Raw genomic sequence first — 55321 nt, 5'->3', positions numbered from 1 at the left:
CGGTCCGGGCCGTTGGTGCGCACCACGGCCACGATCTTGTCCGGGTCGCAGCGCAGCGCGGTGTCGCCGATGCGGTCGTTGGCGTTCACCAGCGGAATCGGCTTGCGGTGCGGCGGCAGCGCGGTGCCGTAGTAGATGTCATGCATGCCGTCGACGCCGGCCGGCTGCCATTCGTTGACCTCGACGATCACCTTCTTGGCCAGGTCCAGCCAGGTCTTGTTGTTGCCGACCGAGGTGGAGGGCACCAGCGAGCCATCTTCGCGGATGGCCGAGACTTCGATCACGGCGGTATCGATCTCGCCATAGAAGCCGAACCACACGTGCTGGGCGACATGGCTGAGGTGGATGTCGATGTAATCCAGCTTGCCCTCGTTGATGCGGTTGCGCGCATCCGGATCGCTCTGGAACGGCATGCGCATGGCGATGCCATCGGCCTTGGCCAGCGCGCCATCCAGTTCCGGCGCAGTGGAGGCGCCGGTCATCAGCTTGATCTGGAAGGGCTGGCCCTGGGCGTGCACCGCTTCGATGCGGCGGGCCAGTTCGACGGGGACGGCCTTGGGATACCCGGAGCCGGTAAAGCCGCTCATGGCCACGGTTTCACCGGGCTGGATCAGCGCGGCTGCGGCCTCGGCGGAGACCACGCGGTCACGAAGACGCGCGTTGGCGATGCGATCAACAGACATGACGACAGTGTTTCTGGGGGGAAAGCCGATTATCGGCCATCCTCATCCGTACGGGGGGTTCTACCTTCGTGGAATGGCTTTTCCCCCAGGGGCTCACCCATACCCACCGGTTCTGTTTTGCAGTGCAGCGTGCAAACTGCTTTCGCAGCCCGCACGATGGCCCTGCATCCCGACGTGGGGGAGGGAGCAGAGCCCGCTGGCAGTTCGCTGCAAGCGGGCTTTTTTATTGCCTGTCGCCCCGTATGAATGCGCGGTGCCCCATTATCGGTAGTGCCGGCCGCTGGCCGGCAACCGCGGTAACGTTCGGCGTGATCAGCGGATCTGCCGGCCAGCGCCCGGCACTACCGGGTCATCGGATCTGCCGGCCAGCGGCCGGCACTACCGGGTCCGTCGCGTCCCGACCGGGTCGATACAATCCGCCCATGACTCTTGCTCCCGCAGAACTGCCCGCCGCCCTGCAGCCCCTTGTCGACCGCGCCCTGGCGCGCCTGGCGCAGGTCCTGCCCGGGCCCATCCCCACGGAATGGCTGCCGTTGCTGACCCGGCTGGCGGTAGCCAGCGACTTCGCACTGGACACCCTGGTGCGGCAACCGGCGCTGCTGGCGCAGCTGGCCGCGCCCGGCTGCCCGCCGATCCCGGCCCCGGTGCTCGACCCACTGCAACCCAGCGACTGGCCCGCACAGCTGCGGCGCTGGCGCACCGCCATGTCCACGCGACTGATCTGGCGTGACCTGGCCGGGCTGGACGACGTGGCGCAGACCCTGGCCGGCGCCACCACCCTGGCCGAGGATTGCCTGCGGCTGGCGCTGGATGCCCTGCAGCAGGAATTCGCACAGCGCCACGGCGTGGTCCGCGATGGCGACGGTGCCGCGCAGCAGCTGGTGGTGTTCGGCCTCGGCAAGCTGGGCGGCGGCGAGCTCAACTTCAGTTCCGACATCGATCTGGTCTACGCCTATCCGCACGGCGGCGAATCCGATGGCGCGCGCGCGCTGGCCGCCGAAGAGTATTTCGCCCGCCTCGGCCAGCGCCTGGCCAAGCTGCTGGACGAAACCACCGTCGATGGCTTCAGCCACCGCGTCGACCTGCGCCTGCGCCCGTTCGGCAGCGCCGGTCGCGTGGCGCTGTCGTTCGCGGCGATGGATCAGTACTTCCAGCGCGAAGGCCGCGACTGGGAACGCTATGCGTGGCTGAAGGCACGCGCGGTCGCCGGCGATATCCAGGCGGGTGAGGCGTGGCTGCAGACCCTGCGCCCGTTCGTGTACCGCCGCTACCTGGATTTCACCGCGCTCGACGGCCTGCGTGAGATGAAGGCGGCAATCACCGCCGAAGTCGCGCGCCGCGAGCTGCACGAAGACATCAAGCGCGGCGCCGGTGGCATCCGCGAAATCGAGTTCCTGTGCCAGGCGCTGCAGCTGATCCGCGGTGGCCGTGAGCCGGCGCTGCGCGAGCGCCGCCTGCTGGTGGCGCTGGACGCGCTGGTGGCCGGCGGGCAGATCGCGCCCGAGGATGGCGCTGCGCTGCGCGAGGCCTACCTGTTCCTGCGCCGCCTGGAAAACCGCCTGCAGATGCTGCGCGACGCGCAGACCCACGTGCTGCCCAGCGACGCGCTGGACCGCACGCGCATCGCCGTCGGCCTCGGCTACCCGGACTGGGACGTGCTGCGCGCGGCATTGGCTGTGCAGCAGCAGCGGGTCAGTACCGAATTCGCCGCGCTGCTGGCGCCGCGCAAGGGCCAGGCCGCGCCCGACGCGCTGGCCAACTACTGGCGCAGCCTGCCCGAAGGCAGCAACGCACCGCTGCTGGCCGAGGCGGGTTTCCTCGACGCCAATGGTGCCGACCAGTCGCTGCGCGATTTCGCCCAGGGCACCGGCGTGAAGTCCTTGTCCGACGCCGCGCGTGCACGGCTGGATCGCGTACTGCCGGCGCTGCTGCATGCGGCCACGCGTTCGCCGCAACCCGACGCCGCGCTCAAGCGCGTGCTTGGCCTGCTGCAGGCCGTGTTGCGCCGGACCAGTTATCTGGCGCTGCTGGACGAACAGCCCAGCGCGCTGGCGCGTCTGGTCGATGTGCTGGCGCGCAGCGCGCTGTTGGCCGAGCGCCTGGCTGCGTATCCGCTGCTGCTGGACGAACTGCTGGATGTGCGCGTGTCCGGTCCGATGCCCGATGCCGCCGGCATGCTGGCCGAATGCCAGCAGGTGCTGGCGGTCGAAGATCCCGAATCGGCACTGCGCTGGCTCAACGAGACGCGGCTGGCGCTCAGTTTCCGCATGGCGATGGCCACGCTGGACGGTCGCCAGGGCGCGGTGGACAGCACGCGGCAACTGGCCGAACTGGCACAGGCGGTGGTGGTCACCGTGCTGGCGATGGCCGAGGCGGACATGCGCGCCGCGCACGGCGCGATTCCCGGTGGCCGCTTCGCGATCATCGGCTACGGCAGCCTCGGTGGCCTCGAACTGGGCTTCGGTTCCGACCTGGACCTGGTGTTCCTGCATGACCACCCGGCCGGCGTGGATGCCAGCGACGGTGCGCGTCCGCTGGAGCCGGGGCGCTGGTATGCGCGGCTCGCGCAGAAGGTGATGGCGCTGCTCGGTGCGGTCACTGCCGCCGGCCGCCTGTACGACATCGATGTGCGCCTGCGCCCCGATGGCGGCAAGGGGTCGCTGGTGTCTTCGTTGGCCAGTTACACCGAGTACCAGCGCGAGCGGGCGTGGACCTGGGAACACCAGGCGCTGGTGCGTGCGCGGGGCGTGGCCGGCGATGCCAGCCTGCTGGCCGACTTCGAACAGGTGCGTGCACAGACACTGGGGCGCGAGCGCGACATGGCCACGCTGTATGCCGACGTGCTGAAAATGCGTGGCCGCATGCGCACCGAACTGGACCGCAGCGACGCCGCGCGGCTGGACCTGAAGCAGGGTGCCGGAGGCGTGGTGGACCTGGAATTCCTGCTGCAGACCGGGGTACTCGCGCGCAGCGCGCAGGTGCCGGCGCTGCTGCAGCCGCGCGACACGCCGTCGTTGATCGATGCGCTGGCGGTCGCCGGTTTCCTGCCCGATGCCACCGCGCAGGCGCTGCATGGTGCGCACGCCACGCTGTTGGACGTGGGCCTGGCCTGCACGCTGGACCGCCGCCCGCGACTGGCCCCGACCACGCCGGCGATTGAAGAGGCGTGTGCAGCGATTACGGCGGCGTGCAGAGCGGCAGAGCTGCCGTTCGCCTGAGTGCCGGATGGCGGAGGACCGCAGTTGGTAGATGCCAACCTTGGTTGGCATGAATGCAAAGCGCCAACCAAGGTTGGCACCTGCCAGGGCAATGGCGGTCAGCCAGCCGCGCGCAGCGGCGCCATTTTCCACAACAACGCGCGGAACGGGGCCAGCAGGCAGACGCCGATCGCCAGCTTCACTGCCAGGTCGCCAGCGGCCCAGCTCACCCACGGCAAGGTGGAACCGGCAAACGCGATCGACCAGAAAATGGTGGTGTCCACTGTCGCGCTGCAGGTGGTGGCCACCATCGGTGCGCGCCACCAACTGCCACGGCGCAGGCGGTCGAACACGGTGATGTCCAGCAGCTGGGCCACGATGAAGGCCGAGCACGAGGCAATGGCGATGCGCGGGGTGGCCACCCAGATCGACAGCAGCACCGCCACCGCGAAGCCGATCCACGCCACCCGGCGCGCCGGGCCCGGGCCGAAGCGACGGTTGATCAGGTTGCTGACCAGGAACGCGACCGGATAGCTGAAGGCGCCCCAGGTCAGCCAGTCGTTGATCGGGTACTGCACCAGTACGTTGGACAGCAGCACCACCGCACCCATGGCCAGTACCGCCAGCACCAGGGCGCGTGGGGTCAGCGGGGCAAACAGAGGGGCAGGACGCACGGACATGGCGAGCCAGGGGGACAAAGGGGATCGCCCATTATCCGCCCGGCCTGCGGCAAAGCCAAAACCGGTCGTTCAGCTTTACAGCGCTTCACTCATCACATCACCGGCGGCATAGGCCGTCGGCACATAGGCCAGGGTCTGGCCCTGGGCGCTCTTCACGTTCCAGCCGGCACCGGCCTCGGTGGGGTCGAAATGCACCCGTTGCCCGACCACGAAGGCCGCCGCCGGGTTCTCGCCCTGCGGCTGCACCGGCCAGCGCAGGGTGGCGGTGTGGTCGGCCTTGTCCGGTACCTGCAACTGCACCTGGCGCTCGCCCGTGGGCGTGGTCTCCACCTTCTTCACTTCCATCGGCGGCAGCGGCACCGCCTTGGTGCGGGTCGCCCTGGCGTTGCGCTCGCTGGCCTTGAACGGTGCCTTGGACAGTTCGGACAGGCCCATCGACGCCGCCAGCGGCAGCGACAGCACCACGAACGAGGTCACGATCACGCTGGCCTCGCTGCTGTTCAACTGCGGCGCGGCGCCGGCATGGACGGTGGGCACCAGCAGCGCCGAGAGCAGCAATGCAGTGGTGGGAACGCGCAGGCAACGGAGCATGGAGACCTCCTGGTCAGCGTGGGGCGGCGGCTCAGCGCCGGGTGTCAAAGATGTCGCGCGGGCCGGTGGCCTCGGGCAGGTATTCCAGCGGGCGGCCCTGGTTGTCCTTCAGCTGCCAGCCCTGGTCGTTGCCGGTCGGCTCGAAGTTCACGGTCTGGCCCACGGTGAACTGCACGGCAGGATCGCCGATGCCGCGCGGGTACTGCATCGATGCCGTGTTCTGCGGGTCGTTGGCATCACGCAGCAGCACTTCGCGGCGGCCGTCGACGGTGGTGGCGATGGCGCTCACCTCCATCTGCGGCAGCTTGATCTGCTGCGGGCGGGCCAGCGGCCGGCCGGCGTCGGCCGCATCCTGGGCTTCCTTCGCCGCGGCGGCGCGGGCCGAGGCCACCATCTGCGTGGACATTTCCAGGCTCGGTCCCTGCGGACCCGGGTCATGGATGATCACGATGCGGCGTTCGGCGTGGGCGGCCGTGGACCAGGCCAGGCCGGTGACGATCACCGTCGACAGTACAGAGGCAAGCAGCGGACGCATGTCGTTCTCCTCAGGGAAATCAGGGGGCGGCGGCGGTGGCACCGGCCACCGGCACATGGGGGATCACCAGTTCCTGCTGCAGCTGGCTGCGCTGGTGCAGGAAGTCGAACACCGATTCCACCGTCACCACCGAATAGTTGCCAGAGATGCGTTCGCCGGCCGGATGGTCGGTGGTGGTGGCGTTGGCCACGAACAGGCGCGCACCCACGCGCTTGCCGAGGCCGATGTGCAGCACGCTGGGCTGGTATTTGTGCTGGCGCAGCCAGTGCTGCGCCTGTTCGCGCTTGACGATGGCCGGCGTGCCTTCGGCCTGCGCCATCGCCGCCGCCAGCACTTCCAGCACCCACTGGTTGGAGTTCTGGTAGTCGGTGGCGAACGGGTAGGCAACCACGTTGTACTTCGTTTCGTGCAGCGCCTTGGGCTGGATCGAGGGCGACACCAGCATCGCGCGCAGGGCCGCACGCAACGGCGCCGACGGTACGCCAATGCGCAGGTCGGTATGGCCGCCACTCTCGCCGACAAAGTTGCCCAGGCCCTCGTGGTACAGCTGCGAGCTGTCGGTCTTGCAGCGGTTGAGCAGGTGCATCGCACGCCAGCGGCCGTCGTCCTCGCGCAGCAGGAAGGCCAGGTGGCTGTGGCGCAGGCCGTAGCGGCTCAGGTCCTGGCCACCGCGCGCGGCGACCACGACGTCCACGTCGGGCAGCGCGTCCAGCCGTTCGGCGGTGGTCCAGGCCACGTCCAGCATCGCCGCCTGCGAGGCCACGCTGGGGGAGCGCTCGCGGCAGGCGGTGCTGTTGGCCCAGGCTGGTGCGGCCAGCAGCAGGCTGGCGATCAGCAGCAGGGCGCCAGGCAGGCGGGAAAAACGATCCATGTCGATACCTTCAACGGCGGGCAGGCCCGCGCGCCGATCATACGCTGCTCGGCGCAACGGGCGATCCACGCCCTTGCGCCGCGCGATCGGGTCGTGCCGGCCGCTGGCCGGCAACGGCAGGGTTTGGCAATGCGTGCGGCGTTGCCGGCCAGCGGCCGGCACTACCGTGATGCCAGGTGCGGCGTTGCCGGCCAGCGGCCGGCACTACCGAGATGCCAGGTACAGCGTTGCCGGCCAGCGGCCGGCACTACCGAGATGCCAGGTACAGCGTTGCCGGCCAGCGGCCGGCACTACCCCAATGCCAGGCGCTGCTTCACTTCCGCCGCCACCCGCGCGGTTTCGCGCAGCGGTTCGATGCGGTCGTACTGCCAGTCCAGCCAATGCGCCTGCAATCGCCCACGCGCGCGCAGCTGCTGCTGGAAGCGCGCCAGGCGGCCCTGCGCGGTACTGGCCAGCGCCACCATCACCGGCATGCGCGTGGCGCACGCCTCCGAGAGCAGGTTCACCGAATCGGGCGAGACCACCACGCGGTTGGCCCAGCCGAGCAGGCCACCATAGGGATTGGTGCCGTCGCCGCCATCGCCCCAGATCACGTGCGGCAGGTCGGCGAATTTCGCACGCAGGACCTCGGCCAGGGCCGGCGGCGTACGACGCGAGGTCGTTGCCAGCAGGCTGCCGCCTTCGCTGCGGATCTGCTCGGCCAACGCCTGGAACACGCCGACCATCGCGGTCTCGTCCCACGGTGCCAGCGGCGTCGGCCCACCGACCAGCAGTGCGGTGCGCGGGCCGGGCAGGGTACTGAAGCCGGCGAACGCGGCGCGGCCCCAGGCCAGCCAGTCATCGTCCACCGGGTTGAGGCTGCCGAGCAAGGTCAGCACGTTGCTGCCGCGCAGGGCATCGTGTTCGGGCACCACCACCACGTCCCAATGGCGGGCGCTGATGCGCGGGTCGAGGATCTGCACCACCTGGCTGCCGCGTGCACGCAGCACGCGCAGCGCGCCAGCGGCCTGGCGCCCGCAGCCGATGGCCAGCGCCGGCGCCTCGTTGGCTAGTGACGCAAAGGCCTCGCCGTAGCCGTTGACATCGCCGGGCAGGCGCCGCGGCGACAGCCAGCGCCAGGGCGCACGCGGTTGCAGGAGCAGCGGTCGGTGGGTGCCCTGGCGCAGTGCCGAGGCCAGCGCGACCGCCTGGCGGACATTGCCCGCGCGGCCGTCAGTGACCGTCCACGGCGCGCTCGATCGTTTCACCATTGGCATTAATTCGTTTCAGCCCTGCTGGGTGTTGCAACAGTCGCGACACTCTACACTGCGGCTCGTCGTTTCGCCCCGCGCCGCCCGCGGGCACTGACTTCCCTTCGCCGCCCTGGAGATCCACCGATGTCCCACGCGCTCGACGCCGCCGCCCTCGACCAGCTGTTCCGCACGGCCCGCACCCAGAACGCCTTCCTCGACAAGCCGGTCCCCGAGAGCCTGCTGAAGGAACTGTACGACCTGGTGAAGTGGGGCCCCACCGCGGCCAACACCACGCCAGCCCGCTTCGTCTTCGTCACCTCGAAGGAGGCCAAGGACAAGCTGGCCCCGGCGCTGTCCGAAGGCAACCTGGCCAAGACCATGGCCGCGCCGGTCACCGTCATCATCGGTTTCGACCTGGACTTCCACGAGAAGCTGCCGTACCTGTTCCCGCACACCGATGCCAAGGCCTGGTTCGACGGCCCGCAGCAAGGCCGCCACGAAGCCGCCATCCGCAACGGCAGCCTGCAGGGCGCCTACCTGATCCTGGCTGCGCGCGCGCTGGGCCTGGATGCCGGCCCGATGTCCGGCTTCGACCCGGCCAAGGTCGACGAAGCCTTCTTCGCCGGCACCTCCATCAAGTCGAATTTCCTGGTCAACCTGGGTTACGGTGACCCGGCGGGCCTGTTCCCGCGCCTGCCGCGCCTGTCGTTCGACGAAGCGGCGCGCATCGCGTAAGACGCTGTATCGGTTTCGGGCCCGCCGTCGTGCGGCGGGCTCTTGCTGCACCGTGTACCCACCCTACGATCCGGAGAGTTCCTCAGATGAGCGCCACCCGTAAACTGCTGCTGCCGCTGGCCCTGACCCTGGCCATCGCCGCCTGCTCCAAGCCGGCCGACACCGCTGCCCCGGCGGCCGATGCTGCCGCCCCGGCCACCACCGAGCAGGCCGCCACCCCGGCGGCTGATGCCGCTGCTGCCGCGCCGGCCGCCGAAGCGATCAAGATCGCCTCGGGCACCTACAAGCTGGACCCGAGCCACACCGACGTGCTGGCGCAGTGGAGCCACTTCGGCTTCTCCAACCCGAGCGCGCACTTCGGCAACGTCGAAGGCACCCTGGTGTACAACGCCGAAGACGTGACCAAGTCCACCGTGGAAGTGAAGCTGCCGCTGAGCGGCCTGAACAGCTTCACCGCCAAGTTCGACGAGCACCTGAAGAGCGCCGATTTCTTCGACGCCGCCAAGTTCGCCGATGCCACCTTCAAGAGCACCAAGGTGGAAGCGGCCGGCACCAACAAGCTGACCGTCACTGGCGACCTGACCATCAAGGGCATCACCAAGCCGGTCACCCTGGACGTCACCGTCAACGGCGGCGGCGAGCACCCGATGGCCAAGGTTCCGGCCGCCGGCTTCGATGCCACCACCACCCTGAAGCGCAGCGATTTCGGCGTCGGCGCCTACGCCCCGAACGTCAGCGATGAAGTGAAGATCCGCATCACCACCGAAGCCACCGGCGAGAAGCGGGCGGCTTGATGTACCCGACTCACTCGTCGTGAGAAGGCAGAAGGCCCGCTGAAAAGCGGGCCTTCTTTTTTGGGGTGCGGGTGGAGCCGGCCGCTGGCCGGCTGCTTGCGAGGCGCCCGATCACGAGGGGTTGCCGGCCAGCGGCCGGCACTACCCTGTCGGTGGGGGCGGCCCCCTCCGAAGCAGGAGTGCTCAGCGCAATGCGCCCAACCATGCCACGCACGCTTCGCTCGGGCTCTGCTTGGCCTTCACCGCCAGCCCGCTGGCCCGTGCGAACGTCTGCGCGGCCTGCGCCACCACCTGGCGCGCGATCAGCGCCGCCTGCTTGGTGGCCGCCTGTTGCTTGCGCAGCTGCACGATGTGCACCGACGGGCGGCCTACCGGCGCGTACTTCTGGTCACGGCGCAGCACGTCGGCCACCTGCGCCACTTCGAATTCGGCCTGCAGGTAGCGGTGCTGCGCCGCCACCAGCTCGCGCAGCGGCGCGCGCAGTGCAGCGCTGTCGGCGAACGCGGCCAGCGCCGCATCGCAGGCGGCGTCATCGGCAAAGCGGGTACGCAGCGCATCCACGCCGGCCAGGGTCAGTTTGGCCATGGGGGCCTCGTTGCTGCAAGAAAGGAGCGCGATTGTCGCATTGCTTGGTGTGCTCCGGGCCGGGAGGCCTCCGCTTTGGTAGAGTCGACTGCTAGTCGACTGCTCTTGGCGCGATGCCGGAAACCCCCGCGCTGCGCACGATAGTCGACTAGCAGTCGACTCTACCTGGCTGGCATTTCAGGCGCAGCCGCACCCACGGAAGGAAGACCCATGCAGGACGCGCAGTACTGGTTGAACGAGTTCTGGTCGGGCCTGAGCGTGCTCGATCTGCTGGGCGGCAGCGTGCTCGGTACGCTGCTTGGCCTGGTGCTAGGCATCCTCGGCTGGCGCTGGCTGCACCGTCGGGGTTGGTTGCAGCGGCGCAAGCGCTGGCATCACTGGCTGCTGGCCAGCTACGTGGTGCTGCTGCCGCTGGCCACGGCCTTCTTCGGCCTGCAGCTGGGCTTCACCGCCGGTGCGCACCGCGCGCTGTTCAAGCAGCTTGATCATTTCCAGCCGCACCTGCAGACCCTGGTGGAAGGCTGGAGCGAAGGCTTCACCGACTCGCTGGACGACCCGCGCATGCGCGAGGCATTGCGCAGCCAGGGCACGGTGGGCGATGTGGCCGACACCATCGCCTCGGCTTACCTCAGCGAACATCCGCTGCCCGGCCTGGACCGTCTTGGCAACGGCCCGTTGGCGCGCGGTACCGGCTGGGTGATCGGCAAGGTGCGCGAAGGCCTGCTGCGCGGCATGGTGGAAGACACGCTGGTGGACAAGGCCGGCACCCTCGGCCTGGAACCCAAGGTGGTGCGCGAGGCGCTGACCATGCATGTGGATGAGCTGCTGCACACCCGTGGCGTGCTGCGGCTGGTGAAGGCGCAGATCAACGGCATGATGCCCGGCGTGTACTTCGGGCTGCTGTTGCCGCTGCTGGTCGTCGCACTGCTGGTGGCGCTGGAGATCTGGGCCGCGCAGCGGTTCGGGTGGACGCGGCAGATGGTAGTGCCGGCCGCTGGCCGGCAACTGCAGGTTCTTGCCGAGGGTTCATGAGGTTGCCGGCCAGCGGCCGGCACTACCCTTCGGAGGGCGTGCGGACCAACGGTCCGCACCTACCGTCCTTTGATCAATCGCCGTCGGCTTCGTCCGGGTGGGCCTTCCAGTAGCCGGTCGAGCGGATCCAATCGCGCGGCACGCCCAGGTGGCCTTCGATGAACTTGCGCATCATCCGTGCGCGGCGCGATTCGGTGGCGATCCAGTAGAAGACATCACCGTCCGGGGCCTCGAAGTCGGTCAGCATGTCTTCCAGCAGCGTGCTGCTGGCCGCCGGGAAGCCGTTGCGCTCCAGCCAGTGGATGCGCACGTTCTCGTACTGCGGCAGGTCCTGGCGCTCGGCCTCGTCGCGCACTTCGATGAAGGCCTGCACTTCGGCACCGTCCGGCAGCACGTCCAGCCAGCGGGCGATGGCCGGCAGTGCGGTCTCGTCGCCGATCAGCACGTAGGCGTCGTAGGTGTCGGCCACCACGAACGAGCCGCGCGGGCCGCCGATCACCAGCGTGTCGCCCGGCTGCGCGCGCTCGGCCCACGGCCCGGCGACGCCCTGGTCGTGCAGCACGAAGTCGATGGCCAGCTCGCCAGCCTCGTGGTCCCACGCGCGCGGGGTGTAGTCGCGCGACGGCGAGGGCGCCTTGCCGTCCGGGTAACTGCGGCCTTCGGCGGTCAGCACCGGCAGCACCATCTCGCCGCTGGCGTTGGGGAAGAACAGCTTGATGTGGTCGTCGGCACCGGGCGAATCGAAGCCGGCCAGGTCGTCGCCGCCCAGCACCACGCGGCGCATGTGCGGGGTGACTTCTTCGGTGCGCAGCACGGTCAGTTCACGGAAGCGCACATCCAGGCGCAGGCGCGTGTTGTTGTGTTCGGTCATGGGGTTTTACCTGTAAAGGTGTCGCGCGGGCGCGCGCGGCATGGGGGGAGACCTGGCTGGATTCAGTCTGGCTGGGTCGTTGAAAGGGGTGATGCCTCGCTACCGGCAGTACCGTTCAGCAGGGCGGACGCCCGGCTCAGCAGCGCCGCCACCTCGTCCGCCTCGCCCTCGGCCCAGCGGCCGTGGTGATGCACCAGCGCCCGCTTGAACTCGCGCAGGGCAGTGGCCAGCGGCGGCGGCAGCGAGGCCTTGGTGATCTCGCGGGCACGGTCGAAGGCACGTCGCTGCGCCAGCCGCACCTGGGTGCGCTGCACCTTCAGCTCGAACTCGCCGGCAGCGGTGATGCGGAAGATCCGCCTGCCGTCCACTTCCTCCGCCTCGATCCAGCCGGCCTGCTCGAAGCTGGCCAGCAGCGGGTACATGGTGCCGGCGCTGGGCGTATAGGCTTGCATGAACTGGTTGCTGATCAGCTGCATCAGCTCGTAGCCATGGCGTGGCTGCTCGCCGATCAGGGCCAGCACCAGCAGGCGCAGGTCGCCCCGGCTGAGCACCCGTGGCTGGCCGTTGCGGCGCGGCACATCCGGATCGGTGGAACGGGCTCTGGGAGAAGACGTACGGCTCATTTCGATATATCGGTAAACGAGTGTGCAAACGATATATCGATAGCGCGAGCCCGGCAATCATCGATCCGGCCACAAGCGCGTCTGTTTTGGGCCACGGCCCGTCCGCGCACCGCTCCAGGCGACGCGGCGGTCGCCCGCGGCAATCCAGGGGTGCGACACGTTGTCGCCGGTCAAGCGCCCGCGCCCGCGGTCGATACCGCAGGGTGCGCGGGCGCCGCACAACCGTCATCGGCCGCAGTAACACTGCGTCCTGCACATGGTGGCTCCGGGTCCAGCGCGACAGCCGGGCACCGGCTCCAAGGTGCCGCAGTACCCGGAAACAAGGGCCTGTCCTGCCGCCGGACAGGCCGGGACAGGCCTTGCGGACACTGGCCGCATGCGTCCATACGCCAGCGTAGCCAAGTGACGAAAGCCCTTGGTGCGCTACACTTTGCGGTCTAGAAATCTATACAACAGTCGCGCGCGTGCGTGCGGTAATGGGAGCGCTAATGAACTGGTTGAACGAGGTGCTGAACAACGACCCGAATCCTGTGGAAACCCAGGAGTGGATCGAGTCGTTGAAGGCCGTTATTGATGTCGAGGGCTCCGAGCGCGCGCATCAGCTGCTGGAAGGCATGGTGGAACTGACCCGTCGTTCGGGCGCCTACCTGCCGTTCTCTCCCACCACCGAATACGTCAACACCATCGAACCGCAGTTCGAGGCCAAGAGCCCGGGCAACGCCGAGCTGGAATGGCGCATCCGTTCGATCATCCGCTGGAACGCGATGGCCACCGTGGTGCGCGCCAACCGCAAGCCGGGTGACCTGGGCGGCCACATCGCCTCGTTCGCCTCCGGCGCCACCCTGTACGACGTGGGCTTCAACCACTTCTGGCGCGCCCCGAGCGAAAACCACCCGGGCGACCTGCTGTTCATCCAGGGCCACAGCGCCCCGGGCATCTACGCGCGTTCCTTCCTGGAAGGACGCATCAGCGAAGAGCAGCTGGACAAGTTCCGCATGGAAGTGGACGGCGGTGGCCTGTCCTCGTACCCGCACCCGTGGCTGATGCCGGACTACTGGCAGACCCCGACCGTGTCGATGGGCCTGGGCCCGCTGGCCGCCATCTACCAGGCGCAGTTCATGCGCTACCTGGAAAACCGTGGCCTGATCGAGAAGTCCGACCGCAAGGTGTGGTGCTTCATCGGCGACGGCGAGAGCGACGAGCCGGAAACCCTGGGTGCCATCGCCCTGGCCGGCCGTGAAGGCCTGGACAACCTGATCTTCGTGGTGAACTGCAACCTGCAGCGCCTGGACGGCCCGGTGCGCGGCAACGGCAAGATCATCCAGGAACTGGAAGGCGTGTTCCGTGGCGGCGGCTGGAACGTGATCAAGCTGCTGTGGGGCGGTTACTGGGATGCCCTGCTGGCCAAGGACACCAACGGCGTCCTGAAGAAGCTGATGATGGAAACCGTCGACGGCGAATACCAGAACTGCAAGGCCTTCGGCGGCGCGTATACACGCGAGCATTTCTTCGGCAAGTACCCGGAAACCGCCGCGATGGTGGCCGGCCTGAGCGACGACGACATCTGGCGCCTGAACCGTGGTGGCCACGACCCGCACAAGGTGTACGCCGCCTACCACCAGGCCGTGAACACCAAGGGCATGCCGACCGTCATCCTGGCCAAGACCGTGAAGGGTTACGGCATGGGCAGCGCCGGTGAAGCGCTGAACCCGACCCACCAGACCAAGAAGCTGGACGACGAGGCGGTGCGCCACTTCCGCGACCGCTTCAACATTCCGGTGACCGATGCGCAGCTGGCCGACGGCCAGGTGCCGTTCTACCACCCGGGCCCGGATTCGCCGGAAGTGCAGTACCTGCAGGAACGCCGTGCCGCGCTCGGCGGTTACCTGCCGCAGCGCCGCCGCAAGGCCGACAAGACCTTCGTGGCGCCGAAGCTGGAAGCCTACGAGCGCCTGCTGAAGAGCAGCGGCGAGCGCAGCTACTCCACCACCATGGCCTTCGTGCAGAGCCTGAACATCACCCTGCGTGACAAGGAGCTGGGCCCGCACATCGTGCCGATCGTGGCCGACGAAGCCCGTACCTTCGGTATGGAAGGCCTGTTCCGCCAGATCGGCATCTACGCGCCGTTCGGCCAGAAGTACAAGCCGGTCGACGCGGACCAGCTGATGTTCTACCGCGAAGACCAGAGCGGCCAGGTGCTGCAGCAGGGCATCAGCGAGCCGGGTGCGATCAGCTCGTGGATGGCCGCTGGTACCAGCTACTCGGTCAGCAACGTGCCGATGCTGCCGTTCTACATTTACTACTCGATGTTCGGCTTCCAGCGCGTGGGCGACATCGCCTGGCAGGCTGCCGACATGCGTACCCGCGGCTTCCTGCTGGGTGGCACCGCCGGCCGCACCACGCTGAACGGTGAAGGCCTGCAGCACGAAGATGGCTTCAGCCACCTGGTGGCCGGTGGCATCCCGAACGTGCGCAGCTACGACCCGACCTTCGGCTTCGAAGTGACGGTGATCCTGCAGCACGGCACCAAGCGCATGATGGAAGACCAGGTGGACGAGTATTACTACGTCACCCTGATGAACGAAAACTACACCCACCCGGAAATGCCGGAAGGCGCGGCCGAAGGCATCGTCAAGGGCATGTACCTGCTGACCGACGCCGGCAAGCCGAAGAAGGGCGAGCTGCGCGTGCAGCTGCTGGGCTCGGGCACCATCCTGCGCGAAGCGATTGCCGCGGCCGAGCTGCTGGACAAGGACTTCGGCGTGACCGCCGACATCTGGTCCTGCCCGAGCTTCAACGAACTGCGTCGCGATGGTTTCGACGTGGAACGTGCCAACCGCCTGCATCCGGAAGGAGAGCAGCGCAAGGCCTACGTGACCGAGCTGCTGGAAGGCCGCCAGGGCCCGGCGATTGCCGCCACCGACTACGTGCGTGCGTATGCGGACCAGATCCGCGCGTTCGTGCCGATGTCGTACACCGTGCTGGGTACCGATGGTTTCGGCCGTTCGGATACGCGTGCGAACCTGCGCCGGTTCTTTGAGGTTGACCGCTACTACATCGCGCATGCCGCGATTGCGGCGCTGGCGAAGGAAGGGAAGATGACCGCGAAGGATGTGGCCCGGGCGATCAAGCAGTACAAGATCGATCCTGAGAAGGCTAATCCTGTTGGGGTTTGATCTATAGAAAGTTCTCCTCCTCCCTCTGCTTAGGGGGGGAGGAGGTTGAAGCCAAGGGAGGCCCTATGCTGCACGGAAATAGCCAGCTTCTTGTTGATACTCTTGAATCCCTCGAGTTATTTGAAAATCGCTATTCAAATTTGCAGCTAGTTAACGTGCCGATATCGGGCCCAAAGCGCGGCTTCTTCTCTCTCATTTTTCGCGCAAAGGATGAGTTAACTGGAAATGAAGTTGCCTTGAAGTTCTTCGATCTGGATCCCAACAAGGCGGATGTTTATCGAATAAAGAGCTTTGAGAGAGAGCATGAAATTCTAACCAGACTCATTGGCGCACCCAGGTGTCTTCAGGTTCTTTCAAATTTTAATACTTACAATCTGCAAGCCGCCGTTTCAGGTGGGATTGTCATCACTCTTCCAGCCAGTTACTTTGCAGTTGATTGGCTCGATGATGATATAGATGAGTATTTTCAAAGCCAGGGCACCAAGCCTGCGATCGAGAAGCTAAAAATATTCAATGAGGTAGTGCTTGCTGTGGAGAGCCTTCATTCAAGGGGGGTTTTTCATCGAGATCTCAAGGCTGATAATTTCCGGGCCCAGCAACGAATCGATGGTCGTGAAGTAGTCGCGATCGACTTGGGGACAGCGGCTCGCTACGACTCCGCACCAATTTCGTCCAGTTACGGTGGACCAGTTGGAATGTTGATGTACTCTGCTCCAGAGGCGTTCTGTGGATTATCGGGCGCACGAACGGTTGCGCCGTTGAGCGACGTTTTCGCTCTAGGATGCATGCTGTTCGAATTATTTCACCATGATGATTTTCCTGCTGCATTTAGGCGGGTCAATTCGGACTTTGACGTTAGGTTCGCAGCTCTCCGATCGAAAGTTGGGTCGGAGGTTTCAGTGGAAGCTAAGTTGAATTCTTGGTCTCGAGAGGCGCCCAAATTGCTTCATGGATTGAGTCCAGTCACTCTTAGTGGCGCAGGCTCAAGTGCTCCACTGTGCATTGCGGATATTCTTACTTCGCTCGTCGGTAGAATGACGGTCCCGGATTTTCAGCAGCGGACCATCAGCTTTAGAAGGATTCGTGAAGTTTCCTGGAATGCAATACGTATTATTGAAAATCAACAGCTTGCCAAGAGAAAAGCGAAGCAAGCTGCAGATAGGAGGGCCGCGAGGGCCGCAAAAGCTGCAGCTCGCGCTCAACGCGTTATCGGGTTGCGGAATTTGGACTCGGCGAGGGTGTGATGGATGAGATTAAGGAAACTCAAGGCGTTCCCTCTCTTTCGGCAACACCTGCGAGATTTGAGGTTGTCTTTACGGACGATGCGAGCAACCCTCTAACGCTCGTGTCGCCGCCATTGGCTGACATCAATGAGATGCAGATGCTGGGTGAGAATTCATTCTCATTGAAAGTCGATGGAAATCACAACGAACATCTTCGCGAATCTGCCCAGGCTCATCTGGCATCGATGCTTCAGAAGTTCGATAGGTTCAAATATTCAGCGACATTCCATAACCGGTTGGCGAACCTCCACTCTATCCTTGGAAATTTAGTTGAGGAGTCCGCAGCCGTTCGTGCAGCGATAGATTTGGAAGATTCGGCAATTTTTTCTCGCAAGCTTGGCGAGGTTTCGGCTCGTCAAGGGAGAATTGATTCTGCGAAAGAGATACTCGCCAAAATCGCTGGTGAAGATTCCATTGCTTCGCTGAGGCTGGCGGCGTTCAGTGTTCGCGAAGGCGATTTGAAGGCAGCTAAGTACTGGCTAACTATAGCGTTGGATGTCAACCCATCCGGCTACTCGGAAAGATTGTTCCAGGGAGCTCTATTCATCGTCGAGCGGCGGTTCAAGGAAGCTATTGGAATTTTGAAGATTGCGGTGGACGAACGGCCAAATTCTTCAGTGGCATACTGCAATCTTGGCCTGGCATATCTTGGTCTTGGTCAGATTAGACAGGCGTCAAAGTGTTTGAAGAGATCAATTTCTCTGGATCCATTCAATCGAAATGCCCTGTTGCTATATGCGGATATTAATGCTCAGCTTGGTTTGGATGACGATGTAATTCCCGTCCTCCGATATTTTACTGAATTTGAGCAAAAGGACCCGGCAATCTGGGAGCGCCTTGCTAGATCCCTGCTGAAAGTTGGGCTGATAGACGATAGTGTTACTGCCCTGAAGTGCCAAGGCGCAGTCAATCCCACAGCTGGTGTCTGGAACAACTTGGGAGTTGCGTATGCGCGCAAGAAGGATCATGCGCGAGCGCTTCAGGCCTTCAAGCAGGCACTTCACTCCGAAAGTGAAGGCGGACTTGCACTTGATCTCTTGATAACTCGGAATTCAGCCCATTTGCTCTCGTCCGTCGGGCAATACGAGCAGGCGCTTGCGATTACTTCTCATGTAATTGCACAAGATCAAGATTATGATCTTGCGGGAGATTCTGAGTTCTGGGATATATACTCATCTCATGTGAATTCACTAATTAAGTTGAAGCGTTTTGATGAGGCGTTTGAAGTTACCGCTAATTTAATCGGCGCAGAAAGAATATCAAGTGACTTGGCTGTCTGGATTGCCTCCGCTGAAGCCGCGCATTTGGGTGTAAACAGAAATAATGACGCCAGGCTCGCCAGTACTCTTTACTGGTTTAAATCTAGATGTCCTGACTATTTTGTTAATGACAAGGTCGCTATAAATAACATCGCATTCGGCTTCGCCGAGATTGGTGCGTTGGATGATGCACTAAGGCTAATTGGCCATGTATCTTCATACGTTCATTTTGACCCCTATGTGACTGCAACAATGGGGTTGATAAATATGAGGAGGATGAAGAGAGAGAAAGGGGAGGCTCTCTACAAGGAGGCGATTCATCTGGCTAGACGGCCGTTTGACAAGTCTAGGATACGCCAAAAAATGAATATTGAGATTGCTAAAACCTATCTCTCTACTGATGTGAAAAAGGCAGTTAGATACTTGGGCAAGGCTTCAGGCGAGAGGTTGGGAGAGGATGTTTTGCGGCGGCAAGCACTGCAATTGGCCAAAGTTATTTCACGTCAGTAGGTAAGGGCGCAACTTGCTGCGTCCCGGGCTTCGTCGTATGGTGATCCGACTGATGTAAAAGAGCGGGAAAGGTCCAGAGTCGATCTGGACGAGGCGTTCAGTGAGATTGTCGAAGCCGCGTCATTGTTCGGCATTGCAATAGCACGGTGCAGCGGACTTTCCAACTGTTGGGTTGGCAGGAGCGCAAACTTCCACTTGGCCAGCGATCGTGGATTGAAGCAGAGGTGTCGCGCGCCGGGACACCGGTCAGCGCTGGCTCACCGAACTGTGCGGGAGGGGGGGGCTGCTCGGATGTGTGAATGATCTGTGCATTGGTGATCCGCTGCTGGGTACAGCTAGGCACAACAGTTGTTTAGTTGGCACCTGTCGAAAACCGGTAAGGCGAGCATTGCATCTGCCTAGCTTGCTCAGGCCCTCATGCCCTTTCTCGCTCGCACAACGGCCTGGTATTCAACGACTGCGACTATAAGAAATTAGAGGGCAGCTACGGCCGGAAGCGGTGGTTCGTTGTTCCGCACTGCCAGCAACAGAACTGGCGGGGAGGGGCAGAACGTGCACTTGAGGGGCAACGTGAGCTCCGGAAATCAGTGGGCTGTTGAAGCAGGCTTGGCGATCAGTACTCTCGGTAAGTTTGTGGGGAATGGTCAAAAACAACGTCTTGGTGGAATTCTAAAAAGCGAATCTGCTTCGGCGAGAAAACTCCATATCGAAGTGATGTATCCAAGCTCAGACCGAGCCGAACTTGCACGTCAGACGGCAGCCTGTTCGAAACTAGTATGCGGCCACTCGACGAAAAGCTAATCCAACCCTGATCAAACAGCAGGTCCGCATGCGGGGCCAGCAGTAGCCCGTTCTCGCCATCAATGCGTTCGCTAGGAGTGCTATCTGCCCATGGCTTAATATGGCTCGCGCGAAGGAATCTCAGATCCTCAATGCCGGTCAGTCGGCAACCCTTCTCAACGCCGATCAGGCGCTCGCGGAACAGGCGTTGTTTTGTCCGCACCTCGGTTTCGCGTCTTGTGCTGGTTGCGCCGACGTCATCGATCGCGGCATCGATCTCAGCCTGGTCCTTCTCACTTGCCGCAAGGCCCAGCGAGGCTTCCAATGATCTCAGGCGGAACACGATCGCAGATCTTGGCTGCCCTTCTCGATCTGGCGTGCCGGGCCGAACGTAGGAGGACTGGCACATGAATCTACCAAGATACCGGTAGGGCCGCCCCTTACCCATCATCTGAAACACTACAAGCGTCTTGCCATCCTTGGCGTGCTCGCCGATCGCTCGGTTGCCCGCCACATACTTCATGTCTCCGACTTGACCCTCACCGAAGTAGTGAAAGACCTCGTCGTCGTCCCAGAAATCATGGTAGCCATGAGATACGCCGGCCTGGCCAGTGAACGCGATGACTAGCGGATACTCCTTGGGTGTCGAAATGCCGCCTTGCTGTTGCCCGCCAAATACACCGTGGATCTGCTTTTGACGGTTGTAGAGCGCGCCCACCTCGAATGGGAGTTCCATCCTAGATCCCTGTCCCAGAAGCTAAGTGCCAAGGATTCTAGCCAGAACCACGTTGCTTGTGTCATTGGTTGACGCATTCGGCTGTGGGGGCAGGGTGCAGATGGGGGCTATTTGGACGAGAGCGGAGGGCAGCTGTTCTCAGATGGGCTCAAGTTGCTCCTGCGTCTCTCTGGTGAGCCCCATCCATCTTTCCAGCGCTGTAGCTCCATTGTATCGCTTGCGACCGTGGACATGGTGACTATCAGAAGACTCAGCCCAGAGTTGTCCACAAACAGAATGGCATCGCCAAGTACGCTCATATCAAAGAAGCGTCTACTGGAATCATGTTTTCCGACGGTGACGCCTTGGCAAGCCAACGCTTCGGCAAAGTTCTCGGCGTCGGCCTGGAACAAGGCAAACTCCGAGTCGGTGAGTCTTGGGTAGTTCTCAAAACTCATTGCGGTGGCCGGCGTGTACGTCCCTCCAATGATCAATCCCAGTAGCGCTGCCGTCGTCAGGGCAAGCAAAGTCCGGCTCGGCATAGTGAGGCTAGTGTTAGAGGCTAAAGGCTCAGACAGCGGCGAATACTTCGGACCGTGCATACGATCCGTACATTGCATTCGATGTGCGCAGCGAGGTGCGCTCTACTCCCGAACCTGCAGCCGCTCAATAGCCTGCGCAGTCAACGCCACACACGCCATCTTCAACCCTTCCATCACCCGGTCCCCCAGGTACTCCTCGGGCGCGCCGTTCTGCCGAGTTCGCTCCGCAGCCAACATCAGCTCCGCCACCACACGTAGCCCGGCCAGCGCGCAATCCGCATCCGCCAACTGAAGACACCGCCCAGGCAGTTGATGCCGTTCCGGCCAAGGCTGGCCATCCGCAGCTGCGCCAGATCCGATGCGTCGCAGCGTGGCGACGAAGGCGCTGGGATCGTGGGAGGGATCGCGGTCGGCTTCGGCCTCAACCGGATCGTACTGCGCGTGCAGGGAACGGAAGTCCGATGTGTTCATGGTAATGCTCCGTACAGGACAGACAGCAGCGCCACCGATAAAAGTGGCGGACGATGCGAGGCTCGAAAACCGGTCAACAACCAATCCGGCGGGTCCGAAGACCCCCACGCACCGCCCGCCATGGACCGCGAACGGATTGCCAGCCGGCGCCACACGAACGTGACGCCGGCTGACAAGCGCAAACACATGGTTGTTGACCGGGTTTTCGACGCCCGTGCCACCCTGTGTGAGGTGGCATGCCAAGATGTACTCGCATGGTTGCGAGATGCCAAGAAACCGTAGACCGCAGAGGCCGTAAATGCCGACGCTTACGGCATTGTTGCATGGCGCGCGCGCGGCAGAACCCTTGCGGCGCAGTGGTTTCGGCCGGTGTTAAGTTACCGCCCGAATGCGCATTGAAAAGCACGGTTTGCAGCTGTTCGGGATCCCAAAAGCGACATGTGGCCCACAGGGCCCATTCGCGCAGCGTGCCGATTGCGACACGGCTTAACTTTGCAGCGCCACGCCCGGCCGTGGCCACAGCGCATCGTCGCGCTCCAGGTCGTAGTCGCTGCCGAACGCCAGCGCCGCCTCGTGTGGCGGAAGGTCTGCGTAGCAACCCAGCAGGTACTCATCCATGCCGGCGTCGCCATGATCGATGGCGAACAGGTAGAGAAGCTCCACGTCGAAAGCTTCCAGCCATGCAGGGTCGATCTTGGTCATGGTCATCCTCCCGAAGCAAGGGAGAATGACCTAGGGAAGTCTCAGGGGCTGCGATCTCTGGCTCCGAGGGAGGCCGCCTCAACCTGAGGCGCTCAGCCCATGCGTATGGCGTGGCTCTGTTGTTCCTGCGTACGTGCATCCAGCACCTGCTGCTCATTCTGACGGGCGAGCTCGCGCTGATCGCTCACCACAGCCAGTTGCTGCAGCGACTCAGCCACCGGCGTTTGTGCAGCCACGGCAGTGGGCATTCCTGCACGCAGGTGGGCGGGGTCAGATAGGTCGCCTTGTACAACAAAGATGGTGTGACCCGCCGGCTGATTGGCCGTGGCGTTGCTCAGCACCACATGGTCCACCTGTTCCAGACCCTGCTCGCGTGCCTTCACTGTCAGGCTGGCGGCGAGGTTCTCACTGGTCGCGTCGAAGGGGCGGCCGTGCTTCTCGTCCAGTGCAGCGACGCCCTGGCGAATCTGCTGATGGAGCGCGTAGTCCGGGCTGCCTGGCTCTATCGCCGCGATGCGGCGTCCTTCCGTAAAGAGAGGCTCGGATTCCTGCGTAGACACCACGCGTGGGCTCTTGGCGATCTCTCTGTAGGGATCTTCAGGATGAAACTGCTTCGCCTTGGCCTCGCGTTCCAAGCGAACCTCGCGGGTCTCATTCAAAACGGAAATCTCGGCGGGATCGGCCTCTTTGGTTGTTCTATCGAGTGGGGGAACGCCCACTGTGCGGTTCCAGCTGCCGTCCTTGGGGTCGTAGCTGTGATAGTCGAACTTGGTACCAATCACGTTCGGATCTACGGCGTCGCGCTGCAGGAGTGCTGCGCCCTCGAACTTGCTCAGCTCAACGAAGTAGAAATGCCCAGCGGGCTGCGGCATATCCAGGTGCACGCTGACGGCCGTCTTGCCGGCACGGAATGCGCCGGCCGCGCTGTTGTCCAGCATGTTCTGCCAGACCTTTTCGGCTGCCTGCTCACCGCGTTTGTGCTCTGTGGACACCAGCAGCAAGCGCGGCGTCCAGCAGTTCACATTGAGGTCGTTCTTTTCGAACGAAACATCGTGGGATTTGAGCGTGCTGGTGTAGGGCAGGTTGAGTGCCAGATCGGGCCTGCCGGCCTCCATCCAACTTTTGCGCTCCGCCAGGTCGTTCCTGATCAGCTCCTGGCCGAAGGTTTCTTGCCTGCGCTCGGTGAACGCGACGTTCTTCTCGTTGCCGAACAGCGTGGCCTGCTGCTCGGCAACGGCGGTTGCAAAGCTGTTGGCCACCCGGCCAGGGAGGCTGTCGTTGCGCACAACACCCAACGCCAGCAGTCCGTAGCCATCATTGTCGGGAAGCTGCGCAAGATAGTTCCAATACAGCTCGCGGTTTCCCTCCTTCGCGTAGGAGGACAGGACACGAATGTCCTTATCGGTAAGTCCGCTCATGATTCATCCTTGAGATGCGGTTTACGGCTGAACGCGATAGCGGCTCAGAAGATCACGCACGCTGGTTTCCAGACGCTGCCAGTCGCTCAGCATGACGCGTGCATAGTTCATCTCGATGGCGATGCTGTCGCCCACATCCACGATGGAATGGCGGCACATTGCGATCTGGCCTTCGCCGGCGCGTTCAAGTGTCTTTCCCTGAACTACAAGTCCGTCAGGAATGCGGTCTGCCGGGTCGCAGCTGATGAACGTTGTCAGTTGCCCCTCCGCCGAGCGGGCCACATACCAGTCTGGCTCCATCCCCGGGTTGCGCACGTAAGGCCTGCCCAGCGCAGCCTCCGAGTCCTTTGCATAGGCTGCCATCAACGATGGGTCAATCGCATACGGCGTCAGACCCCAGCGCTCGGGTTGTGCAACGCGCAGCGCAAGGTTCTCTACCGGGTCCCTTCGCTCCAGTGATCCCGGCGCGCTGGTGGCTTCGCTACTGGACCGACGTGCCAGATAGTTCTGGATGGGAACGCGATCGATGTATCTAAGCTCGACCAGCACCTGCCGCCGGCTGTCCTGCGTGCTGCGCACCGGGCGATCACCGGGCGGCGCTGCATCGAAACCTGGCCAGAACACCGTGAGCATGACGCCCCCATCGGCCAGGGGGCCCGTCTGATTGTAGTAGAGGTTGGCCGGGAACATGAAGCGGTGCGGGCCAAGCCGAGCTTCCACCGGCTGCGTTGTGTAGGTCTGTCCGCCCACCGTACGTGGGCTGGTTGCGCTTTCGGACATGGGGGTTCCGTTCGGGTCCTTTTCCGTGGATGGGGCCTTCGCGCAGGCGGTGGTGCTGAGCACGGCCACCAGGGCGAAGGAGGCAAGCCGGCAAGCCGGTGCTCTGCTCATGGGCGATTCCCTTGCATGATCGGAACGACTATAGATCGGTGGAATGGCAAGCTCCAGTCGCTGCGGGCACTTGCTCACGTCCGGGCCCATTATTGCTGGCTGGCTCACACATTCAGCAAGTTGCGATCGGCGTCCTCTCTCCCTCCAGCTGACCCCCATCCCACCTATGCCATCATCCACCCAGGACCGCAGCACCCATCAAGGCTGAACAGGCATGGAGCAGGCAACACGCTACACCGTAACCCTTTATCTGGCCGCGCCCGGCACCCCGCTGAAAAGTGGGGGCATCTCGCCGCGCGGCCACATGTACCTGCAGGTCGCTGCGGGCGACGAGGCCCACAGCTACGGCTTCGCGCCGCCGCGCCAGGCGCCGGGCGAAACCCGCACCGGCGTGCAGTACGCGCAGGTACGCCACGACGATGCCGACGAGCATCTGGACCCGTACTACAGCCGCACCCTGGAAATCACCGAGGAGCACTACGGCTGCCTGCGTGATTTCGCCGAGGAACCGGCCGAGTTCGAATTCGATGTGGATCGCCCGGCCACCATCAACCGCTGTAGCGATTTCGTCTGGGCGGCGCTGCATTACGCAGGCCTGCATCCGCTGCCGGTGCCGCTGGACGGCGGCAGCAACCTGGGCGAGTTTGCGGTGCTGTTCAACCTGCCGGAGATCCAGTGCATCGCTGCGCCGTTCCCGGGCAGCGATCTGAATGCCGAAACCCATAACGCGATGCCCGAGCACGAGGCCGAGCATCATCGCCAGGGCGACCGCGCCAGCGATGAGCCGCCGCCGACGCCGATTGAAGTGGCCGGCACGCTGCTGGACCCTTCGCATCCGGACCACCGCCTGTTCTCGCAGCTGATCCAGAAGGTAGCGGAGCTGGACGCCGCGCACGGCCGCCCGTTCGATGCGGCCAGCCAGCGCATCAGCGCCAGCCTGCTGGTGCTGGCCAAGCAGAACAACCTCTCGCGCGTGGACCACGTGCTGCTCAGCCGGCCGACCCAGAACAGCCATGCCGCCGAAAGCATCTTCATCGTGCAGGGCGACCGCAACGACCCAGGGCACCGCCGGGCCAGCATCGCCACCGAGGTGGCGGCCAAGACCGATGTGGCCGATTCGCTGCGGTTGAAGGAGCAATGACGCGACCACTGCGGCGGGGGCTGCTGGTACTGGCGGTGCTGGGCGCGCTGGCGGCATGCCGTGCGTCACCAGCGCCTGAGGTTGCGCCGCCCCTGCTGACGCGTGCACAGGCCGAGGCCCGCACGGTTGTGCCGTTCACGCGGGCCGTGCAGTTGCAGAAGGCCGGTCGGATTGCCGAGCTCACGTTTGATTTGCCGGCACTCCAGAAGCCGGCCATTCCGATCCTGAACATTGGGTTGCGGCTGCAGGATACCGACGGGCGCTCGTTGTTGGACGCGTGGGAGAAGATCAGGCTGGGAAGGCCACCCACGCGATTGCGCCTGGAGCGGATTGATGGCGGCGCACCTGGTCCTGTACAGCTATGGCAGAGCACTCCTGACGGGCGCGACTCACAGAGAATTCCAGAAGATGAGATTGTGCGATATCTGTCCGATACAAGCCTGGATGAGGGCGCACTGATCGAAGCCGGTCTGCACTCACGTGAGATGCTGTATCAGGTACTTCAGGTCGCGGATGTCGGTTGGCTGGAGCCGGGCCGGTATCGGTTGACAGTCGACCTGATGGAGGACCGTCCGCAGCTGGAAGGGCTCCATGCCGAGCTTATTGTTGGATATCAATCACTAGGGAAGTAGGGCATGAGCAAGGACGTTGAGCGTTATACCGTCACAATCCATCTGGCCGCGCCTGGCACGCCGAGAGTTGGCGTGGACGAAGCGGGTCAGCAGATGCCGCTTGATCCTTCATTTGCCGGGCACATGTTTCTTTCGCTGACGCGATCAGATGACCCGGCTCCCAAGAGCAGGGGATTCACGATGGGGAATGACCGTGCGAATCCCTCGCTGGGCAAAGTCGATGACACGGATCTGCGGGTCTACGACAAACCCCGCTTCGAGCGCACGATCGAGATCAGCAAGGAGCAGTACGATCGCATCCTCGAATTCTCGGCTGATCCGAAGAAGCACGGCTTCGACATGAACTACGACTTCTTCTCCAACGCCTGCACCGATTTCGCATGGGGTGCCCTGAACCACGCCGGCCTGCGCCCGGTTGGGCTGGCCGGGGAGATCAACAACTACGAGGGCGCCACCAAGGTCCTGGACAACATCCGCGCCGTCAATGCCATTCCGCAGCAGGTGAAGGGCAGCGAGCTGGACAGGGTGCAGTGGAACCCGATGCCGAAGCAGACATTCCGCGAGTGGATGTTCACCGAGAACGGCGAGCAGTGGCGCGGCAACAGCACCCTCGCGGCAAGCGGCACGCCCGCAGACTCGGCGCACGATGATCATGCCCGCCTCAACCAGATCCACCAGCAGGTGGCCGACCTCGGTGCCTTCGGTGCACGCAACGGCAATGTCAGTGCCAGCCTGCTCGCGCTGTCGAAGGAGCAGCAGTTCTCGCGTGTGGACGAAGTGGTGCTGGGCGAGCCGCGCGGTGATACCGCGCCGAAGCTGTTCATCGTGCAGGGGGACCGCAGTGACCCGGCGCACCAGCGCGCCAGCATGCCGGCGGAGCTGGCAGAGCAGGCACCGGTAGAGGCCTCGTTCGAACGGGTGGCGCAGTTGCCGCAGAACCTGCCGCAGCGCGATGTGCAGCGCCTGCAGGAAGAGCAGCAGCTGCAACAGAGCCACGGCCCACGGATGGCATAGCCGGAGGGCAGCGCCAAGGTCGAGCGTGTGCCATGCCTGCACCGGCGCACGCCACGCCCCCCCACCTGCTACCATTCCCCGGCAACCCCAGCCAGCCCACCCGCGCAGACAGATGCAGGTCGGGCCGTCGCAGTACGGCCCAGCGAGCCAGGACACCTTCCCGTGCCCATTCAAGGACGCTCGCATGTTCCGTACTCCTCTCTTCCGCTCGGCCGCCCTGGCCGTTGCCGTTTCGCTCAGCCTCGGCGCGCCTTCTGCATTCGCCGACAACGCGCCCGCCGTCAGCGCCACCGCCGCCGTGCAGCGCCAGACCGTGGCCAAGGGCCTGTACGAGCTGGCCTACAGCCCGAAGCAGAACGCCGTGTTCGTGGCCTCCTCCGGCGGTTTCGGCGAAGACGCCGGCCCGGCCCAGGTGCTGCGCCTGAACCCGGCCACGCTGGCCGTGGAAACCCACATCCCGCTGGAGCGCAAAGCCTTCGGCGTGGTGCTGGATGACGCCCACAACCGCCTGTACGTGGGCAATACCGTGGACCTGTCGGTGACCGTGGTCGACACCGCGCAGAGCAAGGCCGTCGGCACCATCCAGCTGATGGAGAAAAAGATCGGCAAGGACGGCAAGGCCGCCTACACCCACGACCTGCGCGAGCTGGTGGTCGACAGCGCGGCCAACCGACTGTACGTGACCGGCCACAGCAGCCAGCCGGACGTGAGCAGCGTGCTGTTCGTGATCGATACGAGCACGCTGAAGGTGATTAACACCATCGACGGCCTGGGCAATGCCAAGGCGCCGGGCCTGGCGCTGGATGCGGCCAACAAGCGCGTCTACACCAGCAACCTGCTGGCCGAGCTGGTGGTGGTGGGCACCGATTCGAACAAGGTGGTGGCGCAGCACAAGATCGCCGCCGAGCAGCCGATGAACATCGCGCTGGACCCGGCCAGCAAGCGTCTGTTCGTGACCGACCAGGGCTCGGAGATGCTGCGTGATTACCAGGCCAAGAGCAGTGGCCTGGTCAGCAGGCACCCGGGCCAGCGCGTGCTGGTGCTCGACCGCGGCACCGGCAAGGAACTGGCCAGCATCCCGACCGATGCCGGCCCGCTGGGCATCCTGCTGGATGCACCGCGCAAGCGCCTGTACGTGACCAACCGCGAAGCCGGTACCGTGACCGCCTACAACAGTGACAGCTACCAGAAGGTGGCCACCTACACCGTGCCGACCCACCCGAACAGCCTGGCGCTGGATGCGAAGAACAACGTGCTGTTCGTGAGCATCAAGAACGGCGAGAAGGATGACAAGGGCGCTGACGAGAGCGTGGCGCGCATCCAGCTGTAAGGCGAAGACGCCGGGCTACGCCCGGTGGTTTCCCGCGTGAAGAAGGCAGGGTGCAGACCCTGCCTTTCTCGTTGCCGGGTTGCAGTGCCGAGCGCCAACCCGCTAGGGTTGAAACCCTAGGGCAGGGAGCCAAAGGATCTGAATCATGCTGGGTAATCACCGCTGGCTGCGCGCCGGCCTGTTGATCATGTTGAGCGCTGTGCTGGGCGCCTGCTCCGGCCGTGATCCTGTCCCACCCGAGCCACTGGACCTGGCCCAGCCGATCGCGGTGGATCAGCCAGGTCAAGGGGTGAGTTTCGAGTTCGAGATGAACGCGCGAAATTACATCCCACACCGCACCTACGCCGTGGAGCTGGAGTTGCAGCGCCAAGCGACGCGCAAGCCCGACGAGCCTGACGTGGGCACAATGAGGATTCCGTTCGAGGTGACCCTGCAGCAATGGGGCGCTGATGCCTGGAAAGATGTTCCCACCTACGACAGCTACCAGGCGGGGGCACTCAACGCGGGAGAGCCGCTTCCGGAATGGCATGCATCCAGCGAATGGCGGTATACGTCGCCGCACATGGGCAGTGACGGCCAGTACACGCTGAGCCTGGTTGATCTGCCAGTGGAGCCTGATACCCGCTATCGCGTACAGGTTCGCACGGTAAAGGCCACGCCGGAATTGCAGCATTACTCGGCCCAGTTGCGGGTACACGCCGCCCGACCGCCAGGAAAGTAATCAACCTCACCACCGGAAGGAACGAAGGAATCACCTTATGGACAAGCCACGCTACACCGTAGAGATCGTTATCGCTGCACCTGGCACGCCGCTGATCGACCCCAGGACGCACAAGCAGGCCGTCGACGCGGAGGGCATTCCGCAGACGTCCGCCCCCGGCCACATGTTCTACGTCCTGCATGCACCCGGCGTGCCTGCGAAGAGCTTCGGATTTGCTCCCAAGGAGCACGGAAGCATGAATGGTCCTGGCGCCATCATGGAGGATGATGCAACGGTCTATAAAGACCCGCGCTACACGCGCACCCTGGAGATCAGTGAAGATCAGTACAGGAAGCTCCAGCAGTTCGGCTCGGACCCGGAGAAATTCGGCTTCAGCAAGCATTATCAGGACGTGCGCAACAACTGCGTGGACTTCACCTGGGAAGCCTTGAACCACGCAGGCATCGAGCGGAAAAGAAGTATCGACGTGAACGCGCTGGGAGGTCCTGCTGGGCAGCTTCTTCCGGATGTCCGCATTCCCCTGGACATCAAGGGGGCAGGCAAGGATGGATTCCGACCGCTGCGCAACATCCATGGCGTGGACAGCATTGATCCGCCGTTTCCGGACAGCGAGCTCAATCAGAGGAAAACCAATCCCATGCCGGAGCGTAGTTTCAAGCAACACATGTTGAGTGACGCTGAGGGCATGGGCGAACGAAGCGGTGATCGTCTGGCCCGGCACGGTAACGATCCGCTGCTCTCGCAGATCCACCGGGGCGTGGCGCTGCTGGATGCAGAGCGGGGCCGCGACTTCGACGCCACCAGCGAGAACATCAGCGCCAGCCTGTACGTCCTGGCCAAGGCGAACGGCCTGACCCAGGTCGACCATGTGTTGCTGAGCGATCGCACCGCGCAGGCCGACGCTGCGCAGAACATCTTCATCGTGCAGGGCGAGCGCAACGATCCGGCACAGCTGCGCGCCAGCATGCCAACAGCGGCGGCTGCGCAGACACCGGCAGAAACTTCGTTCGAGCGTGCCGAGCAGCTGTCGCAGTCTGCACAGGTGCGCACGCAGGATGAACTGCAGCAGCGCCAGGTGCAGGAGCAGTCCGGTCCGCGCATGGCCTAGCGCAGCAAGCGCCACGGCGAGCCGACGTACTCGCGCTGGGCCGCCAACAACGCTGGAGGCGGCTCAGCCCAGACGGTGTGCCGGGTTCTGCTGCTGCTCCTGCTCACGGGCCTGCTGTTCGGGCACTAACCCCACGGCCGGCTGCTGCGGGGCCAACCCCAATTTCTGCATCGACTGCTCCACCGGCGTCTGCGCCGCCACGGCCGTCGGCATCATCGCGCGCAGGTGCGCCGGGTTGGCCGGGTCGCCCTGCACCACGAAGATGTTGTGCCCGGCCGGGTGCTGGGCCGTGGCGTTGCTGACCAGCACGTGGTCGACCTGCTGCAGGCCCTGCTCGCGGGCGAGTACGGTCAGGCTGGCGGTCAGGCGCTCACTGGTCTGGTCGAACGCACGGCCATGCTGGGCATCCAGAGCGGACACGCCCTGGCGGACCTGCTGATGGAGGCCATAGTCGGGGTGGTTGGGGGTGAGTTCTGCCATGGCGATCGAACGGTAGCGGTGGGTCGGGGTGAACCGCGCCAGTATAGATCCGGCCGGTGAAGGACGCCGGAAAGGTCAATCCGCCGGCCGGTGGTCATAGCTGATCACCCGTTCGGCCAGCCAGTGCCCGTCCACGCGGCGCCAGACCTGGATGAAACGGGCCTGGCCGACCCAGCGTTCCACCCCGTCCTTGCCGCGCTCGTAAAAGCGGTGGTCGCCGATTTCCAGGGCTCGCTCATCATGCAGCGGGAACACCTGCAGCGAGGGCTCGACCCGCTCGCGGCGAAGGCGCCAGCCGCCCTTGCGCGTGCTGTCGCACAGGCTGGCCACGCTGCGGCGGAAGTCCTCGCGGCTGCTGGCCGATTTGCCATCCTTGTCATGGAAGAATTCCATGTCTTCGGTGGTCATCGCGGCGGCCTTGTCGGCGTCGCAGGCCTCGAAGGCCATGGCGAATAGTTGGGTATCGGCCTGGCGGATCTGCTCGCGCAGGTCATCGGGCGGCGCGGGCGCGGCAACCAGACCGGCGGCCAGCAGGGGCAGGGTGAGCAGCAGCATGGCGAAACTCCAGGAGACGGTGCGCGAAGGCTGGCATGCCGGTGACCGCGGCGGTACGGCCCTGCGACGAAACCGCCTGGGCGCGGTGCGAAGGCCGGCCAGGCCGGTGCGGCTTCGCGTGGCGGCATGTGCAGGCGATGTCATGAGGGGGCGTGATTCCCTCACGGCTGCCACAGGGCGCGGCCGCTAGCCTGCAATCCCCCCTTCCACAGGAGCGCCCATGCCTGCTTCCCGCATCCGCCTGCATGTTGAAGATACCGGTGGCGACGGCCGCCCGGTGATCCTGATCCACGGCTGGCCGCTGTCCGCCGATGCCTGGAAGACCCAGGTGGCGATCCTGCGCGACGCCCAGTATCGGGTCATCAGCTACGACCGGCGCGGCTTTGGCCGCTCTGACAAGCCGGCCGACGGCTATGACTACGACACCCTGGCGGCAGACCTGGCGGGGTTGATCGAGGAACGTGACCTGCGCGATGCCACCCTGGTCGGTTTCTCGATGGGCGGTGGCGAGGTGGCGCGCTACGTGGCCAACCACGGCCAGGATCGCCTGCACAGTGTGGTGTTCGCTGCGGCGGTGCCGCCGTTCCTGCTGCGTAGTGACGACAATCCGGAAGGTCCGCTGACCCAGGACAAGGCCGATGAAATGCGCAGCGGATTGGAGAAGGACCGCGAGGCGTTCTTCGACGGCTTCACCCGCGACTTCTTCAGCGCCAACGGCCAGCTGATGGTGACCGAAGAAGCGCGCCAGGCGGCGATCGCGCTGTGCCATCAATCTGACCAGACGGCGGCACTGGGCTGCATGCACGCGTTTGCCACCACTGATTTCCGGGATGACCTGAAAAAGATCACGGTGCCGACCCTGATCCTGCACGGTGACAGCGATGCCATCGTGCCGTTCGAAGGCTCCGGCCAGCGTACCCACAAGGCCATCAAGGGCAGCGAAGTGGTGATCCTGGAAGGCGCGCCGCATGGCTGCAACACCAGCCACGCCGACCGCTTCAATCTGGCCCTGCTGAACTTCCTGAAGCGCTAAGCTACGGCCATGCGCCAGACCAGAACCCCCCCGTGGAAGAAGCCCAACCCCAAGGGCCAGACGTCGCAACCGCTGTCGGATGCGCAGAAGGCGGCGGCACGGCAACGTGCCGAGGAGAACGGGCGACGCTATCCCAACCTGGTCGACAACATGTGGGCGGCGAAGCTACCGCGTGGGTCGTGATTCATAGGCTGGGTGTGGACCTGGTGTAGAGCCGGGCCGATGCTCGGCTGGGGCGCGAAGCGCGTGCCGACCGGGATGGGGCAAAGGGCCGCCGAGCATGGGCTCGGCGCTACGGGCCGGGCAGTGGCTGCCAGCCCGACTCCCACCACGGCGCAACGTCGCGTTGCTGCACGTTGATCGTCTCGATCGGCAACCCGGCCAGCCGTGCCAGTTCCGCACGCAGCATTTCGGTGTCCACCGGCAGGGCGATGGCCACCTGCAGCCGGTCGGGCTGCTGGCGGACCTGCACGGGCACGACCGCATGGGCTTCATGCTCGCCACCGGTGCGGGCGATCGGGTAGCGCATCACTGTGGGCCGCCCCAGCTGGGCGAGTGCGGGCCGCCACGCCTGCAGCACCACCGGCTGTGCGGCCACGGGAGCCCGCACCTCGATGAGGGCACTCGGATAGCCGATCAGGTTCCCCATCATCACCTGGAAGCGCGCGCCGTCGGGGATGGCCAGCACGGTGGCGATCAGCGCCATCAGCGAGAGGATGGCCGCGGCGACGTGCCAGCTGCGGGGTGCGGTGGCGGCGCGGGTTGCCGTACGCAGGCCCGGCCTGCGCCGCAGAGCGCGCGCGTAGCTGCGCCGATCCTTCTTGCGCGGGCTGCTGCTGTGCGCCGGCAGATTCAACGGAACGCGTGGCAGCCGGGCGGCGCGCGCATTGATCAGGCGTGCCAACCACCACCACGCGAACACGAACGCCAGCAGTGGCAGCAGCGTTCGTACGACCAGGTACAGCATCACCATCGGGAATACCTTGGGACTTGCGGACTCGGACAGCCCCGCCATCGTAGCCGTGCCATGCGCTGCATGTCGCATCCGCCAGCCGACACGTGCGAAGCGCTTGGTTAGGATGGTTGTTTGCTGTCATGGATGAACCGATGAGCCCTGCCACGTCCCGAATCCGCCGCATCTGTGGGCAGGGGCCGATCCTGCTGATGCTGCAGCTGGTCGCACTGTTGTCCGTGGCACTGGCGTCCGGGTTCTTCCATTGTCGCGTCGATCTGCTGCTGGAACCGATCACCGAGGCCTGTGGTGGCCCGGATGCGCACGCGCGGCTGCAGATGGCCGAACAGGTGATGGCACGCGCCGGTGCGTTGGACGACTGGCAGCCGCTGAGCTGGATCCCGGTCGCGGGCATTGCATTGGCGCTGCTGGGTGCGATTGCAGTGTGTGCCAGCCGCGCGCTGTGGCTGCGTGACCGGCTGCGCACGGCGAACGTGGCACTGCTGGTGCTGCATGGCGCAGCGCTGGGCCTGGCCGGATGGACGCTGTACCTGTACGAGACTGCATGGAACAGCGTGGCACGGCTGTCACCCACGGCGTGCCTGATGGACCTGGTGGCGGAGGGCGATACCCCGCTGGCGCAGGCGCAACACGTGGTGTTCCATATCCTGGCGCGCGAGAACGCGACGTTGATGCGCAATCCGGATGACCTGGCGCTGGTGCTGGTGATGTTGCTGCTGGCGACGATGATGGGGGGCATCGGCCTGTGGCAGGGGATCGCGCGAGCCCGGGCGGGCTGATCCGGGCGCACGCTCGGCGGCGCACGCCAATCGCGTTACAGTCGACGCCTCGCCACTCCAGGGAAGACCCGATGCGCTTGTTGCTGTGTGCGTTGCCGTTGTTGCTGCTGTCGCTGGCGGTGCACGCCGCCGAGGTGGACCGCCGCATCGCGGTGACCATCGATGATCTGCCATGGGCACGGCTGGACCAGATCGTGCCGACGGACCTGCAGGCGCGGCATGAAGCGTTGATGGCCCAGCTGCGTCAGGCAGGCGTGCCGGTGGTCGGCTTCGTCAACGAGAACAAGCTTGAGGTGGATGGACAGGTGCAGCCGGCGCGGGTGCAGATGCTGCGCGACTGGCGCGATGCCGGCTACGTGCTGGGCAATCACACCTATTCACACATGGATCTGAATGCGAAGGGCGTGGCGGCGTTCCAGCAGGATTTCCTGTGCGGCGAGACAGTGCTGCGGCCGTTGTTGGCCGAGAAGGGGCAGGCGCCACAGTGGATGCGCCACCCCTACCTGCGCGCTGGCCGTACCGTAGATGAGCGCATGCAGATGGATGGGTTCTTCAAGCAGCATGGCTACCGCGTGGCGCCGGTGACGGTGGACAACGGTGAGTGGGTGTGGGCGTTCGCCTATGCCAACGTGATGAACGAGCAGGCGGACTCGCCCGCGCGCGCAGCGACGCTGGCGCAGCTGCGCAAGGGCTACGTGCCGTACATGCTGAACAAGCTGGATTACTACGAGAAACAGTCGCAGGCGCTGCTGGGGTACGCGCTGCCGCAGGTGTGGCTGATGCACGCCAATGAGCTCAACGCGGCGACGTTTGCCGAACTGGTGGCGGCCACGAAGCGGCGCGGCTATCGCTTCATTTCGCTGGACGAGGCGATGCGTGACCCGGCCTACGCGCGGGGTGCCGAGGGCTACAACGGCCGCTATGGCCCGAGCTGGCTGCACCGCTGGGCGATGGCGGAGAACAAGCCGAAGGACTTCTACGCCGGCGAGCCCGAGGTGCCGGCGTGGGTGATGAAGCTGGCCAAGGTCGATTCGGAGTAAGGCTCAGCGCTTGACGGCCAGCACGCCGTCCAGCGCCAGTTCGGCCTTGAAACCGGCTTTTTCCAGGCGTTTGGCGACTTCACGCGGCACGTCGCGGCCGCTGGTCAGCTTGTTCGGCGCGCCGGTGTAATGGAACAGGCGGCCGCCCTTGCGGATGACGCGGGCGAGGTGGTCATAGAACACCTGGGAGTACAGCTCGCCGGCGATGCCGAAGCGCGGTGGGTCGTGCAGGATCGCATCGACGCTGTTGCTGGCCACCTGTTCGATCTGCTGCGAGACATCGCCGTGGCTGAACTGCAGGCGGCCACCGGCGGCAGCCGAGTCCGGATCCGGCGACCACGGGTTGAGCGTGCGCAGCCACATCACATCGGCGTTCTTCTCGAACGAACGGATCTGGCCGACACCGGCTTCCAGCGCACAGGCAGCGAAGTAGCCGAGACCACCGCAGGTATCGAGGATGACCTTGCCGGCCGGGGCGACCAGCTCCACCTTGCGGCGCGCATCCTCGAACGGCGACAGCTTCGAGGTCGGCAGCATCTTGATGCCGTCGATCTCGAAGGTCGGTGCGCCCCATTCGGTCGGCACCAGCTTGATCAGCGAGCCGCTGTAGCGCGAGATCGGTGCGAAGTCCTCGCCATCCCAGTAGTACAGCGTGCGTTCCTTCAGCTTGCCCGGCCAGGGGTAGGGCTGGCCCCGGAAGTGGAAGCCGTCCGCATCGAGCGCCACGCTGTCCCGGCTGCGGCCGAGATCGAGCGAGCCCTGCCAGTCGGCGGCGCCCTTGTCATGGGCACGGCGCAGGGTGTCGGCGCTGTCGCGGGTCAGCAGGGGGCCGGTGTAATGGGGCACGGCGGGTACCGGGGCGGTTCGGGGGAGGGCATGGTACCGCAGCTGTTGTAGAGCCGAGCCCGCCCTTGGCTCCACCATGCCTGCATCCACGCATGGCGTGGATCTACTGCAAAAGCAGCCGAGCGTGGGCTTGGCTCTACAGTTCAATCGCACTTCACCGCATACACCGGCCCGGCCCCGATCAGCATCAGCGCCATGTAGTCGCTGTCGCTGGCCTTGTGCAGGGCTCTTGGGCCGCGCTGCCACTGGCCACCGCGGCCGAAGGAGACGAAGTACTGGCCGCTTTCCTTGTCAATGCGGAAACCGACCGAAAGCCAAGGGCCAGCCGGTGAAATCATGAACTGAATGATGTACGTGATGATTGAAGCCGAATCATAAGCCCGAGTAGGAAAGGGCGCCTCGGCGCCCTTTCCTCCGCGGCGGGGGCCTGGTATCAGTCGGCCCTGATGGAACCGCGATCGCTTGCGCAGGCGCGCGGTACGCAGCCTTCCATCAACGTATTCATGGTCTGCGGAGTATGAGCAAAGCAGAGTACTCTTGCGGTGTGGTTTCCCACGGTATTCGGTGGGTAGTACTCGCTATAGAAGGTCTGGCACCTTCCGTTGTCGATTTGCGCGCTACCCTGGATGTTCCCGCTTACAGAGCTGTTGAATCTCACGGTTCCGTAGGAAACGAAGTTCTGGCCGGCTGATACCTGTCCATTTGGTGCATAGGCGAATACATAGTCAGTACTCTTTGCGTCACTAGCACCGTTCGACTCGATGCTTGAGCAATGCCATGCAGCGCTCCCAGGGCCCACCGTGATTGACTCTCCCTTGGCGGGATTCATCCCGATATCTGTGCAGGAAGCCTCGTGGTACCGCTTCGTTGCTTCCGATTGATCATCGTAGCGATATACATACTGACCCTTCGAGTTGCGGGTGAGGGACTGCTCCACACTGACCGTTCCCCCGATGGAGTCAGGCCATTCTGCGCTGCGAACAATTCTCGCTGGGAACGTCGCTTCGTCAGCGGTCTGTCGATCAGCTGGCATTCCATCTGCTGCCTGCACGGATGCTGAGACGATGAACATGAGAGCAGCTAGCTGCAATTTCATCTGGACCTCTCCTACCTGGGTGAGGGTCCATCTTCTCTACTTACCCCGTGGCGCACTGAGTAGCATCACGCAGTTGTGGGGATTTCAAACATTCCTCAAAAATCGGTGTCGCTAATCGCACTTCACCGCATACACCGGCCCGGCCCCTATCAGCATCAGCGCCATGTAGTCGCTGTCGCTGGCTTTTCCTTTCAACGTCGCGCCCTTGTTGAAGTGGAAGATGCCGAAGCCGCCGGACATGCGGATCAGGGCACTGTCGATCTGGTCTGCGTCGTCGCGGAAGTAACGGCTGATCTCGCTGCGGGTGGCCTTGTGCAGGGCGTTCGGTTCGCGCTGCCACTGCGCGCCACGGCTGAAGGAAACGAAGTACTGGCCGCCTTCCTTGTCGATGCGGAAGTCGGCGGGCTTGCGCGCGGCGGTGGCGAAGCAGCCCTGCAATGGGTCGGCGGAGAAGGGAAGCCGCGCATCGTCGCCGCAGGCAGTGAGCAGCAGGAGGGCACCGGGCAGCAGCAGGCGGCGCGCGCGCATGGGATGTCCCTACAGGGCAGGTGCGGCTAGTGTAGGCAGCACGCGGGCGTGGCCCGTACAGAAATTCGGCAAGGACACAGGGGTTTTCGGATGGCGCAGGGCAAGGCACCGTGGTGCGGCGTGGCCAGTTGGCTGGGGATTGCTGTGGGCTGGGGCGCGGGCACCGTGGCGGCGCAGGCGGCAGTCGCTGCCGGTGGCAATGGCATGGCCGCTGGGCTGGGGGTGGGCGTGCTGGGCGCGGCCTTGGTGGGCGGCGGCCTGGCAGTGGCCTCGCGCGTGCGTGGCGAGCGCTGGCCATGGATCGGCATCGGCGGTGCGGTGCTGAGTGCGCTGCCGCTGCTGATGTACCTGCTGCGGATGATGCTGAAGCTCTAGCGGTAGTGCCGGCCGCTGGCCGGCAACTGCAGATCGGGTCCGAAGCTCATGAGGGTGCCGGCCAGCGGCCGGCATTACCTGGCGTGGATCACTGGCTGCGGTGGATCTCCACCGTCACATGCACCAGTTCTTCATGGATCGCCAGGGCGTTGCGCACGGTATCGGCATCCAGCGTGGCGTCACTGGTGACCACGCTGGCGCTGACCGCGTACTTGCCGCGGCCGACCTGCCAGACGTGCAGGTCGGCCAGGCGTGCCGGCCACGGGCCCTGTTCGATCACTTCGCGCACTTCGGCCACCACCGGCGCGTCCATCTGCGCGTCGAGCAGGATGCGTCCGCTGTCGCGCAGCAGGCCGACCGCCCACACCGTGACCAGCACGGCGCCGACCAGGCCCATCACCGGGTCCAGCCAGGTCAGGCCGAGCAGCTTGCCGCCGAGCAGGGCGACGATGGCCAGCACCGAGGTGGCGGCGTCGGCCAGCACATGGACGTAGGCCGAGCGCAGATTGAGATCGTGACCGTGCGCATGGCCGTGGTCGTGGTGGTCGTGGCCATGCCCGTGGTCATGGTGATGGGCATGACTGTGGTGATGATGCGCGTGGCCCGGGCTGTCGTGCAGCCACCACGCGCACAGCAGGTTCACGCCCAGCCCGACCGCGGCGATGGCGATGGCTTCGTTGTAGTGGATCGGCGCCGGTACCCACAGCCGCTCCAGCGATTGCACGGCCATCAGCGCGGCCACGCCGAGCAGGGCGATGGCGCTGGTATAGCCGGCCAGGATCTCGATCTTCCAGGTGCCGAAGGCGAAGCGCGGGTCGTGCGCGTAGCGGCGCGCGCAGCGGTACGCAAACACTGAAAGCCCGAGCGCCAGCGCATGCGAACTCATGTGCCAGCCATCGGCGAGCACGGCCATGGAGTTGAACCACCAGCCGCCGACGATCTCCACGACCATCATGCTGACGGTGAGCCACAGGGCGCGGCGGGTATTGCGTTCGGCCAGCGGATTGCCGTCGTCGAAGCGGTGTTCGTGGCGACGGGCGGCGGCGAGGGCGTCCAGGTGCATGGAGGGTGACCAACGGAGGTGGAGTGGATACCCCCATAGGGTATATGATCCAACCATGGCCCATGTACACAGGAATCGAAAGCAGCTGCTGACCCGGGTGCGCCGCATCGCCGGCCAGGTCGCGGCACTGGAGCAGGCACTGGACACGCCCGAGGGCGAGGCCGGCGACTGTGCGGACGTGCTGGTGCAGGTTGCCGCCGTGCGTGGTGCCGCCCACAGCCTGCTGATGGAGCTGCTGCACGAGCACCTGCAGGAACACGTGGTGGGCGCCGAAGACCCGCAGCAGCGGGCGGCCGAGGCCGAGGTGCTGGTCGAGCTGCTGCGGCGCTACGGCAAATGACCAGGTAGTGCCGGCCGCTGGCCGGCAACTGCAGGTTGCCTTCCCCGTTCATGAGGTTGCCGGCCAGCGGCCGGCACTACCCGTGGCGGTGCCGCGCGTTCCAGATATGCGTGGCGGCCAGCAGCAGGCTGCCGGTGACCGTCATCGGTGTTTCCCAGTCGTGCGAGGGCAGCGCCAACGCGCCGGCCAGCAGCAGGCCGAGCCCGGCGCCGGCGGTGGCCCAGGCCAGCACCGGCAGCGGGTGACGGCGTTCGGCGCGCCACAGCGCGTAGCCGGTCAACGGCAAGGCGATGGCCACGAACAGCAGGTGGACCCATTCCGCTTCGGCCCAGGTGCCGAACAGGGGCAGCGCGGCGGCAAGCAGGGGCAACGCCAGGCAGTGCAGCAGGCACAGGCTGGACAGGGCGACCGCGCCAGCATCAAGCAGGGCGGCTGACGGGGACTTCATCGGGGAGGCTCCTTGCGCAACAAGTGTTATACAGTAACATTTCCGTCCCGCAGCCAACCCGCTCCGACATGAACACTGCTTCCCGCGCCGACCGTCGCCTTCCGGTCACCGTGCTGTCCGGCTTCCTCGGGGCCGGCAAGACCACCCTGCTCAACCAGATCCTGCGCAACCGCCAGGGCCTGCGCGTGGCGGTCATCGTCAACGACATGAGCGAGGTCAACATCGATGCGCAGCTGCTGCGCGAGGGCGGCGCCGAACTGCGCCGCACCGAAGAGACGCTGGTGGAATTCAGCAATGGCTGCATCTGCTGCACGCTGCGCGACGACCTGCTGCAGGAAGTGCGGCGGCTGGCCGACGCCGGGCGCTATGACTATCTGCTGATCGAGTCGACCGGGATCGGTGAGCCGATGCCGGTGGCGGCCACCTTCGCGGTACGCGACGAGCAGGGCTTCAGCCTGAGTGACATCGCGCGCCTGGACACGATGGTGACGGTGGTGGATGGCAGCGCGTTCCTCGCCGACTTCGGCTCGACGCTGCGCCTGGCCGAGCGTGGCCAGCAGGCCGGACCGGACGATGATCGCGGCGTGGTCGACCTGTTGTGCGAACAGGTCGAGTTCGCCGACGTGATCGTGGTCAGCAAGGTCGACCAGACCGATGACGAAGTGCTGCAGGACACGCTGGCCGTGCTGCGCGGCCTGAACCGCGACGCGAAGCTGCTGCTGTCCCGCTTCGGTGACGTGCCCCTGGCCGAGCTGCTGGACACCAGTCGCTTCGACTTCGAGCGTGCGCAACGCGCGCCGGGCTGGGTGAAGGAACTGCGTGGCGAGCACACACCGGAAACCGAGGAGTACGGCATCGCCAGTTTCGTCTACCGCTCGCGGCGACCGTTCCATCCCGCGCGTTTCGCCCGCGCGCTGCAGTCGGGCATGCCGGGCGTGATCCGCAGCAAGGGCTGGTTCTGGCTGGCCAACCGCATGGACTGGGTGGGTGAGCTGAGCAGCGTCGGCGCCGCGACACGCACGCAGGCCGCAGGGTTCTGGTATGCCGCGCGCGATCGCGTACGCGCAGGGCTGGAGGACACGCCGCCGTTGCTGCCACCCACGCCGCTGCCGTACAGCGACCTCGGCTGGGCGCGGCAGCAGGCCGATTGCTGGAGCGCACCGTTGCCGGGGCCGGAGGACTTCCCGGACGCGGCCGCGCATCTGGCGATGCAGCGTCTGTGGCACCCGCTGTGGGGGGATCGCCGCCAGGAACTGGTGGTGATCGGCGTGCACATGGATGAGCGTGCGGTTCGTGCGGAACTGGATGCCTGCCTGCTCAACGACCAGGAACTGCGTGCCGGACCGCTGCTGTGGCAGCAGATGCCGCAGGCGTTCCCGGTGTGGAAGCGGTGACGGTGCACTGAGGATCCATGGGTTGCCGGCCAGCGGCCGGCACTACCCCTGGTCGATACGCCATCCACGCATGGCATGGATCTACAAGGCGTCGCGCCACTGCCAACCCTCGGCGCTCACCTGCAACACCTGCGTCGGCTGCAACGCCTGCAGCAGGTGCCGGTCGTGGCTGACCATCACCAGTGCTCCCGGCCAGGCCGCCAGCAGTGCTTCCAGCGCCTGCACGGCACCCAGATCCAGCGCATTGCCGGGCTCGTCCAGCAGCAATAGCTGCGGTGCCGGATCGGCATACAGCACGCTGGCCAGCGCGCCTTTCACCCGCTCGCCGTCGCTGAGGTGGTGGGCGGCACGCTGGATGCGCTGGGCGTCCAACCCCAGCAGGGCCAGCCGTGTGCGCAGTTCAGCGGTATCGGTCGCCGGGTTGGCAGCCTGCACGGTGTCGAGAATGCTGCGTTCGCCGGAGAGCCCCAGCAGCTGCTGGTCGAGCAGCGCCAGCGGTGCATGCCGTTGCACGGTGCCACTGCGTGCAGGCAGCTGGCCGGCCAACACGCGCAACAGCGTGGACTTGCCACTGCCGTTGTCGCCGACCACGGCGATGCGCTGGCCGCGGCGGATCTCCAGCTGCAACGGCGCGCGGCAGCCATGCGGCAGCACCAGCGACTCGGCCTGCAGCAGTCGTGCGCTGCCTCGCTCGCCCTCACTGGCAAACAGTGCCAGCTCCGGTGTGGCGTGAACCGCCGAGGCCGCTGCGCGCAGCTGCTCTGCGCTGGCCTGCAGGCGCTCGGCCTGTACCTGCTGCGCGCGGCCATGGCTGGCCTCGGCACGCTGCTTCTGCCGGCCGAGCAGGATCGGTGCCTGGTTGGCCTGCTTCGCATCACGATTGCCGCGCGCCTGGCGTTGCTGTTGCCGTTCGTGCTGTTCGCGCGCACTGCGCTGCTGCTGCCGGTGCTGGGCGCGGGCGTGGTCGAGCTGCGCAGCGGCCGCTTCGCGCTCGGCGGCCCGCGCGTCGGCGTAGTGTTGCCACGGCCCGCCATAGCGATGCAGTCCGCGCGCGTCGAGCTCGACGATCTGCTGCATGTGCGCCAGCAGTTCGCGATCATGGCTGATCACCAGCAGGCCGCCGCGCCACTGCTGCAACCGTTCGTACAACTGCTGGCGATGACGGGCATCGAGGTGGTTGCTGGGTTCGTCCAGGATCAGCCACTCGGCACCGCTGGCCCAGGCGCCGGACAGCGCCACCTGCATGGCCTGCCCGCCACTGAGGCGCGCAGCGGGTTGGGCGGGATCGAGATCGCCGGGCAGCCCGAGCACCTGCCATTGCTGCCGCAGGCGCTCGCGCAGATCCCAGCGCTCGCCGACGCAGGCGAAATCGGCTTCGTCCACGCCGCCGGCTTCGATGCGTTGCAGCGCGGCCAGTGCCTCGCCGACGCCGGCCAGTTCGCCGACCGTGCCGGCGGGTGGATAGCCGGGTGTCGGCAACAGGAACATGCGGCCGCTGCCGCGGATCTGCCCGCTGTCGGGCAGCAGCCGGCCGGCGAGCAGGCGTGCGAGCACGCTCTTGCCGGTGCCATTGGCACCGACCAGACCGGTGGCGACGGGTTCGAAGGAAAACGTCAGATCGGCGAACAGCGGGCGGCCGTCTGCCAATCGATACGACACGCGATCGAGCGTGAGGGAATGCGGGGTCATGCGACCTCCATGGATGCCGGGTTCTCCCCTGCGCGCAGGGGCGGGAAGAGTCAGGCCGTCTAATGGGAAGACGGCGGCATCAATGGCGCATCGGTCGCGAGCCTCTTGGAGGAATGAGAGCCCAGTATAGCGGGGCTGGCTGAATGGCTGCGTGCAGCGGCAGAGCCAAGCCATGCTCGGCTGACCTTGAGCATCCACGCATGGCGTCGATCTACGGCACGGTACCCAGCCGGGCGCCGACGAAGTCGATGAACACCCTCAGCTTCGGCAGCACGTGGCGGCCCGAGGGCCACAACAAGTGGAAGGTGCCGCAGGAGTGCACATGATCTTCCAGCACGGTGACCAGGCGGCCGTCGGCCAGCGCCTCGCGCACCGAGTGCACCGGCACGAAGGCCAGGCCGGTATCGCGTAGCGCCAGCGCCACCCGTGCTTCGATGGTGTTGGCCACCATGTGCACCGGAAGTTCCTGTGGCGCTTGATCGTCGGGCCAGTGGATCGGCCACGGCTCCAGCTTGCCGGTGGTGGGGAAGCGATAGTGCAGCAGCGTGTGCTGCATCAGTTCCGCCGGCGTGCGCGGAACCCCGCGGCGCTGCAGGTAGCCCGGCGAGGCGATGACACGGCGCGGGAACACCCCCAGCCGGCGTGCGTTCATCCGCGAGTCGCTGGGTTCACCCACGCGCAGCACCGCATCGAAGCCTTCCTCGATGACATCGACCAGGCGATCGCTGAAGTCGAGATCCAGGCGGATATCCGGGTACGCCGCCATGAACTCGGCCATCAACGGCAGGGTGAGGTCGCCGACCAGCGGCAGGCTGATGCGCAGCGTGCCGCTGGGCGTGGCGTGCGGTTGTGCCAGCTCGGTGCGGGCCGCATCGCGTTCGTCGAGGATGCGCCGGCAGCGCGCCAGGAACAGCTGGCCTTCGGCGGTGAGGGTGATGCTGCGCGTGCTGCGGTGGAACAGGCGCACGCCGAGCGCATGCTCCAGCCGAGCAACGCACTTGCCGGCGGCGGAAGCAGAGATGCCCTGCAGGCGCCCGGTCTCGACGAAGCTGCGGGTGTCGGCGGCGTGGACGAAGGTCTGCAGGTTGGCGAGGTTGTCCAGGACTGACATCGGCGTAGGGGCAATGAAAGCGGCAGGGTAGGGGCGGGTGATCGCGGCGGGCGGCGGCGCCACCGCAACACTGTGGTGCGGGACGGGCGGTGGCCCTTGCGGCCCTGGAGTTCCGGCCATCATGCCGATTGCGGACTGCACGGTCCATGATGCCCGGAGCCGCAACCGGCTTTTTGCGCCGCGCCGTGCTGCCTAACGTGGCGGGCCTCTCCCCCACGGATCACCGCAATGAATGCCGCTCTTTCCCTTGAACGCGCACCGACGCTGCCTTCGGTGCAGCGCGTGCTGCAGCAGGTCCACCCGGCGCGCCTGGTCGGTGCGGTGGTGCTGGTGCGCGAACATGGCGTGCTGCGCCACGCCAGCGCGACCGGGCTGGCCGAGCGGGAGTCGGGCATGCCGATGCAGCGCGACCAGCTGTTCCGGCTGGCCTCGGTCAGCAAGCCACTGCTGAGCACGGTGATCCTGCGCCTGGTGGCCGAAGGCGTGCTCGACCTCGATACGCCGGTGCAGCGCTGGCTGCCGGATTTCCGGCCGGCGCTGGCCGATGGCCGCAGGCCGCCGATCAGCCTGCGCCAGCTGCTCAGCCACAGCAGCGGGCTGGGCTACCGCTTCCTGGAAGCCGATGCGCACGGACCGTACGCCCGGGCCGGCGTCAGCGATGGCATGGACGCCAGCCCGGTGTCCCTGGCCGAGAACGTGCGCCGTATCGCACAGGCGCCGCTGCTGTTCGAACCGGGCAGCCAGTGGCTGTACTCGCTGGGCGTGGACGTGGCCGGTGCGGTGGCCGAAGCGGCGACCGGTGAAACGTTGCAGGCGCTGTTCGAGCGTCTGCTGGCTGCCCCGTTGGGCCTGCGCGATACGGCGTTCGCCACGCGCGCTGCCGAGCGCCTGGCAACGCCCTATGTGAGCGACACGCCGCAGCCGCATCGCCTGCAGGAAGGCGAGATGGTCGCCCCGTTCGAGGGCACGGTCGGCATCGAGTACAGCCTTGCGCGCGCCACCGATGCCAGCCGCTTCGCCTCGGCCGGTGCGGGCCTGGTCGGCACCGCCGACGAGGTGATGGCAGTGCTGGAGGCGCTGCGAGACGTGCGCACATCCGACCTGCTGCCGCCCGCGCTGGCGGCAGAGATGGCCAGCCCGCAGGTGGGCGAACAGGGGCCGCCGGAGCCTGCCGGCTGGGGCTTCGGGCTGGGCTTTGCGGTGCTGCGTGATGCCGCCGCCAGTGGTACCCCGCAGGGCGTGGGCAGCTGGCGCTGGGGCGGCGCGTACGGGCACAGCTGGTTCGTCGATCCGGCGCGCGGGCTGAGCGTGGTGGCGCTGACCAACACGCTATACGAAGGCATGGATGGCGCCTTTGTCGATGAACTGCGCGACGCGGTCTATGCCGACCTGGAGACCACGCGATGAGCGGCCATGCCATCGATGCCGGCAGTCCGGCGGGCGAGGCCACGCGCCTGCCGTGGGCGGGCCTGCTGGCGTTGGCCGGCGGCGGCTTCATCACCCTGTTGACCGAGACCCTGCCGGCCGGCGTGCTGCGGCCGATGGGCGAGAGCCTGGGCGTGAGTGATGCCGCCGTGGGCCAGCTGGTCAGTGTGTATGCGCTGGGCTCGGTGATGGCGGCGCTGCCGATGACCGCGTTGACCCAGCGCCTGCCACGACGCCCGCTGCTGCTGGCGGCCATCGCCGGCTTCGTGGTGGTCAACACGCTGACCGCGTTGAGCAGCAGCTATGCACTGATCCTCGCTGCGCGCTTCCTGGTCGGGGTGAGTGGTGGCCTGCTGTGGTCGCTGGTGGCTGGCTACGCCGCGCGCATGGTGGTGCCGTCGCTGCAGGGGCGGGCCATCGCGGTCGCGATGGTCGGGTCGCCGCTGGCGCTGTCGCTGGGGGTGCCGGCGGGGACACTGCTGGGCCAGCAGATCGGCTGGCGCTGGGCGTTCGCGCTGATGAGCGTGCTGGGCCTGCTGCTGCTGGCCTACGCGCGCTGGGCGTTGCCTGCGCTGCCGGCCGCCGGGGCCGGGCAACGCACTTCGCTGGCGACCGTGTGGCGCCTGCCCGGTGTACGCAGTGCGCTGCTGGTGATGGCGCTGTACGTGCTGGCGCACAACGTGCTCTACACCTACATCGAGCCGCTGGCGGTCGATGCGGGCGCCGGTGCATGGCTGGACCGGCTGCTGCTCGCCTTCGGCGTGGCAGCCATCGCCGGCATCGGCATTGCCGGCTGGGGCGTGGATCGCCACCTGCACGCACTGGTGTGGGCAGCGGTGATCGGCTTCATCGTGCCGGTGCTGGCGTTGCTGGTGTGGCCCAGCGTGGCAGCGGTACTGCTGCTGGCGACGATCCTGTGGGGCGTGGCATTCGGCGCGGTGCCGACCCTGTTCCAGACCGCATTGGCCCGGCGTGCCGGGGCTGCGGCCGATCTGGCGCAGTCGATGCTGGTGACCGGCTGGAACCTGGCCATCGCCGGCGGGGGCGTAGCAGGCGGCGTGCTGCTGCAGGCCAGCGGCCCCCGCCAGCTGGGATGGCTGCCGTTGCTGTTGCTGGCGGTGACCGCCGCGTGGCTGCTGGCACGCCCGAAGGCGTGGGCGTAGGCGCCGGTCACGGGTCAGGTGGTGCCGGCCAGCGGCCGGCACTGCCGGGTTGCCTCACTCCAGCGGTACCTGCTCGATCGGCACGCTGCGCGGGTTCTGCATGTGTTCGCGTGCAGGACCGTACTGCTGCTGCCGCTTGTGATGGAAGGCAATGAATTCATCGCGTGGCAGTGGCCGCGAGAACAGCCAGCCCTGGCCGAATTCCACATGCCGGCTGTGCAGGTAGGCCAGCTGCGCTTCGGTTTCCACGCCCTCGGCCACCACCCACAGGCCCAGCTCCTTGGCCATGTCGATGATGTGCGGGGTGACCGGGCTGGTCGCGCTTTCGGTGCCGATCGCATCGATGAACGACTTGTCGATCTTCAGCGCATCCAGTGGCAGCTGTTCCAGGTACTGCAGGCTGGAGAAGCCGACGCCGAAATCGTCGATGGCCACGCTGTGGCCGGCACGGCGGGCGGCGGCGAGCATGGTGCGCGCGCGGTCCAGGTCGAGGAAGCCACGTTCGGTGGCCTCCATCCAGATCTGCTGCGGCAGGATGCCGCTGCCGGCCATGTGCCGGGAGATCATCTTCAGGGCACGGCCGCTGCTGATGTCTTCGGCGGCGAGGTTGATCGCGATGTGGGCGCTGCGATCGGCCACCAGCAGCTCGCGCATGTCGCGCACCACGTTCTCGATCACCAGGTCGGTGACGTCGGCGATCATGCCCGCCTCTTCGGCCAGCGGAATGAACAGGTCCGGTCGCACCTGGGTGCCATCCGGGCGCTGCCAGCGGACCAGGGCCTCGGCGCCGACGCAGATGCCGGTGTCCAGTTCGATGATCGGCTGGTAATGCAGGTACAGCTCGCGGCGACGGATGGCGGTGGCCAGTTCACCGCGCAGCGACAGGCGGCGGCGCGAGAGCCAGATCACCAGTCCGGCGCCGGCGGCGGCCAGCAGCAGGCCCACCGGCACGTACAGCCACGCCTGCTGGCGGAACGCGGCGGCCAGCGCGGTGCGCGGGGTGGTGGCGATCGCCAGCCATTCCTCGTTGCGCGCGGTGGCGAACAAGGTGGTGTGGTCCAGGCCCTCGCCGGGGTCGCGCAGCAGCGTCTGCAGCAGCTCCGGATCCAGGCCCGACTGCTTGGCCAGCAGGCGTCCATCGGGGCTGGCCAGTGCCAGCCGCACGTTCGGGTCGGCGATGACATCGACGAAGCGGCGCGGGTCCACCAGGGCGTCGTAGGACCCATACAGGACCGCCAGCACCTGGCGACGCCCGCTGACCTCCGGGCGCACGTCCACCACGATGCCGGCGCCGTCGCTGGTGACGTGGTCCGGCGTGGGTTGGTCGACGTCGGACAGGAAAGGCCCCCAGGACGTGCAGCGCAGCTTGCCGCCTTCGAAGTAGCCCATCTGGTCGATCGACGGGGTGGTCATCACCAGGGTCTGCATGCGCCGGATGTGCTCCGGACCGCAGGGCACGTAGGCACCGGCCTCGGCCGATTTCAGTGCCGCCAGCGCCTCCTGGTAGGACAGGTCGGAGCGGCGCAGGGTGCGGTCGGCGATGTCGCGCAGGCGCTGCTGTTCGACGCTGACCGCGCGGTCCCAGGTGGCGTAGGCCATGACCGCGATCGGTACCGCAGCGGCCAGCAGGGCCAGCGCGGTGGCGCCGATGATGACGCGCAGGCGGCTCATGGCCGGGGCTCCGGCGGGGCGGGCGGGGCAGGGCGCATGGTCGGGCCGGTCCTTGGGCAGGTGCGGCTATCTGAGCATGGCGCCGGGCCCGGCGGAATGGGATCAATACGGTATTCGGTCACATTGTGGTGAAAGCGGCCAGCTTTGACGTAATGGGCCGGTCTGGTGCTGGCGCTCGGCGCCGTGGAGGACTACCGTCGAACGCTTCGCCCACCCCTGTGCCCGCGCCCATGACCGAGCCCGCAACGCCCCCCGAGCACCTGCGCCGCAGCCTGTCCAACCGCCACCTGCAACTGATCGCCATCGGCGGTGCCATCGGCACCGGCCTGTTCATGGGCTCGGGCAAGACGATCAGCCTGGCCGGCCCCTCCATCATCTTCGTCTACCTGATCATCGGCGCGATGCTGTTCTTCGTGATGCGCGCGATGGGCGAACTGCTGCTGTCCAACCTGCAGTACAAGTCTTTCATCGACTTCTCCACCGACCTGCTCGGCCCGTGGGCCGGGTTTTTCTGTGGATGGACGTACTGGTTCTGCTGGATCGTCACTGCGATCGCGGACGTGATCGCGATCGCTGCCTACGCACAGTTCTGGTTCCCCGGGCTTGACGCCTGGATACCGGCGCTGGCCTGCGTGCTGCTGTTGCTGGCGCTGAACCTGGTGACGGTGAAGCTGTTCGGCGAAATGGAATTCTGGTTCGCGCTGATCAAGATCGTGGCGATCTGCGCGCTGATCATCACCGGTGCCGGGCTGGTGGCCTGGGGCTTCACCTCGCCGAGCGGCCACACCGCGTCGCTGTCGAACCTGTGGAATGACGGCGGACTGTTCCCGATGGGGCTGGTCGGCTTCTTCGCCGGCTTCCAGATTGCCGTGTTCGCCTTCGTCGGCATCGAGCTGGTCGGCACCACCGCCGCCGAGACTGCCGACCCCGAGCGCAACCTGCCCAAGGCGATCAACTCGATCCCGGTACGCATCATCATCTTCTACGTACTGGCGCTGGTCGCGATCATGGCCGTCACGCCGTGGCGCCAGGTGGTGCCGGACAAGAGCCCGTTCGTGCAGCTGTTCGTGCTGGCCGGCATTCCGGCCGCTGCCAGCCTGATCAACTTCGTGGTGCTGACCTCGGCCACGTCCTCGGCCAACAGCGGCATCTTCTCCACCAGCCGCATGCTGTACGGCCTGGCCGAAGAGGGCCATGCCCCGCGCGGGCTGTCGAAGCTGTCGCGCGCGGCGGTGCCGGCCCGCGGCCTGTTGTTCTCCTGCCTGTGCCTGCTGGGCGGCACCCTGCTGATCTACCTGATCCCGAACCTGGTGACCGCCTTCACCCTGGTGACGACGCTGGCCACCGTGCTTTTCATCTTCGTCTGGTCGCTGATCCTGGTGGCCTACATGGTCTACCGCCGCCGCTACCCGGAGCGCCACGCCGCCTCGATCTTCAAGATGCCCGGCGGCATCGCCATGTGCTGGGCCTGCCTGGTGTTCTTCGCCGGCGTGCTGGTGCTGCTGAGCCTGCAGGGCGACACCCGCCAGGCACTGATCGCCAGCCCGGTGTGGTTCGTGCTGCTGGGCGTGGGGTACTGGCTGCGGCGGAGGACCGCGAAGTGATCCGAAGTGGGGTCAGAGCCCGTTGCCCGGCAACGGGATCTGACCCCGGCAGGTCGCGGGACCGACCCCGCCTCCACGCAGGAAATCGGCTGTTGCTGTTGAGGTTGCCGGCCAGCGGCCGGCACTACCGCAGGTGCAGGGCGCAGCCCTGCCGGCCCCCATTCACCCAACATTAGCGGGCACGGCCGGATCATCCGGCCGCCATGTCCCGTCGCCCGCTCCTGCTCGCGCTGTTGCTGCTGCCCAGCCTGTGGCCCGGGCCAGCCGCCGCGCGCACCGTCTACCGCTGCGTGCAGGGCAACACCGTCAGCCTGGCCACCGCGCCGGAGCCGGGATCGCGGTGCACGCCGAAGGAGATCGACGACAACGCCGTCCAGACCCCCAACCTGTGGGGCAACATGGGCGTGTTCAGCGGCGTGCTGTACGAGCGCGAACAGGACGGGGCGCTGGTCTACTCCACGCGCAACCTGCCCGGCTCGCGGGTGTTCCTGAAGTTCACCGTGGCCACGCCGCCGGGCGAGCCGGCGCATGAAGGGCTGGGCAAGGTCGGCAAGCCGCAGCTGGCGCAGCATGCGCGGCAGTTCAAGGCGGCGGCCAAGGCGACCGGCGTCGATGACGCCTGGCTGCGCGCGATCGCCCATGCCGAAAGCAATTTCGATCCGCTGGCGGTTTCCAGCAAGGGCGCACAGGGGGTGATGCAGCTGATGCCCGATACCGCGCAGGAGTACGGGGTGCGCGATCCGTTCTCGCCACAGCAGTCGATCGAGGGCGGCGCGCGCTACATGCGCGCGCTGCTGCGCCGCTACAACGGCGACCGTCCGTTGGCGGCGGCCGCCTACAACGCCGGCATCGGTGCAGTCACCCGCTACAAGGGCGTGCCGCCCTACGCCGAAACCCTGGCCTACGTGGACAAGGTGATGGCGCTGTACGCACGCTACCGCGAAGCCATGGGCATCCGCAGCGAGGTGCCGGCGCGCTAGCGGGAGGTGTGGGGCCGAGCGCACGCTCGGCTCCGGATGAAGCAGCCGAGCGTGGGCTCGGCGCTACAGGCAATCGGCTCAGCGCGAGGTGGAGGTGCTGACCAGATCGTAGCGCTCGATGCGGCCGACGCGTGCCACCTCGGCCTGCACGTCGGCACGCTGCTTGAGTGCACGCCATGCGGCATCGATGCGCACGTCGCCCGGCCATGATGCATAGGTGCGCATGTCCTGCAGGCTGGCCAGGGTTTCACCGCGTTCAACCGGCGAACGCAGCTGTTCGATCAGGACGGCGGCGGCCCCGTCCAGGTCGCCTTCCTCCAGCAGCATTTCACGATGGAACAGGCGTGCGTCATTGCGCTGGGCCAGGATCACCGCGCGCGCCGCGTCGCGCGCCGCGGCGTCGCCGCGCTCGCGGGCGGCGGCGAACTGCAGCAGCGCCTGCGCGGCCTTGCCGTAGCCGGCGAGGCCTGGCATGTCATTCACTGCCTGCGCAGCATCCTGCATGCGTCCCATCGAACTGAGCACGAAGCCGACATTCATCTGGTGCTCGATGCCATCGGGGCCGAGCGCGCCGATGCGGGCGGCCTGCCTGGCCGTGGCCAGTGCCTCGTCCGTGCGGCCCAACCGGCGCAGCGCGGTGAGCCGGCTGTTGAGCAACCAGGCCACCCATTCCGCTTCCGCCGCCGCCGGCGACTCACCGTCGTTCGCGGCGCGGGCCATGCCGTCGGTCAGCGACAGCACTTCCTCATTGCGGTCCAGCATCAGCAGGGTGGTGCCGAACTCGGCCATGCGCGCGTCCAGTGCGCGGTCGAGCAGGCCGGAGACACGCAGTTCATCAAGGTGCCGCTGCGCCGCCTGCACCGGATCGAAACGCGCATCGCCGCGATCGACGTAGCGGTCGAAGCGCTTGTCGCTGCGCAGGCGGATGATCTCGGCCGGGCTGTCGATGCGTGCCAGCGTGGCTGCAACACTGTCGCCGCGGCCGTGGTCGGCCTGCAGCGTGGCCAGCGCCAGCCACAGCCCGGTCGGCTCCAGGCCGCCGCTCTTCCAGCCGTTGTCGAACAGTGCCTGCAGCAGGTCCATGCGCTGCTGCGGCTGGTCACGCAGGCGGTATTGCAGGTAGTTGATGGCATGGTGATCGACCGGCAGCGGTGCCTCGGCATGCTTCAGCGCCTTCACCAGGAACGTCGTCGCTGCAGCCGGCTGGTTGTCCGACAGCTCCACCGACACCTGGGTGAGCAGGACCTGCGCATCTTCCGGCAACGCCTCCTGCGCCCGCTGCAGGTAACGGCGGGCCAGCGCCGGCTTCTTCTGCATCAGTGCGGTCCAGCCGGCGACCTGCGCGGCGCGGCCGCGATGCTCGGCATCGAAGTCGTCCAGCAGCGGATCCTCCATCAGCCGCTCCATGCTGATCAGCGCGCCGAGCGTATTGCCACTGCGTGCCTGCTGGATCGCTTCATCCCAGCGTGTGGCGTACGCCGCGTGTACGGCATCGGCGGTGGCCGATGGCTTCTGCGGGACCACCGTGATCGAGGCGGCGGCGGGCGCGCTGGCCAATGCGGCCAGCAGCAGGGCGGTGAGCGGGAGAAGGCGGGGCATGGAGGATCTCCATCCGTGGGAACCGCATTGAACCTGCTGCCGCCAGCGAGGACAAGCGCGGGAAAGCGAATTCTGGCGTTCAGGCGCAGGATCGTTCGTGGCGGAACGCCTGCGCAGCGTCTATTGTCGGTGCCTCTTCAAACAGCAGGCAGAGGCGGCGCAACGCGATGGCACGGTGGCAATGGATGGCGGCAGGGGTGGCATTGGCAACAGCGGTGGGCTTGGCTGCAACGTGGTGGGATACACCGCTGAATACGCTGGCCGGCCCCACGGGCCCGGCGCCCACGCCGTTGGCCTGGACCGCGCAGATCGAGCCGCTGGCCGGCGATGGCCACCCGGGTGACCGCGATGGTGCGTCTGCACAGGCCCGCTTCGCCGACCCGTATGCACTGCTGCGCACCGCCGATGGCAGCGTCTACTTCACCGATGCCGGGGACAACAACCGGATCCGCCGCCGCCTGCCCGATGGCCGTGTTGAAACGGTGGCCGGGCAGGGCGAGGGCCGCGTTGATGGCCCAGCGCTGCAGGCCAGCTTCAATACGCCCTCGGGCATCGCCGCTGACGCGCAGGGCAACCTGTACGTGGCCGACACGGGCAACCATGCGATCCGCCGCATCGGTGCCGATGGCCTGGTGACCACCCTGGCCGGTGGCGAGCAGGGCGTTGCCGATGGCCCTGCGGCGCAGGCCCGCTTCGATGCGCCGATGGGCATCGCGGTGGACGCACAGGGGCAGGTCTACGTGGCCGATACGTTCAACGACCGCATCCGGGTGATCGGTACCGATGGCAGCGTGCGTACCCTGGCCGGGGGTGACCGGCCGGGCTTTGCCGATGGCGCGGGCGCCGCCGCGCGCTTCGACACGCCGGTGGCGCTGGCCTTCGACGCGCAGGGCGCGTTGCTGGTGGCCGACCTGTTCAACAATGCGGTGCGCCGCGTAGGCGTCGACGGCACGGTCAGCACCGTGGTCGCCGCCGGCGGCGTGATCAATGGGCCGCTGTCGCTGGCCACCACGCACGACGGCGTGCTGTACGTGGGTGACCTCGATGGCCGCATCGTGCAGGTGACGCCGCAGGGCCATCAGATCGCCCTGGTCGGCAATGGCCGCTTGCCGCGGCTGGCCCGCCCCAGCGGGCTGGCCATGGATGCCGATGGCAGCGTGCTGGTGGCCGACGCCGCCAGCTATCGCCTGCATCGCCTTCGCCCGCTGCCGGTCGGCGACCTGCCGGCGCCGGCACTGGTCGGCCCGGCTGCCGATGCCGCGCTGCCGGAGACCGGGGGCCGTTGGCCGCTGGCACCGCAGGACGGCTGGCACGAAGTGGTCGGCACGCTGGGCGAGGTGCGTGGCAACTTCACCGGTGAGAGCCGCCACCATCTGCATGGCGGCTTCGATGTGCGTGGCGATGTCGGCCAGACCGTGCTGGCGATCGCCGATGGCAAGATCAGCAGCCCGGTGGCGGCCTGGAACCTGGGCGAGCAGGCCGAGGGCCTGGCCGTGGATCGCCTCAAGTACATCCACATGCGGGTCGGCCGCACTCCGCGCGATGAACCCTATGACGCGCGCTGGCAGGCGCTGTACGACGAGCAGGGCAAACTGGAGCGGATGCGCGTGCGCCGCGGCATGCGCATCCACGTCGGTGATCGCCTGGGCAGCATCAACAACCAGGCGCACGTGCACCTGGCGGTGGGTACCGGTGGCTTCGAGACCAACGCGGTGGCGCTGGGCTTCCAGGGCTACGCCGACCACTTCGCACCGCGCATCACCGATGTGGCCCTGCTGGACGACAACGACCAGCCGATGGCCGCCGGCAGCGATGGCGTGGTGATGGTGGCGCGCCAGGGCCGCGGCGTGCAGATCGTGGTCGAGGCCTGGGACCAGGTCGACAACAACCTGCCGCGCCGCCGCCTGGGCATGTACCAGGTGGGCTACCAGATCCTGGACGCCGGTGGCCGGGCGCTGCAGGGCTATGAACAGCCACGCTGGAACATCGTGTTCAACCGCATGCCGCCGCAGAAGGAAGCGGTGCGGGTGGCCTACGCCCCCGACAGTGGCATCACCGTGCACGGCAGCGCGGTGACCCGGTTCCGCTACCTGGCCACCAACACCGTGCGCGACGGCCTGATGGAAACCGGGCGCTGGCAGCCGGCGGCGCTGCCGCCGGGCGAGTACATCGTGCGCGCCAGCGTGCGCGACTACAGCGGCAACGAAGGCATCGGCCCGCGCGAGATCAGGGTGCGGCTGCTGCCATAGCCGCAGCCGGGGCGCCGCAGCGTTCGCGCTCGGCGTCCATGTCTTCCAGCGGCCGCACCTCGATGCTGCCGAAGCGTGCCCACGGGAAGTCGCGGGCGATGCGCATGGCTTCGTCGCGGTCGCGCGCGACGATCAGGTTGAAGCCGGCCAGCAGCTCGCGGGTTTCGGCGAACGGGCCATCGAGCACGCGGCTGTGTCCATCGCGCACGCGCAGGGTCTGTGCGGTATCGACCGGCTGCAGCTTCTGGGCGGCCAGCAGCGTGCCTTCGGCCTGCAGCTGGTCGGCGTGCGCCAGGCAGTCGCGCATCAGCGCGTTGAATTCTTCGGTGGGCAGCGCCTGCAGCAGGGCAGGCTCGATATAGATCAGAAGCAGGTACTGCTGCATGGCACGGTCCTGGCGGGGGCGGGTGTCCATGATCGCGCAGGATTGCGCATGGGCATGTTGCAGCGCAGAAGCGCGCCTTCGGCGGAGATCGGCGAACGGCGGAGCCCCTCCGTGGTGGGTTTGGGTGGGGCGCTGAAAGCGGGTTTCCTGAGGGTGGGCCGGGCGGGTGGGATTGGCGGGGACGCCGTGAATCCGTCCCTGGAGGCTTAGCCGCGCCATCCATGGCGCGGATTGATCTGGCCCCCCGTCAGCGGACGCCAAGAAGCGATACTTTGATCGCACTTGGAGGTCCCTTATGTCCCGTATCACCCGTCGTAGCTACACCGATGAGTTCAAGCACCAAGCCGTGGAGCTGGCCGAGTCGCTCGGGCCG

General features: G+C 66.1%; 53 protein-coding genes (1 of these 53 cut by a window edge). 25 read left to right on the top strand and 28 right to left on the bottom strand.

Annotated elements, in window-relative coordinates; genetic code table 11:
• Window positions 1-683: the beginning of a succinyl-CoA:acetate CoA-transferase ScpC gene (gene scpC / locus AC5P9I_RS16450; RefSeq protein WP_049412239.1), read on the bottom strand. Its footprint begins 832 nt before the window's first position; only the first 683 of its 1515 coding nucleotides appear in the window; it begins with the start codon at window positions 681-683; the stop codon falls past the left edge of the window.
• Between the two features lie 422 nt (window positions 684-1105).
• Here scpC and glnE point away from each other — a divergent pair, with 422 nt between their 5' ends.
• A complete protein-coding gene (gene glnE / locus AC5P9I_RS16445; protein ID WP_130768634.1) occupies window positions 1106-3901 on the top strand; it encodes a bifunctional [glutamate--ammonia ligase]-adenylyl-L-tyrosine phosphorylase/[glutamate--ammonia-ligase] adenylyltransferase in 2796 nt (931 codons plus the stop codon).
• A 98-nt stretch (window positions 3902-3999) separates the two neighbouring features.
• Here the strand turns inward: glnE and AC5P9I_RS16440 are convergent, their stop codons facing one another.
• From AC5P9I_RS16440 to AC5P9I_RS16420, 5 genes are all read right to left on the bottom strand, one after another.
• Window positions 4000-4560 (bottom strand): queuosine precursor transporter, encoded by a 561-nt coding sequence (locus tag AC5P9I_RS16440; RefSeq protein WP_057494557.1) that lies wholly within the window; start codon window positions 4558-4560, stop codon window positions 4000-4002.
• A 75-nt stretch (window positions 4561-4635) separates the two neighbouring features.
• Window positions 4636-5151: a hypothetical protein gene (locus AC5P9I_RS16435; protein WP_053462000.1), complete on the bottom strand. Its 516-nt coding sequence runs from the start codon at window positions 5149-5151 to the stop codon at window positions 4636-4638.
• 31 nt (window positions 5152-5182) lie between these two features.
• Complete coding sequence (locus AC5P9I_RS16430) at window positions 5183-5686, bottom strand: hypothetical protein (RefSeq protein WP_057494566.1); 504 nt, start codon at window positions 5684-5686, stop codon at window positions 5183-5185.
• 19 nt (window positions 5687-5705) lie between these two features.
• The gene (locus tag AC5P9I_RS16425; RefSeq protein WP_130768635.1) at window positions 5706-6557 is read right to left on the bottom strand and encodes a DUF2145 domain-containing protein; all 852 of its coding nucleotides are present in this window, start codon (window positions 6555-6557) and stop codon (window positions 5706-5708) included.
• Between the two features lie 290 nt (window positions 6558-6847).
• Window positions 6848-7807: a mitochondrial fission ELM1 family protein gene (locus tag AC5P9I_RS16420; RefSeq protein WP_130768636.1), complete on the bottom strand. Its 960-nt coding sequence runs from the start codon at window positions 7805-7807 to the stop codon at window positions 6848-6850.
• Window positions 7808-7933: 126 nt separating this feature from the next.
• Between AC5P9I_RS16420 and AC5P9I_RS16415 the strand changes: the two genes are divergently transcribed.
• Entirely contained in the window at window positions 7934-8524 is a 591-nt protein-coding gene (locus tag AC5P9I_RS16415) for a malonic semialdehyde reductase (RefSeq protein ID WP_064237526.1), read from the top strand.
• An 86-nt stretch (window positions 8525-8610) separates the two neighbouring features.
• Window positions 8611-9318, top strand: coding sequence for a YceI family protein (locus AC5P9I_RS16410; RefSeq protein WP_235645320.1), 708 nt, complete (start codon window positions 8611-8613; stop codon window positions 9316-9318).
• A 183-nt stretch (window positions 9319-9501) separates the two neighbouring features.
• Here the strand turns inward: AC5P9I_RS16410 and AC5P9I_RS16405 are convergent, their stop codons facing one another.
• Window positions 9502-9903 carry a hypothetical protein gene (locus tag AC5P9I_RS16405; protein ID WP_130768637.1) on the bottom strand — a complete coding sequence of 134 codons (402 nt, stop codon included), beginning with the start codon at window positions 9901-9903 and terminating at the stop codon, window positions 9502-9504.
• 210 nt (window positions 9904-10113) lie between these two features.
• Between AC5P9I_RS16405 and AC5P9I_RS16400 the strand changes: the two genes are divergently transcribed.
• The gene (locus tag AC5P9I_RS16400) at window positions 10114-10935 is read left to right on the top strand and encodes a hypothetical protein (protein WP_130768638.1); all 822 of its coding nucleotides are present in this window, start codon (window positions 10114-10116) and stop codon (window positions 10933-10935) included.
• 73 nt (window positions 10936-11008) lie between these two features.
• On the opposite strand, the gene AC5P9I_RS16395 is transcribed toward AC5P9I_RS16400, so the two are convergent.
• Window positions 11009-11806, bottom strand: a complete 798-nt coding sequence (locus AC5P9I_RS16395; RefSeq protein WP_103281931.1) for a siderophore-interacting protein — start codon at window positions 11804-11806, stop codon at window positions 11009-11011.
• A 62-nt stretch (window positions 11807-11868) separates the two neighbouring features.
• Window positions 11869-12429 carry a PadR family transcriptional regulator gene (locus tag AC5P9I_RS16390; protein ID WP_049468662.1) on the bottom strand — a complete coding sequence of 187 codons (561 nt, stop codon included), beginning with the start codon at window positions 12427-12429 and terminating at the stop codon, window positions 11869-11871.
• A 488-nt stretch (window positions 12430-12917) separates the two neighbouring features.
• On the opposite strand from AC5P9I_RS16390, the gene aceE reads away from it, so the two are divergent.
• From aceE to AC5P9I_RS16375, 3 genes are all read left to right on the top strand, one after another.
• Window positions 12918-15605, top strand: coding sequence for a pyruvate dehydrogenase (acetyl-transferring), homodimeric type (aceE, locus tag AC5P9I_RS16385; RefSeq protein ID WP_012478970.1), 2688 nt, complete (start codon window positions 12918-12920; stop codon window positions 15603-15605).
• Window positions 15606-15670: 65 nt separating this feature from the next.
• On the top strand, window positions 15671-16849 hold the full coding sequence (locus tag AC5P9I_RS16380) for a protein kinase domain-containing protein (protein WP_130768639.1): 1179 nt from the start codon (window positions 15671-15673) through the stop codon (window positions 16847-16849).
• Window positions 16849-18657 (top strand): tetratricopeptide repeat protein, encoded by a 1809-nt coding sequence (locus AC5P9I_RS16375; RefSeq protein ID WP_130768640.1) that lies wholly within the window; start codon window positions 16849-16851, stop codon window positions 18655-18657. The genes AC5P9I_RS16380 and AC5P9I_RS16375 overlap by 1 nt, the downstream gene beginning before the upstream one ends.
• A 613-nt stretch (window positions 18658-19270) precedes the next feature.
• On the opposite strand, the gene AC5P9I_RS16370 is transcribed toward AC5P9I_RS16375, so the two are convergent.
• The 5 genes from AC5P9I_RS16370 to AC5P9I_RS16350 all read right to left on the bottom strand — a co-directional run bounded on the left by AC5P9I_RS16370 (window position 19271) and on the right by AC5P9I_RS16350 (window position 24176).
• Window positions 19271-20173, bottom strand: coding sequence for an HNH endonuclease (locus AC5P9I_RS16370; RefSeq protein ID WP_130768641.1), 903 nt, complete (start codon window positions 20171-20173; stop codon window positions 19271-19273).
• A gap of 623 nt (window positions 20174-20796) precedes the next feature.
• The gene (locus AC5P9I_RS16365; RefSeq protein WP_130768642.1) at window positions 20797-21165 is read right to left on the bottom strand and encodes a hypothetical protein; all 369 of its coding nucleotides are present in this window, start codon (window positions 21163-21165) and stop codon (window positions 20797-20799) included.
• Window positions 21166-21651: 486 nt separating this feature from the next.
• Window positions 21652-21867, bottom strand: a complete 216-nt coding sequence (locus tag AC5P9I_RS16360) for a hypothetical protein (protein ID WP_187756873.1) — start codon at window positions 21865-21867, stop codon at window positions 21652-21654.
• A gap of 92 nt (window positions 21868-21959) precedes the next feature.
• Window positions 21960-23285, bottom strand: a complete 1326-nt coding sequence (locus AC5P9I_RS16355) for an XVIPCD domain-containing protein (RefSeq protein ID WP_130768644.1) — start codon at window positions 23283-23285, stop codon at window positions 21960-21962.
• Window positions 23286-23306: 21 nt separating this feature from the next.
• A complete protein-coding gene (locus AC5P9I_RS16350) occupies window positions 23307-24176 on the bottom strand; it encodes a hypothetical protein (protein WP_130768645.1) in 870 nt (289 codons plus the stop codon).
• Window positions 24177-24390: 214 nt separating this feature from the next.
• Here AC5P9I_RS16350 and AC5P9I_RS16345 point away from each other — a divergent pair, with 214 nt between their 5' ends.
• From AC5P9I_RS16345 to AC5P9I_RS16320, 6 genes are all read left to right on the top strand, one after another.
• Window positions 24391-25317, top strand: coding sequence for an XVIPCD domain-containing protein (locus tag AC5P9I_RS16345; RefSeq protein WP_187756872.1), 927 nt, complete (start codon window positions 24391-24393; stop codon window positions 25315-25317).
• Window positions 25314-25949 (top strand): hypothetical protein, encoded by a 636-nt coding sequence (locus AC5P9I_RS16340; protein ID WP_130768647.1) that lies wholly within the window; start codon window positions 25314-25316, stop codon window positions 25947-25949. Before AC5P9I_RS16345 ends, AC5P9I_RS16340 begins: the two co-directional genes overlap by 4 nt.
• Window positions 25950-26129: 180 nt before the next feature.
• Complete coding sequence (locus tag AC5P9I_RS16335) at window positions 26130-26963, top strand: XVIPCD domain-containing protein (RefSeq protein ID WP_231352991.1); 834 nt, start codon at window positions 26130-26132, stop codon at window positions 26961-26963.
• Between the two features lie 184 nt (window positions 26964-27147).
• Window positions 27148-28293, top strand: coding sequence for a YncE family protein (locus tag AC5P9I_RS16330; RefSeq protein ID WP_049470210.1), 1146 nt, complete (start codon window positions 27148-27150; stop codon window positions 28291-28293).
• A 145-nt stretch (window positions 28294-28438) separates the two neighbouring features.
• A complete protein-coding gene (locus tag AC5P9I_RS16325) occupies window positions 28439-29014 on the top strand; it encodes a hypothetical protein (RefSeq protein ID WP_049470207.1) in 576 nt (191 codons plus the stop codon).
• 37 nt (window positions 29015-29051) lie between these two features.
• The gene (locus AC5P9I_RS16320) at window positions 29052-30122 is read left to right on the top strand and encodes an XVIPCD domain-containing protein (protein ID WP_049470205.1); all 1071 of its coding nucleotides are present in this window, start codon (window positions 29052-29054) and stop codon (window positions 30120-30122) included.
• Between the two features lie 63 nt (window positions 30123-30185).
• Here the strand turns inward: AC5P9I_RS16320 and AC5P9I_RS16315 are convergent, their stop codons facing one another.
• Both AC5P9I_RS16315 and AC5P9I_RS16310 read right to left on the bottom strand, forming a co-directional pair.
• Entirely contained in the window at window positions 30186-30602 is a 417-nt protein-coding gene (locus tag AC5P9I_RS16315; RefSeq protein ID WP_049470202.1) for an XVIPCD domain-containing protein, read from the bottom strand.
• Between the two features lie 75 nt (window positions 30603-30677).
• A complete protein-coding gene (locus AC5P9I_RS16310) occupies window positions 30678-31157 on the bottom strand; it encodes a nuclear transport factor 2 family protein (protein ID WP_049470200.1) in 480 nt (159 codons plus the stop codon).
• A gap of 220 nt (window positions 31158-31377) precedes the next feature.
• On the opposite strand from AC5P9I_RS16310, the gene AC5P9I_RS16305 reads away from it, so the two are divergent.
• Window positions 31378-32190, top strand: coding sequence for an alpha/beta fold hydrolase (locus AC5P9I_RS16305; RefSeq protein WP_130768649.1), 813 nt, complete (start codon window positions 31378-31380; stop codon window positions 32188-32190).
• A 9-nt stretch (window positions 32191-32199) separates the two neighbouring features.
• The gene (locus AC5P9I_RS16300; RefSeq protein WP_005415066.1) at window positions 32200-32373 is read left to right on the top strand and encodes a hypothetical protein; all 174 of its coding nucleotides are present in this window, start codon (window positions 32200-32202) and stop codon (window positions 32371-32373) included.
• Window positions 32374-32482: 109 nt separating this feature from the next.
• Here AC5P9I_RS16300 and AC5P9I_RS16295 read toward each other — a convergent pair whose 3' ends face one another.
• Window positions 32483-33163 carry a hypothetical protein gene (locus AC5P9I_RS16295; RefSeq protein ID WP_150827450.1) on the bottom strand — a complete coding sequence of 227 codons (681 nt, stop codon included), beginning with the start codon at window positions 33161-33163 and terminating at the stop codon, window positions 32483-32485.
• Window positions 33164-33297: 134 nt separating this feature from the next.
• Between AC5P9I_RS16295 and AC5P9I_RS16290 the strand changes: the two genes are divergently transcribed.
• On the top strand, window positions 33298-33942 hold the full coding sequence (locus AC5P9I_RS16290) for a hypothetical protein (RefSeq protein WP_130768651.1): 645 nt from the start codon (window positions 33298-33300) through the stop codon (window positions 33940-33942).
• A gap of 71 nt (window positions 33943-34013) precedes the next feature.
• Complete coding sequence (locus AC5P9I_RS16285) at window positions 34014-34982, top strand: polysaccharide deacetylase family protein (RefSeq protein WP_130768652.1); 969 nt, start codon at window positions 34014-34016, stop codon at window positions 34980-34982.
• 3 nt (window positions 34983-34985) lie between these two features.
• Here AC5P9I_RS16285 and AC5P9I_RS16280 read toward each other — a convergent pair whose 3' ends face one another.
• The 4 genes from AC5P9I_RS16280 to AC5P9I_RS16265 form a co-directional block, all read right to left on the bottom strand.
• On the bottom strand, window positions 34986-35906 hold the full coding sequence (locus AC5P9I_RS16280; RefSeq protein ID WP_262408951.1) for a class I SAM-dependent methyltransferase: 921 nt from the start codon (window positions 35904-35906) through the stop codon (window positions 34986-34988).
• 65 nt (window positions 35907-35971) lie between these two features.
• Window positions 35972-36166: a hypothetical protein gene (locus AC5P9I_RS16275; RefSeq protein ID WP_049466061.1), complete on the bottom strand. Its 195-nt coding sequence runs from the start codon at window positions 36164-36166 to the stop codon at window positions 35972-35974.
• Window positions 36167-36261: 95 nt separating this feature from the next.
• Entirely contained in the window at window positions 36262-36924 is a 663-nt protein-coding gene (locus AC5P9I_RS16270; RefSeq protein ID WP_130768654.1) for a hypothetical protein, read from the bottom strand.
• Between the two features lie 111 nt (window positions 36925-37035).
• Entirely contained in the window at window positions 37036-37452 is a 417-nt protein-coding gene (locus tag AC5P9I_RS16265) for a hypothetical protein (RefSeq protein WP_049466063.1), read from the bottom strand.
• A gap of 90 nt (window positions 37453-37542) precedes the next feature.
• On the opposite strand from AC5P9I_RS16265, the gene AC5P9I_RS16260 reads away from it, so the two are divergent.
• Window positions 37543-37827 carry a hypothetical protein gene (locus AC5P9I_RS16260; protein WP_005415073.1) on the top strand — a complete coding sequence of 95 codons (285 nt, stop codon included), beginning with the start codon at window positions 37543-37545 and terminating at the stop codon, window positions 37825-37827.
• An 88-nt stretch (window positions 37828-37915) separates the two neighbouring features.
• Here the strand turns inward: AC5P9I_RS16260 and dmeF are convergent, their stop codons facing one another.
• A complete protein-coding gene (dmeF, locus tag AC5P9I_RS16255; RefSeq protein WP_049466064.1) occupies window positions 37916-38890 on the bottom strand; it encodes a CDF family Co(II)/Ni(II) efflux transporter DmeF in 975 nt (324 codons plus the stop codon).
• 55 nt (window positions 38891-38945) lie between these two features.
• Here dmeF and AC5P9I_RS16250 point away from each other — a divergent pair, with 55 nt between their 5' ends.
• Window positions 38946-39230, top strand: a complete 285-nt coding sequence (locus AC5P9I_RS16250) for a metal/formaldehyde-sensitive transcriptional repressor (protein ID WP_049466065.1) — start codon at window positions 38946-38948, stop codon at window positions 39228-39230.
• A 76-nt stretch (window positions 39231-39306) separates the two neighbouring features.
• On the opposite strand, the gene AC5P9I_RS16245 is transcribed toward AC5P9I_RS16250, so the two are convergent.
• Window positions 39307-39678, bottom strand: a complete 372-nt coding sequence (locus AC5P9I_RS16245; RefSeq protein ID WP_014645760.1) for a MerC domain-containing protein — start codon at window positions 39676-39678, stop codon at window positions 39307-39309.
• Window positions 39679-39746: 68 nt separating this feature from the next.
• Between AC5P9I_RS16245 and AC5P9I_RS16240 the strand changes: the two genes are divergently transcribed.
• On the top strand, window positions 39747-41072 hold the full coding sequence (locus AC5P9I_RS16240; RefSeq protein WP_049466066.1) for a GTP-binding protein: 1326 nt from the start codon (window positions 39747-39749) through the stop codon (window positions 41070-41072).
• A gap of 81 nt (window positions 41073-41153) precedes the next feature.
• On the opposite strand, the gene AC5P9I_RS16235 is transcribed toward AC5P9I_RS16240, so the two are convergent.
• Both AC5P9I_RS16235 and AC5P9I_RS16230 read right to left on the bottom strand, forming a co-directional pair.
• The gene (locus AC5P9I_RS16235) at window positions 41154-42761 is read right to left on the bottom strand and encodes an ATP-binding cassette domain-containing protein (RefSeq protein WP_088476173.1); all 1608 of its coding nucleotides are present in this window, start codon (window positions 42759-42761) and stop codon (window positions 41154-41156) included.
• Between the two features lie 211 nt (window positions 42762-42972).
• A complete protein-coding gene (locus AC5P9I_RS16230; RefSeq protein WP_049466074.1) occupies window positions 42973-43872 on the bottom strand; it encodes a LysR family transcriptional regulator in 900 nt (299 codons plus the stop codon).
• A gap of 228 nt (window positions 43873-44100) precedes the next feature.
• On the opposite strand from AC5P9I_RS16230, the gene AC5P9I_RS16225 reads away from it, so the two are divergent.
• The gene (locus tag AC5P9I_RS16225; protein WP_049466076.1) at window positions 44101-45279 is read left to right on the top strand and encodes a serine hydrolase domain-containing protein; all 1179 of its coding nucleotides are present in this window, start codon (window positions 44101-44103) and stop codon (window positions 45277-45279) included.
• On the top strand, window positions 45276-46460 hold the full coding sequence (locus tag AC5P9I_RS16220; protein ID WP_049466078.1) for an MFS transporter: 1185 nt from the start codon (window positions 45276-45278) through the stop codon (window positions 46458-46460). Before AC5P9I_RS16225 ends, AC5P9I_RS16220 begins: the two co-directional genes overlap by 4 nt.
• A gap of 54 nt (window positions 46461-46514) precedes the next feature.
• On the opposite strand, the gene AC5P9I_RS16215 is transcribed toward AC5P9I_RS16220, so the two are convergent.
• Window positions 46515-48131, bottom strand: coding sequence for an EAL domain-containing protein (locus tag AC5P9I_RS16215; protein WP_049466080.1), 1617 nt, complete (start codon window positions 48129-48131; stop codon window positions 46515-46517).
• A gap of 230 nt (window positions 48132-48361) precedes the next feature.
• Between AC5P9I_RS16215 and cycA the strand changes: the two genes are divergently transcribed.
• Window positions 48362-49735 (top strand): D-serine/D-alanine/glycine transporter, encoded by a 1374-nt coding sequence (cycA, locus tag AC5P9I_RS16210; protein WP_074725488.1) that lies wholly within the window; start codon window positions 48362-48364, stop codon window positions 49733-49735.
• A 203-nt stretch (window positions 49736-49938) separates the two neighbouring features.
• The gene (locus tag AC5P9I_RS16205) at window positions 49939-50715 is read left to right on the top strand and encodes a lytic transglycosylase domain-containing protein (RefSeq protein WP_049467499.1); all 777 of its coding nucleotides are present in this window, start codon (window positions 49939-49941) and stop codon (window positions 50713-50715) included.
• A 78-nt stretch (window positions 50716-50793) separates the two neighbouring features.
• Here the strand turns inward: AC5P9I_RS16205 and AC5P9I_RS16200 are convergent, their stop codons facing one another.
• Window positions 50794-52314 carry a tetratricopeptide repeat protein gene (locus tag AC5P9I_RS16200; RefSeq protein ID WP_187756868.1) on the bottom strand — a complete coding sequence of 507 codons (1521 nt, stop codon included), beginning with the start codon at window positions 52312-52314 and terminating at the stop codon, window positions 50794-50796.
• A 167-nt stretch (window positions 52315-52481) separates the two neighbouring features.
• Between AC5P9I_RS16200 and AC5P9I_RS16195 the strand changes: the two genes are divergently transcribed.
• Window positions 52482-54563, top strand: a complete 2082-nt coding sequence (locus AC5P9I_RS16195) for an NHL repeat-containing protein (protein WP_103281956.1) — start codon at window positions 52482-52484, stop codon at window positions 54561-54563.
• Here AC5P9I_RS16195 and AC5P9I_RS16190 read toward each other — a convergent pair.
• The gene (locus AC5P9I_RS16190) at window positions 54541-54948 is read right to left on the bottom strand and encodes a YciI family protein (protein WP_049467505.1); all 408 of its coding nucleotides are present in this window, start codon (window positions 54946-54948) and stop codon (window positions 54541-54543) included. The genes AC5P9I_RS16195 and AC5P9I_RS16190 overlap by 23 nt on opposite strands.
• Window positions 54949-55321 lie beyond the last annotated feature (373 nt).

This window comes from Stenotrophomonas sp. YJH_SMC_29 (assembly GCF_059371235.1).
Note: the sequence above shows the minus strand (reverse complement) of the source record. Positions and strands in the feature narration are given on the sequence as shown.

Coding starts and splice junctions, on each gene's coding strand:
- glnE (WP_130768634.1), top strand. CDS start 1,106: ATGACTCTTGCTCCCGCAGAACTGCCCGCCGCCCTGCAGCCCCTTGTC.
- AC5P9I_RS16440 (WP_057494557.1), bottom strand. CDS start 4,560: ATGTCCGTGCGTCCTGCCCCTCTGTTTGCCCCGCTGACCCCACGCGCC.
- AC5P9I_RS16435 (WP_053462000.1), bottom strand. CDS start 5,151: ATGCTCCGTTGCCTGCGCGTTCCCACCACTGCATTGCTGCTCTCGGCG.
- AC5P9I_RS16430 (WP_057494566.1), bottom strand. CDS start 5,686: ATGCGTCCGCTGCTTGCCTCTGTACTGTCGACGGTGATCGTCACCGGC.
- AC5P9I_RS16425 (WP_130768635.1), bottom strand. CDS start 6,557: ATGGATCGTTTTTCCCGCCTGCCTGGCGCCCTGCTGCTGATCGCCAGC.
- AC5P9I_RS16420 (WP_130768636.1), bottom strand. CDS start 7,807: ATGGTGAAACGATCGAGCGCGCCGTGGACGGTCACTGACGGCCGCGCG.
- AC5P9I_RS16415 (WP_064237526.1), top strand. CDS start 7,934: ATGTCCCACGCGCTCGACGCCGCCGCCCTCGACCAGCTGTTCCGCACG.
- AC5P9I_RS16410 (WP_235645320.1), top strand. CDS start 8,611: ATGAGCGCCACCCGTAAACTGCTGCTGCCGCTGGCCCTGACCCTGGCC.
- AC5P9I_RS16405 (WP_130768637.1), bottom strand. CDS start 9,903: ATGGCCAAACTGACCCTGGCCGGCGTGGATGCGCTGCGTACCCGCTTT.
- AC5P9I_RS16400 (WP_130768638.1), top strand. CDS start 10,114: ATGCAGGACGCGCAGTACTGGTTGAACGAGTTCTGGTCGGGCCTGAGC.
- AC5P9I_RS16395 (WP_103281931.1), bottom strand. CDS start 11,806: ATGACCGAACACAACAACACGCGCCTGCGCCTGGATGTGCGCTTCCGT.
- AC5P9I_RS16390 (WP_049468662.1), bottom strand. CDS start 12,429: ATGAGCCGTACGTCTTCTCCCAGAGCCCGTTCCACCGATCCGGATGTG.
- aceE (WP_012478970.1), top strand. CDS start 12,918: ATGAACTGGTTGAACGAGGTGCTGAACAACGACCCGAATCCTGTGGAA.
- AC5P9I_RS16380 (WP_130768639.1), top strand. CDS start 15,671: ATGCTGCACGGAAATAGCCAGCTTCTTGTTGATACTCTTGAATCCCTC.
- AC5P9I_RS16375 (WP_130768640.1), top strand. CDS start 16,849: ATGGATGAGATTAAGGAAACTCAAGGCGTTCCCTCTCTTTCGGCAACA.
- AC5P9I_RS16370 (WP_130768641.1), bottom strand. CDS start 20,173: ATGGAACTCCCATTCGAGGTGGGCGCGCTCTACAACCGTCAAAAGCAG.
- AC5P9I_RS16365 (WP_130768642.1), bottom strand. CDS start 21,165: ATGAACACATCGGACTTCCGTTCCCTGCACGCGCAGTACGATCCGGTT.
- AC5P9I_RS16360 (WP_187756873.1), bottom strand. CDS start 21,867: ATGACCAAGATCGACCCTGCATGGCTGGAAGCTTTCGACGTGGAGCTT.
- AC5P9I_RS16355 (WP_130768644.1), bottom strand. CDS start 23,285: ATGAGCGGACTTACCGATAAGGACATTCGTGTCCTGTCCTCCTACGCG.
- AC5P9I_RS16350 (WP_130768645.1), bottom strand. CDS start 24,176: ATGAGCAGAGCACCGGCTTGCCGGCTTGCCTCCTTCGCCCTGGTGGCC.
- AC5P9I_RS16345 (WP_187756872.1), top strand. CDS start 24,391: ATGGAGCAGGCAACACGCTACACCGTAACCCTTTATCTGGCCGCGCCC.
- AC5P9I_RS16340 (WP_130768647.1), top strand. CDS start 25,314: ATGACGCGACCACTGCGGCGGGGGCTGCTGGTACTGGCGGTGCTGGGC.
- AC5P9I_RS16335 (WP_231352991.1), top strand. CDS start 26,130: ATGGGGAATGACCGTGCGAATCCCTCGCTGGGCAAAGTCGATGACACG.
- AC5P9I_RS16330 (WP_049470210.1), top strand. CDS start 27,148: ATGTTCCGTACTCCTCTCTTCCGCTCGGCCGCCCTGGCCGTTGCCGTT.
- AC5P9I_RS16325 (WP_049470207.1), top strand. CDS start 28,439: ATGCTGGGTAATCACCGCTGGCTGCGCGCCGGCCTGTTGATCATGTTG.
- AC5P9I_RS16320 (WP_049470205.1), top strand. CDS start 29,052: ATGGACAAGCCACGCTACACCGTAGAGATCGTTATCGCTGCACCTGGC.
- AC5P9I_RS16315 (WP_049470202.1), bottom strand. CDS start 30,602: ATGGCAGAACTCACCCCCAACCACCCCGACTATGGCCTCCATCAGCAG.
- AC5P9I_RS16310 (WP_049470200.1), bottom strand. CDS start 31,157: ATGCTGCTGCTCACCCTGCCCCTGCTGGCCGCCGGTCTGGTTGCCGCG.
- AC5P9I_RS16305 (WP_130768649.1), top strand. CDS start 31,378: ATGCCTGCTTCCCGCATCCGCCTGCATGTTGAAGATACCGGTGGCGAC.
- AC5P9I_RS16300 (WP_005415066.1), top strand. CDS start 32,200: ATGCGCCAGACCAGAACCCCCCCGTGGAAGAAGCCCAACCCCAAGGGC.
- AC5P9I_RS16295 (WP_150827450.1), bottom strand. CDS start 33,163: ATGGTGATGCTGTACCTGGTCGTACGAACGCTGCTGCCACTGCTGGCG.
- AC5P9I_RS16290 (WP_130768651.1), top strand. CDS start 33,298: ATGAGCCCTGCCACGTCCCGAATCCGCCGCATCTGTGGGCAGGGGCCG.
- AC5P9I_RS16285 (WP_130768652.1), top strand. CDS start 34,014: ATGCGCTTGTTGCTGTGTGCGTTGCCGTTGTTGCTGCTGTCGCTGGCG.
- AC5P9I_RS16280 (WP_262408951.1), bottom strand. CDS start 35,906: ATGGTGGAGCCAAGGGCGGGCTCGGCTCTACAACAGCTGCGGTACCAT.
- AC5P9I_RS16275 (WP_049466061.1), bottom strand. CDS start 36,166: ATGATTTCACCGGCTGGCCCTTGGCTTTCGGTCGGTTTCCGCATTGAC.
- AC5P9I_RS16270 (WP_130768654.1), bottom strand. CDS start 36,924: ATGAAATTGCAGCTAGCTGCTCTCATGTTCATCGTCTCAGCATCCGTG.
- AC5P9I_RS16265 (WP_049466063.1), bottom strand. CDS start 37,452: ATGCGCGCGCGCCGCCTGCTGCTGCCCGGTGCCCTCCTGCTGCTCACT.
- AC5P9I_RS16260 (WP_005415073.1), top strand. CDS start 37,543: ATGGCGCAGGGCAAGGCACCGTGGTGCGGCGTGGCCAGTTGGCTGGGG.
- dmeF (WP_049466064.1), bottom strand. CDS start 38,890: ATGCACCTGGACGCCCTCGCCGCCGCCCGTCGCCACGAACACCGCTTC.
- AC5P9I_RS16250 (WP_049466065.1), top strand. CDS start 38,946: ATGGCCCATGTACACAGGAATCGAAAGCAGCTGCTGACCCGGGTGCGC.
- AC5P9I_RS16245 (WP_014645760.1), bottom strand. CDS start 39,678: ATGAAGTCCCCGTCAGCCGCCCTGCTTGATGCTGGCGCGGTCGCCCTG.
- AC5P9I_RS16240 (WP_049466066.1), top strand. CDS start 39,747: ATGAACACTGCTTCCCGCGCCGACCGTCGCCTTCCGGTCACCGTGCTG.
- AC5P9I_RS16235 (WP_088476173.1), bottom strand. CDS start 42,761: ATGACCCCGCATTCCCTCACGCTCGATCGCGTGTCGTATCGATTGGCA.
- AC5P9I_RS16230 (WP_049466074.1), bottom strand. CDS start 43,872: ATGTCAGTCCTGGACAACCTCGCCAACCTGCAGACCTTCGTCCACGCC.
- AC5P9I_RS16225 (WP_049466076.1), top strand. CDS start 44,101: ATGAATGCCGCTCTTTCCCTTGAACGCGCACCGACGCTGCCTTCGGTG.
- AC5P9I_RS16220 (WP_049466078.1), top strand. CDS start 45,276: ATGAGCGGCCATGCCATCGATGCCGGCAGTCCGGCGGGCGAGGCCACG.
- AC5P9I_RS16215 (WP_049466080.1), bottom strand. CDS start 48,131: ATGAGCCGCCTGCGCGTCATCATCGGCGCCACCGCGCTGGCCCTGCTG.
- cycA (WP_074725488.1), top strand. CDS start 48,362: ATGACCGAGCCCGCAACGCCCCCCGAGCACCTGCGCCGCAGCCTGTCC.
- AC5P9I_RS16205 (WP_049467499.1), top strand. CDS start 49,939: ATGTCCCGTCGCCCGCTCCTGCTCGCGCTGTTGCTGCTGCCCAGCCTG.
- AC5P9I_RS16200 (WP_187756868.1), bottom strand. CDS start 52,314: ATGCCCCGCCTTCTCCCGCTCACCGCCCTGCTGCTGGCCGCATTGGCC.
- AC5P9I_RS16195 (WP_103281956.1), top strand. CDS start 52,482: ATGGCACGGTGGCAATGGATGGCGGCAGGGGTGGCATTGGCAACAGCG.
- AC5P9I_RS16190 (WP_049467505.1), bottom strand. CDS start 54,948: ATGCAGCAGTACCTGCTTCTGATCTATATCGAGCCTGCCCTGCTGCAG.